This window comes from Franconibacter daqui, from assembly GCF_014644275.1.
In the GTDB taxonomy this organism is placed as follows: Bacteria; Pseudomonadota; Gammaproteobacteria; order Enterobacterales; family Enterobacteriaceae; genus Franconibacter; species Franconibacter pulveris.
On the sequence record NZ_BMKJ01000004.1, the window covers coordinates 57672 to 113478 of the forward strand.

Here is a 55807-nt window from a genome sequence, read left to right on the forward strand (position 1 = left end):
GCCGGCGGTAGCGTAAGTCGGCAGCGGGAACTGCTGGCCCACGCGCGGGTCCAGAATCTTAACGTCGATTTTTTTCATCATAACGGGTAACGATTTCGTCCAATAAAAGATGGCCAAGGCGTTCTTTCCGCTCAAGCGGTAAGCGTTTATCGCCCTCCTGCCAGAAAAGATGCAGAGCGTTGTTATCGCTGTTAAATCCTTGATTAGATTTAGAAACGTCGTTCGCGCAAATCAAATCAAGGTTTTTACGCTGGCGTTTTTGCCGCGCATATTCTTCCACATTATTCGTTTCGGCGGCAAACCCGACGACATAAGGGCGGTTAAGGGTAAGCGCAGCTACGCCCGCCACGATATCAGGGTTTTTCACCATGGTCAGGGTGAGTTCATCGCCCTGTTTTTTAATTTTTTCACTGGCGATTTCAGCTGCACGGTAATCCGCCACGGCGGCGCAACCAATGAAAATATGCTGCTGCTGCGCGCGTTTTTGTACTTCCGCTTCCATTTCCAGCGCGGTGGTGACATCCACACGCTGCACAAACGGCGGCGTAGATAACGATACGGGGCCTGAAACCAGCGTGACGTTGGCGCCTCGCGCCGCCGCTGCCGCAGCAATGGCGAAGCCCATCTTGCCGGAGCTGTCGTTGGTAATATAACGCACCGGATCCAGCCGCTCGCGGGTAGGGCCTGCGGTAATCATGATGTTGAGATGTTGCAGATCTTTGACAGGCGCGAAATGCAGCGCGGCCATTTCCACTATCGTCATCGGGTCAAGCATACGGCCCGGCCCTATGTCTCCGCAGGCCTGGCTGCCGCTGTCCGGCCCCCAGAGTTGCAACCCGCGGGAGGCCAGCACTTGCAGATTATGCTGGGTTGCGGCGTTGCGGTACATCTGCTGATTCATGGCGGGCACGACGGCAACAGGCGAAGGTGTGGCAAGGCAAATAGTCGTAACCAGGTCGTTCGCCATGCCAGCGGCTACGCGGGCGATAAGATCGGCGGTGGCGGGCGCAAGGATAACCAAATCGGCCCATTTGCCAAGCTCGATATGGCCCATCGCCGCCTCGGCCGCCGGGTCAAGCAAACTGTCGGAAACGGGATAACCCGACACCGCCTGCAAACTCAGCGGCGTAATAAACGCCTTCGCCGCTTCTGTCATGGCGACTCTCACTTCCGCGCCGCGATCGCGCAGGCGCCGCACCAGCTCAGGCGCCTTATACGCAGCAATACCCCCGCTGACGCCCAGAACGATTTTTTTTCCGGAAAGCCCAGTCATGATTTTTTCCGCTAACAACAAATAAGGCGGCCATTTTACCACAATCAAAAAACCGGCGGAGCAGTACAAAAAATCAACTTTGCGAGATAGCGCGCAAGCGTGACAAACCAGCCTTCCAGTCAAACTTATCTGTGGCAGGATAACGCCGACGTAACGCAGAGGAGGTGTGATGGTGGTTGAAAAGGCGCAGCCGGCGGGGCCGCGCGAAAAGCTGCTTACTTATGGCGCAAAAGAGCTAAGCGATGCGGAACTGCTGGCGATTTTTCTGCGCACAGGCAAGCGTGGGGTTTATGTCGTCACGCTGGCGGAACAGTTGCTCGGGCATTTCGGCTCGCTGCGTCGTCTGTTATCGGCAACGCTTGAGGAACTGGGCGCGGTAGGGGGCATTGGTGTGGCGAAATATGCGCAGCTTAGCGCGATTGCTGAGTTAGGCAGGCGTTACGCTGCCTCCTGGATGCAGGACGAACAGCCATTATTAAACCCTGATATGACGCGTGAATTCCTTATGAGCCAGCTTAGCGATGAGCAACGCGAGATCTTTATGGTGATCTTTTTAGACAATCAGCACCGCGTCATTAAAAACAGCCAACTTTTTTCAGGCACGCTTAATCATGTAGAAGTACACCCGAGGGAAATTGTGCGGGAGGCTATAAAAGTTAACGCGGCGGCGGTAATCCTTGCACATAATCATCCTTCCGGTCACGCCGAACCCAGCAAGGCGGACAAAATGATTACCGAACGCATTATAAATTGCTGCCAGTTTATGAATATCCGAGTGCTGGACCATCTGGTTATTGGCCGCGGAGAATGCGTTTCTTTCGCCGAACGTGGCTGGATATAAGCCAGACGAGGCGATCCATGGCGATCTTTTCTGTTCGGGACTTGAGCAGACGGCCCCGGCAGCGTATACTACGCCACCTTTGAGAATCTCGGGTTTGGCATTTGGGCCTGGCATACGCGAGTTCACATTGAACCGCCAGACCGGGCTTTAGGCCTGACGAGGCGCCAATACCCTATACGAAGCTCGAGCTAATTTGATTTTTGGAGAATAGACATGTCCCGAGTCTGCCAAGTTACTGGCAAGCGTCCGGTGACCGGTAACAACCGTTCACACGCACTGAACGCGACTAAACGCCGTTTTCTGCCGAACCTGCACTCTCACCGTTTCTGGGTAGAGAGCGAAAAGCGTTTCGTTACTCTGCGCGTATCTGCTAAAGGTATGCGTGTTATTGATAAAAAAGGCATCGACGTTGTTCTTTCTGAACTGCGTGCCCGTGGCGAGAAGTACTAAGGAGCTAAATCATGGCTAAAGGTATTCGCGAGAAAATCAAGCTGGTTTCTTCTGCTGGTACTGGTCACTTCTATACCACCACGAAGAACAAACGTACTAAGCCGGAAAAACTGGAACTGAAGAAATTCGATCCGGTTGTTCGTCAGCACGTTCTTTACAAAGAAGCTAAAATTAAATAATTTTAGTGGATTGTACAAAAACCCCGCCTCGGCGGGGTTTTTTGTTTTCCGGCTACCCTCATATTAAGGTTATCCGATAAACACAAGGTCACGAGAGAAAGCATGCCTGAATTACCCGAGGTAGAAACCAGCCGTCGCGGTATCGAACCGCATCTGGTTGGCGAAACCATTCTTCACGCCGTGGTGCGTAATGGCCGCCTGCGCTGGCCAGTCTCTGATGAAATCCATGCCTTAAGCGATAAACCGGTTTTGAGCGTACAACGGCGGGCCAAATATCTGCTGCTGGAATTGCCGGATGGCTGGATCATTATCCACCTTGGCATGTCCGGCAGCCTGCGCGTGCTGCCGGAAGAGTTGCCCGCGGAGAAGCACGATCACGTTGACCTGGTGATGAGCAACGGCAAAGTGCTGCGCTATACCGACCCACGCCGCTTTGGCGCCTGGCTCTGGACGAAAGAGCTGGAAGGCCATAACGTCCTGGCGCATCTGGGGCCGGAACCGCTTAGCGAAGCGTTTAATGGCGAATATCTGCATGCGAAGTGCGTGAAAAAGAAAACTGCCATCAAGCCCTGGTTGATGGATAACAAGCTGGTGGTAGGCGTGGGTAATATCTATGCCAGCGAGTCGCTCTTTGCGGCGGGGATCCACCCTGATCGCCTTGCCTCGTCGTTATCGAAAAAAGAGTGCGAGCTGCTGGCGCAGGCGATTAAGGCTGTCCTGTTACGATCGATAGAGCAGGGCGGCACGACACTGCGCGATTTCCTGCAAAGCGACGGCAAACCTGGCTATTTTGCGCAGCAGCTACAGGTTTATGGTCGCGAAGGGGAACCCTGCCGGGTTTGCGGTACGCCGATACAGGCGGGAAAACATGCCCAGCGCAGCACCTACTGGTGCCGTCGCTGCCAGAAATAATCAGGCAAGTCTTTCGAGCAGAGCCTGATGCACATGCTGCGGAAGGAAGTGGGAGACGTCGCCCTGGTGGCGCGCCACTTCCTTTACCAGCGAAGAAGAGATGAATGACCACTCTTTGGCTGGCATCAAAAAGACGCTTTCCAGCTCCGGCATCAGATGGCGGTTCATATGCGCCAGCTGCATTTCATACTCGAAATCACCCGAAGTACGCAGGCCCCGCACCAGAATAGTGGCGTTTTGCGCTCGCGCGAAGTTAGCCATCAGATCGCTGAATCCTGTTACCTGCACGTTTTCCAGATGCGAAGTCGCCTTCTGCGCGAGCGCTACGCGCTCTTCCAGCGTAAACAGCGTTTTTTTATGCGGACTGGCGGCAATCGCCAGGATCACTTCGTCAAACAGGCGGGAAGCGCGGGTAAGAATATCGATATGGCCGTTGGTAATCGGGTCAAACGTGCCGGGATAAATAGCGCGAGTGGTCATAGCGGTCTCTTTTCCGTATAGCCATGGTTTAACGCCCACAGCTCGGTGTATTTGTTAAAGGTGTACTGTGCGTTCACGACGGCAAGCAGCCAACCTTGTTTGCCATCCAGTACGCCGCCCCGCAATAACAGCGTCTTACAAAAGGCGCCCAGCGTGTGGCCGAAAATGGCCGCTGCCGAAACCTTCTTTCCTTTCTGATGGCGCTCCTGCGCCCAGGCGGCGGCGTAAGCCAGCTGCTTACGCTGAAAGCCTGCGAAATCCCTGCACGTCAGATGCTCCAGATCGCCCTGTAGCGCTACCACGCGTGCGCCGGACGCTTCCAGCGATTCATGGACCCGGTTGTCATTATAGCGGTAACGTTCACGAGCATAGAGACGGGTTACACGATCGGGATACCAGCCGCTGTGACGCATAAAGCGTCCAAGGAATAGATTCCGGCGCGCGATGCTGTAGACCGTGTCAGGCTGCGGGTTAGCAAGCGCCTGCCGAATGGCGTGCGCCAGTTCTGGCGTCACACGCTCGTCAGTATCGATCATCAAAACGTAGTCGCCGGTGGCGTACTGTTGCGCTCGCTGGCGCTGAATGCCGTAACCTTGCCAGTCGGCTGAGGTAAATACGCGAACGCCCGCCGCTTCGGCCAGCGCGACGGTGTTATCGTCGCTGCCGGAATCCAGCAGCACAATCTCATCCGCCCAGCTTACCGAAGCCAGACAATCCGGCAGCACGTCCGCCGCGTTTTTGGCGATCATCACCACAGAAAGACGCGCGGTCATCAGTGGCTCCGCTGCGGCAGATAGGGCTGCAGAAGCTGCAAAAGACGTTGCAACGCGCCCTGATTCTGGTGCAGAACTTCCACCGCGTGGCGGCCATACCAGAGGCGATAATCTTCGTCCGTCAGCAGCGTTGAGATCTCTTTTACCAGCGAGTCTGCACCCGTGACGGTGATAAGCCCGTCCGCTTCCTGCAGCTTCGCGCAGATATCTTTGAAATTGAACGTATGCGGGCCCATCAGCACCGGAATAGCGTGCGCCGCCGGCTCAAGCGGGTTATGACCGCCGCGCTCAACCAGGCTGCCGCCGACAAAGGCGAGGTCTGCGATACCATACAACAGCATCAGTTCGCCCATGGTATCGCCGATAACGACCTGCGTGCTGCCGGAAGGTATTTCACCCGTACTGCGCAGCGTGAAGCTGAATCCTGCCTTTTGCACCATCTCCCGCGCGTCTTTGAAGCGCTCCGGGTGACGCGGCACCAGAATCAGCAGCAGGTCAGGGAAGGTTTCCAGCAGCCTGCGGTGGGCTTCAAGAATAATGGTTTCTTCGCCGTCGTGGGTGCTGGTGGCTATCCAGACTTTACGGCGCGGCGCCCACTGCCGACGCAGCGTTACGGCGCGGGCCGCCAGCTCCGGCGTAACGGAGATATCAAACTTCAGGCTGCCTGTGACGGCCAGTTGATTGCGTTTGAGCCCAAGCGCAATAAAACGGCTGCCATCTTCCTCGTTCTGAGCGGCGATAAGCGTGATCTTGCTTAACAGGCGACGCATAAAGCCGCCCAGTTTCTGGTAGCCACGCGCTGAACGTTCGGAAAGGCGCGCATTGGCGATGACCAGTGGAATTTTGCGCTGATGCAGCGCAGAAACCATGTTTGGCCACAGTTCCGTCTCCATGACGATAACCAGCTTCGGATTCACCGTGTTAAGAAAGCGGTTCATCGCGCCCGGCAGATCGTAAGGCAGATAGACGTGATGCACATCTTTGCCAAAAGCGGAGAGCACGCGCTCAGAGCCGGTCGGCGTCATGGTCGTGACGGTAATAGGCAGTCGGGGATAACGGTGACGCAGCGCGCGAACCAATGGGATCGCCGCAAGCGTCTCACCCACGGAAACAGAATGAAGCAGAATGCCGTCTGGCTGGACTTTGCCCTCGCAATAGCCATAGCGTTCTCCCCAGCGCTTGCGATAGGCCGGGGCTTTGCGGCTGCGAAGCAGCAGACGTAGCCAGACAAAAGGCTGTATAAGGTAGAGTAAAGCGGTATACAACGATTCCAAGCGAATATCCGTTATTTTCTTTATCGGCGGGCAAATTCTAAGCATTTAGCGTAGCTAAAGCTATCCTTTTGGCGTCGTGGGCGCGGTTTTGCCCCGCCAGGGTGCAAAGAGAGCGGATTGTGATGATTAAGCGGGCAGCACAGGTCTGCCCGCGATAAGAAAAGCGCCTGCAAAAGAGGTTATCAGCGCTTATTTTCCGGCAAAGAATCAAGATGATAGGTTATACGCTCTGACAGGCCGCGAATATCACCGCCTGTGATGAAGAAACTATCGTCTTTGAGATTAGGGTTGGTGACGTCAAAGCCCAGCATTTTGTTGATGAGCGTAGCGAGCTGGAAATGGTTTTTCGGCTGCGCCGACGCGATGTCATCAAAGCGATACGCTTTTCCGTTGCTGAAGTAGATAAACGGCACCTGAGCGATTGGCATTTCCACCACCGAGTGGCCAAACAAACCGCCGTCGCCCACGCGTTCGCCATGGTCAGACGTAATAAAAACCAGCACCGGCAGCTTCGATTTCGCCATGACCGTGCGAATAGCCGAGGCCAGCTCTTTGTCGTACAGACGGATAGCATCGTCATACTCGTTTTTCTTCTGCGCAACGCTATCGGCAACCTTTGGCGTTGAGAACTTCGCAAAACCCGCCGGAATGTTTCGCTCATAAGGAATATGCGGCGCGCGGCTGTTCAGCACCATGAAAAACGGCTTCGCATAGTCGAGGTCCGCTTTTTCTACGGAAGGGGTCAGTACGCTGTCCGCGCCCACTTCCGGCGCAGGGCGAACCTGCGTGTCTTCCCACAAATTGATATTGTGAACGCCTATCCAGTTGCTCAGGCCTTCCAGCCCCTGGGCGGAGATAAACGCGGTCTGGTAGCCCTGTTTCTGCGCATTGGCGAACAGGTTCGTGGATTTTGATTTATAGGCGTAATAGTTGTCCGGCTCACGCAGGTTGTTCACCAGCATCGGGATCGCCACGCGCGTAGAGACCGCGTTAGAAACGATAATGCGTGACGTGCCCTGATACTGTTTCATCAGCGCAGCGAGCTCCGGCGTCGTCTCACGGTCATAGCCAACGGCGCTGACGTGATGCGGGTTCAGGCTTTCGCCAATGGCCAGAATGATAGAGTATTTACCGCTCTGGTAGCCCGGTACGGGTTTCACGGTGTAGGGATCATAATGCGCGATGTTCTGGTTTTCGCCGGAGATAGCCTCTGGAATAAGGCGAATAGCGCTAAAGCTCATCGCTGAAAGGCCGTTACGCAGCAGCGAATGGCGCAAATCCGGGTTGAACTTATACATCTGGCCGTCAATGGCTTTATAAAACTGCCCGGCAAACATCACCACGATAGCCATCAGGCAGGGGATCGTCAGCCATTTTTTCCACGCTGGCGCAAAGCGGCGGGCAACGCCGAGCGAGAAAACCACCGCCGCCAGCATAAAGATAAAATAGATGCCAAGCGTGCCGATGCTGTCGCTTATGCCGCTGGCGATATCTTTGGTCTCGACAAATGCCAGCCACACCTCGCTTGGGCCATAAAACTGGCCATAGAAGGTGTAATAGATGGCTTCGCTGATCTGCACGATGAACGTCACGGCCAGCAACAGGCGCGTCAGGAAGAAGCGTGCGCTGGCGGCCGCCAGCAAAGAGATAATCACGTAGAGCAGCAGATCATCCGGCTTAGGATGATACACATTATCTTTCAGCAGGATGCTGATTTCAGAAAGCGAAAACAGCAGCATAAACGCAAGCGTCAGGCCCAGCGTACGCAGCAGGTTACTGCGTCCTGCTTTGGACGCAGTCAAAGTAGTAACAGACATGGAATAACCTTAAACCATTACATTTTTCGGGTAAGCGGACGGATCGCTTTGCCGAAACCAAAGCGCAGCGCGCGGACGGCAGCGGGGCGTTGGTGCAGCCCCTTTTGCCAGATAGATTCAAAAAGAGCGAACCAGCGTGCGGCAACCGCTTCACGCGAGTAAACCTGCAGCCGTTTTTCTCCCTGCTCCAGCATGCTGCGAAACAGCGTCGGGTCATTTTTCAGACGCATAATCGCGGCGAAGGCTTCGTCCGGATTTTTCGCAATTAAGTAATCGAGTTCGCTTTCACGAATAGCGCGAAAAGAGGGCTCGTCATCACAGACCATGACCGTTTTGCCAAGCCAGCCGTTAATCAATTTGCTGGCGGGTTTGCGTGCAAGCTTGTGATCGTGGGATTTGCGGAAACTCACGCAAACATCCACGTCGCGATAGTCGGTCCAGTTATTGAAAGAGATACGCAGGTCAATGCCTTCAGCCGCCAGACGCTGTTTAAACTCCTCGCTGGCATATTCCGGCGGGAAGCTATCCACGCGGCCAAAGTAGGCGACGGTACGTACGGTGTTATCGGTGCGCTCGCGCGGCTGTACACCCGGCTGTGGCCAGTAAGGCACGAAGAGTCGGTTGCCATGGCCTGCCACTTCCGGATTCTGCTCAACGACGTAGTCTGCACCAATAATCGGCGGCCGATCGGCGCGTGCGACTACCGTTACCCCTTTCCAGGGCTTAACGCGGGAGCCAAAATCGTCGTTGTGCATCAGGTTAATGGCGTCGGGACGGCACTGCGCGCCGAACGAACATTCAATCAGATCCGGATAGTAATGATTGAGGGTCAACGCCGTCTGAAAGGTCCAGCCGCCGCGCCCGCCGCAATAAAAGCGTTCTGGAATGGTGTCCGGGTTAACGCGAGCGTCAAGCAACGCCTGAAAGTCGGCATAATTCTTTGCGATAAAATCGGCGCGCGAGACAGCGTGCAGTTTAATTTTCTTCATCATGAGGCTTTATAAATCTTCTTAAGACGAAAATAACGACGACCCAGACGCCAGCGCTGCTTGAAGCCGCGCGCGTTACGCCAAATCATCTCCCAGATCCCACGCTCAAACAGTTCGCGGGTAATTTCGCGCTTCTTATCCGGATTTTCGATATTGTTGATGCTGTGCAGAATGCCCAGGCCCTCTTTAGCGATTTGCCAGTGGCAGGCCGGGACGCGTTTTACCTGTTCCGGGTAGCGCTCATTAATGGCGTTAAGCAGCTCCAGAATCTTCATGTAGTGACGTGCGGAACGCATACGTGTGTCATCGGTGCCGGGGGTATGCGAGACCGAAGCGGAGTGAATCAAATAGTCATACAGCGCTTCGTCAATATATTGCACCCGCTCGGCGGTAAGTAAGACTTCTGTCGTCCAGGGGATATCCTGGTGCCGCAAACCCGGTTCGAACGTAAAACCCTGGCGTTTGATAAAATCATGCCGATAAATATTAAGCCAGGTAACGTGCAGGAATTTGCGGGAATCCAGCGCCATCTGCAGCCAGGTTGGGCCATCAATCACCCCGGTTGAAGCCAGGCGGTCGGACGGGAATATCTTTTTGGCCGGGCGACCGTCGTCATAGATATAGGTGCCATTGCAGGTCGCTACATCAAGACGGTTCTGCGTGGCGATTTCCAGCAGCCGGTTGTACATGCCCGGGTAAATCACATCATCAATATCAGGGAAAGCAAGATATTCGCCGTTCGCCAGCGCCAGTCCACTGTTGCGCGCCACCGACACGCCCTGATTTTCCTGAGTCACTACGCGAAAACGCGCAAACTCACTGGCATAGCGGCCAATGATTTCCGCGGAACGGTCCGTCGAGCCATCATCAACGACAATCAGTTCAACGCTGTTGAGATGCTGGTTTTTAATACTTTCAAAAAACGCGCTCAGGAACTTCTCGCCGTTATATACCGCGATAACGAGACTCAGAAGAGGGGTGTCAGACATACTTTCTCCGTAAAAACCGGGCCGTGCGAAAAATGCGTCAGTTTGACTGAATGGCGGTTGGACCGCAACGCTTAAGCAGAGTTCGCGCGCCAGCTTTTCTGACTGCAAGGGAAGAAAGAAAAGCTGGCTATCCGTGAAGGGGATTAAGAGCCGTTTTGCGTATGGGAGTCGCGAGAACGAAGACAACAGATGCCGATGAGCAGACCCGTCAGCATCATATACTGCTCCAGATAATGGTCCTTCAGGTTATGGTCAACCATGGTGCGCGAGAAGAAACCGATAGTGAAGAGCAGTAAAAACAGTCCTGGCATGGTCTTGCCGTGACGGTAATGCCGCCAGCCGATATACCAGCATGCCACAAGCAGCGCCAGCCAGCCCGCAATGCCCAGCACACCGTTCTGTAACCCGAATTCAATCAGGCCATAATGGCTATGCGGAATGGTGACTTTATCGGTCTGAAGGTCACGGCGTAAGATGAAGCGGAACGCTTCTTTACGCGGGCCAATGCCAAAGGGGTGTTCTGCCACAATCTCCCAACCCCGATGGAAGAAGCTGGCGCGACACCCATTGGAATGGTTCATGGGTTGTCCTTCCGCATTAAGCGGGATAGCGCCGCCATTAACGTTATAGCAGTAGCTGGTAAAAGGCGCGTTCCAGCCCGTTTCGGCATCGCTTCTAAGGCTTTGCCAGCGTGGGTCCGTTTTCCATGAGGCGATGCCCAGGGCGATAGCGGCAACCAGCAGCACCAGGAAAATAGAGCCTATTTTCAAAATATTGCCGCGACGCATTCTGTGCAGCCCCAGCAGGATAAAAGTGGAAAACAGGCTGCCTACCAGGCCAATCGTGCCCCAGCGGGTATCGACCAGCGCGGTACACACCAGGTTCGCCAGCAGCATAAAGGCCAGGAAAGGGGTTTTCAGGGTCAGAAAACGCTGGTGAATCAAGGCGCGCGCCAGCAGTTCTGCAATCAGAAAACCGGTTATCATGTTGATCTGAAAGCTCATCCGCGTGCGGTTAAAAACAATGCGGGTTTCGCCCCAGTGAATAATCCCGTCACGCCAGTAGAGCCAGGCGGTATCCAGCAGATGAACGCAGATGACTCCCCAGAAGCAGAGCACAATCGCGGTAAACAGACGATCAGCCGTAATCGAAGGAAACTGGGACTGAATAACGGGCGCCAGCACAAATCCGCAGCAAAAAAGCAGCACCGGGCGCAGCCACTGGCCGTCCCAGGAATCCAGCATCTCTTTGATGTCTGGCGCAAAAATAAAACCGTTGATAAGAATAAACAGCGTCAATAAGAGCAAAATCAACAGCGCCGGGCGAGCCTGGCGCTCATTAATCATTGCGCGAATCTGAGGCGTGCGGATAAATAAGCCCAGCGCCAGCAAAATGGCGGGATAAATAAAGCCGTTGCGGTGAAAAAGCAGGAGGTCGTTAGGAATCGGCCAGACAAAACAGAGCCCCATAACGCAAAAAAGCAACAAACCCGCCAAAGACTTACGAATATTCATCATAAAATTTATAAAGCTAAAATGTACGCTTGTAATTTGCTGGAAAGAACAATCAGTAAAGCAGCTGAATGCTAAGCTGGGTCTAAGAATAAAGATGAAAACGCCCGGCAAATTACCATAATTGCCCCCTCTACAGAAGAATAAAGTTTGTAACGTCTTATAAAGCAAACGCTATAATTCCGCCTTTTCAGACGGGTTCGCGAAGGAATAAAAGCTATGCATATCGTTCATACAGAGGCGGATGGCGGAAAGGGCGGCCAGCCTCTGCGCATCATCAATGAATCGCTCGGCATGGTGGAGCGCGGCCATCAGGTTACGCTGCTGTGTCCGGAAGAGGCGCCGCTCAGTGAGCTTGCTCGCAAAGCGGGTCTCACAGTGGTTAACCTGCCGCTGAAACGTAAAAATATCAGCAACCTGCTGACCTTGCGCCGCTGGCTTAACAGCCATCAGGTGGACGTTATTAATAGCCATAATTCGGCGGATACCTGGCTTGTGGCGCTGGCGAACCTTTTCTTGCCCCGGGCTGTGCCGCTGGTGCGTACGCGCCACGCCTCCGGCAAACCGCGCAACAACCGCGGCACCCGCTGGCTGTTTGGCACCGCCTGCACACATGTCGTGACCACGGGCGAAGCGTTGCGCTATCAGTTGGTTGATATCGGCGTGCCGCTCGAGCACAGCACCTCGGTGCCAAGCGGTGTGGACACGGCGCGCTTTAAGCCTGGCGATAAAACCGAAGCGCGCCGTCACTGCGGGTTGAACGTCGATGATTTCTGGCTGGGCGTGGTGTCTCATCTGCGGCCTAACAAAGGGCACAGCGTGTTGCTGCAGGCGCTGGCGAAAATCGATAACCCGCGTATTAAGCTTGCTATTGTCGGCGAAGGCCCGCACCGCGAAACGCTGGAGCAAGAGATAGCGGCGCTTGGGTTGCAGGAGCGCGTCGTCATGGCGGGCCATCGCAGCGACCCGGAGCAGTGGTTTCCGGCCTTTGATATTGCGCTGAGCCCTTCGCACGATATGGAAGGGGTGCCGCAGGGCGTATTGCAGTCGCTCGCGTCACGCGTGGCAACTATCGCCACCGATGCCGGCGGCACGGGCGATGCGATTAAGAATAACGAAACGGGCTTGCTGATCCCTCAGCGTAATGCTGATGCGCTAATGGCGGCGATTGTACGGCTCTATAACGACGGCGCGCTGCGTAAACAGCTTGCGCAGCAGGGATATGATTTTCTGTGCCGCCACCTTACCCGTGAATGCATGCTGGATGCGATGGAAAACGTCTTTACCAACGCCTGCCGCGCGGGACAGGCGCGATAAACTAGCCCAGCAGTTCGCGGTACAGCGCGTTTAACTCCTGCGCCATGCGGTCGAGCGTAAAAGGCTCGGCGGTATGGCGTGCCGCCTGACGATAATTTTCGCCGCGTGCGCGGCCCGCCAGCCAAAGCGAGATAGCCTCGCGATAGCCGTCTACATCCAGCGCATCGCGCACCCAGCCGTTTTTGCCTTCTTCAATCCATTCCGCCGCGCCGCACTGGGTACTGGTCAGCAGCGGCAGCCCGCAGGCCAGCGCTTCCACGCAAACGTTCGGAAAGGGATCGTAAAGCGTGGGCAGAATGAGCGCATCGGCGCTGCCATAGACCTGCTTAACGTCGGCGACCGGGCCGAGAAATTTTACCCGCTCCGCCACGCCAAGTTTCGCCGCCAGCGCCTCAAAACGCTTCGCATGTTTGTCGCGGCCCGCAACGACCAGCCAGACGGACGGATGCGCGGCGATAGCCTTGAGCGCCACGGCGACCCCTTTACGGGTGAAACCGGAGCCAACATAAGCCAGCACGGGCGCCTGCGCCGGTATTCCCCAGGTTTCACGCTGCGAAAAACGTTGCACGTCCGGGTGAAAAGCGGCGGTGTCGACGCCGTTATAAATTACCGTAAGCTTTTCAGCGCCCAGCCCAAAGCGACGGGCGATATCGTCCCGCACCAGCCTGGAATTACAGATAACCTTGCGCAACTGCGGATGAGTAAACATCTCACGCTCCGCCTGCAAAATGTAGCGGTGGTAAGCGCTGAAGGCCTGCGCCCAGCGGCGCAGCGGCGAAAGGATACGGCTGTACTGTTCAAGCCAGGCGGCATGCACGCCGTCGCCGGCGCGAAAGAGAGTGGCGCCCGGAATGCGTTCGTGGCTTTGCACTATGTCGAATTGCGAAAAGCGCTTCGCCGCTTCGCGGGCAAATCCCTCTTCACGCGACTGGCGATTGCGAAACGGCGGATTTACGGTCAGCGTCTGCCAGCCTGCGGCGTCTTCCCACTGGCGGGCTATTAACGTGACGTCCAGCTCGCCGCTTTGCGACAGCACGTTCAGCGCGCGCGAAACAAAACGCTCGGCCCCGCCGTTGGGGTTGTAGGTCTGGCGAACGATTGCAAGCTTCATGGTTTGCTTTCCAGCAGCAGGGTATCGATAGCGCTCAGCACCTGCTGCGGCGTAATGGCCATGATGCAGTCGGAAACGCCGCTGCCGCCGCAACCATCTTTGCCGCACGGCTGGCAGGTAAAGCCAGCCGTAATAACGCGATGCGGTACGCCCCAGGGCGCCCATTTAATCGCCCCGGTAGGGCCGAAAATGGCGACCGTCGGCGTACCTACGGCGCTCGCCAGGTGCATTGGCATCGAATCGACGCCGAAATAAACGCGGGCGTGCTTCATTAGCGCGCCAAGCTGCTTAAGGTTCAGTTTGCCGCTGAGATCGAACACCGGCTGGGTAATCGCAGCGCGCAGTTTATCCATATACTCCGTCTCTTCACGCGACGGCGCGGCAGAGAGAATAACCGGCAGCCCCCGGCTGGCAAGCGCGTCCACCGTGGCCGCAAGGCTTTTGATATCCCAGGATTTAAACATCCAGCGCGAAGTGGGATGAACAAGAATATACGTCCCGCTGGTCAGGCCGAACGCTTTCAGGCGCTCCTGAACAAACGCTTCCGCTTCTTCACCCGGCACAAACAGCGTGCGCTTGTCGTCGCTGGTGGCAGGATGAATGCCGATACGGCGCAGCGCGTCGAGGTTGACCTCCACCATATGACGGGTGTTGTCCTGTATCGCCGGGTAAAGCGTGGTAAAGGCGTTAACCCATCGCCAGCGCGCCAGGCCGGTGCGCTTGTCGGGACGAAAGCCCACCGAAATACGCGGTTTGAGACGGCGTGCGAGCCGTGCGCCGTGCCAGTGTTCGGTAAGGTTAATCAGCACGTCATACTCGCGCGCTTTTAGCGTTTTCACCAGGCCGCGATAAAGGCTGAACTGTTTAAAATAGCCCTGCTTGCGCCAGTTGCGCCCGATGGTATGCACCTGGTCGATATAAGGGTGACTGGTGAGCATCGCCTGCGTGTCGTCATAAACCAGCGCATCCACTTCCACATCCGGCCACGCTTTTTTCAGCACGGTGAACATCGGCGAGGTCAACAGGACATCGCCATGGTGGCGCAGCTTAATAATCAGCACCCGACGTGGCGGGCGCTCGGGGGTAAAAAATTCAGCCATGGACATCACCGGATTCAAAAGGCTTGTTGCCAAGCAATGGCGCAACGGCGGCGAAAACCGCCTCCGCGCTCAGATCGTTGAGTTGTTGAGAGTGCTCAGGCTTGCAGGTGTGCTGGTTTTGCCCGTAGCCGCCAATCAGCCCGGGGTCAGTCGGGCCGTACAACGTGACGTTAGGCCTGTCCAGCGCGGCGGTCAGATGGCTTAACCCTGTATCAACGGAAACCACTGCGCGAGCGCCCGCCAGCACGTGAGCAATTTGCTCAAGGCTCATGCGCGGCAGCACCTCGACCAGACTTGCGCCGTCGGCCAGGCGCCTGGCCCGCGCTTCCTCATGCGGCGCGCCCCACGGCAGCTTGATGCGCAGCCCTGTCGGCGCCATTAGCGCAATCAGTTGCCGCCAGTGGCTCTCCGGCCAGTGTTTATCGTCGCGCGTGGTGGCATGTAAAAACACCACATAACGGCCTGCATCGGCAGGCAAATGATGTAAAAAATGCTGAGCGATGGCGTAATCGCCTTTGGTTTGCGGTTTCACGTAACCCAGGCTTTTGGCGAACAGCTCTCGCGTGCGCTCAACGGCGTGCTGCTGTTTTTCAACAGGATGTCGCTTGCGGTAAAAAAGGCTCGCGAGCGGCTCGCGCGCGCTGCGCCAGTCCATGCCATGCTTGACGCCATGGGCCAGACGCGTCACCAGCGCGGCGCTTTTGATAAGCCCCTGGGCATCGATAACCGCATCGTAATGCACCGCCTGCAGCGCTTCGCGAAACGCGCGACGCTCGGCTTTTACCGGCGCGGAAAACCAGTCTTTGCGCCAGCGGCGAATAGCCACCGGCAAAACACGCTCTACCGCCGCATGCCAGGCGGGAATTTGCGCAAAGCCTTCTTCTACCACCCAGTCGAAACGGATGCCAGGAATAGCGCGCATGGCGTCCGTCAGCGCAGGCAGCGTGTGCAGCACATCGCCCATCGAAGACGTTTTAACGATAAGCACCCGCATCCGTCAGGCTTCCTCGTCCAGCAGCAGCGCGTTTAGCGCTTCAAGCACGCGGGCAGGGGTAATATCGATCAGGCTCTGGTGATAACCTTCCGCTGCCTCGCCTTTGCGCACTTTGTGATAGCCAGTGATCAGGCGAATGACCTTCGCCTTGTGCGACAGCGGCGGCGTAAAATCAGGGCTGCTGGGGCCGTAAAGCGCCACTAACGGGCGGTTCAGGGCCGCCGCGACGTGCATCAAACCCGAGTCGTTCGTCACCACCGCTTTGCAGGCGGCAATCAGCACCACGGCCTGCTCAAGCTGGGTCTCGCCCGCCAGGTTGCGGCACCAGGCCTGCTGTTCGACGCTTAACGAGGCGAGGATTTCATTACCCGCTTCGTGGTCTTTCGCGGAGCCGAACAGCACCACCTGATACCCCTCGTCAATCAACTGCTTCGCCAGTTCCGCATAGTGATAATGCGGCCAGCGCTTGGCCGGCCCGAACTCCGCGCCCGGACAAAAACCGATAATGGCGCGCTCGGCAGAAAGCGAAAACGCGGCGCAGGTTTGCGCCTTCTCGCCTTCGTTTACCTGAAGCTGCGGCCACAGCAACGGCTGCGGCAGATCTTTTGCCGACTGCATCACGCCTTTGTCATAAGCCAGCGCCACGTAGCGCTCCACCATCAGCGGCCAGGCTTGTTTATCAAGTACGCGCGCATCGTTCAGCAGGCCGTAGCGCATTTCGCCACGCCAGCCGGTGCGCTGAGGGATACCGGCAAAAAAGGGCACAAGGGCGGATTTAAAGGAGTTAGGAAGCACATAAGCGCGGTCGTAACGCCGCTCGCGCAGGCTTTGACCTAGCTTGCGTCTTTCCGCCAGCGCCAGCGCGCCGTGGCCGAGCGGCATCGGGATCGCGTCGTTGACTTCCGGCATACGCGATAAAAGCGGACGGCACCACGCGGGTGCCATCACATCGATTATCGCCTGGGGATAGCGCGCCCGGAGCGTGCGGTAAAGACTTTGCGACATCATCATGTCGCCCACCCATGACGGGCCGATCACCAGTATCTTCATGCATTAACCTGCTTATGCATCGCGGTTCAGCCAGGCCATATATTCTGTTACCCCTTCGGCAACGGTTTTAAACGGCTTGTCATAGCCCGCAGCGCGCAGGTTGGTCAGGTCCGCCTGCGTGAACGCCTGGTAGCGCCCTTTCAGCTTATCCGGGAACGGGATGTACTCAATGCTGCCTTTCTTATGGAAAGCGAGCGTGGCGTCCGCCACCGCCTGGAAAGATTCCGCACGGCCGGTGCCGCAGTTAAAAATGCCGGATACGCCGTTCTGCCAGAACCAGAGGTTCACAGCGGCGACGTCGCCTACGTAGATAAAATCGCGCTTAAAGTTGTCGCTGCCTTCAAACAATTTCGGATTTTCACCGGCGTTCAGCTGGGTGTTCAGATGATACGCCACGCTGGCCATGCTGCCTTTGTGGTTTTCACGTGGTCCGTAGACATTGAAATAGCGGAAACCTACGATTTGTGAATCCGCTTCCGGCAGGATTTTGCGCACATATTCGTCAAAAAGGAATTTGGAATAGCCGTAAACGTTGAGCGGCTGTTCAAACTCGCGGGATTCTTTGAAATCGCTGGTGCGACCGCCGTAAGTCGCGGCGGAAGAGGCGTACAGGAAAGGGATCTGACGCTCAAGGCAGTAGTGGAGAAGCTCTTTGGAGTACTGATAGTTGTTATCCATCATGTACTTGCCGTCCCACTCGGTGGTGGAGGAGCAGGCGCCTTCATGGAAAACGGCGTCGATGTCGCCGAACTCTTCGCCTGCCATGACCTGAATCAGGAAGTCTTCTTTATCCATGTAGTCTTCGATGTTCAGATCCACCAGGTTCGCAAACTTGGTGCCGTCTTTCAGGTTGTCGACCACCAGGATGTCGGTACGGCCGATATCATTCAGGGCCTTGATAATGTTGCTGCCGATAAAGCCGGCGCCGCCGGTAACAATGATCATAATCCTGTCCTTCAAAAGTGAGCCGGGCACAATCTCCGGCATGAATGGTTCTAATCATACCATCACATCGGGTGCCCTTCAGCCATCCCCTGTTTTATCCGCCGCCGCGATGCGACGCCAAGCGTGATTTATGCTGCAAAACGAAGAATCCCTGAATCGTCGTCTCGTCTGTTTGGGAAGCTTTGGGTAATAATATGTGCCGAATTGGCCCCTGCCTGGAGAATCGCAATGCGAGGGAATTTTTACCAACAGTTAACTACCGAGCTGGAAAACGCCCGCTCGGAAGGGTTGTTTAAAGAAGAACGCATCATTACTTCTGCCCAACAGGCAGATATCACGGTGGCGGATGGCAGCCATGTTATTAACTTCTGCGCCAATAACTATCTTGGCCTCGCCAACCATCCGGCGCTTATCGACGCTGCGAAGCAGGGCATGGATACGCACGGTTTCGGCATGGCTTCCGTGCGCTTTATCTGCGGCACGCAGGACAGCCACAAGCAGCTGGAAAACAAACTGGCTGCGTTCCTCGGTATGGAAGACGCCATTCTTTACTCTTCCTGCTTCGACGCCAACGGCGGGCTATTTGAGACACTGCTCGGCGCGGAAGACGCCATCATTTCGGATGCGCTGAACCACGCCTCCATTATTGACGGCGTGCGCCTGTGCAAGGCGAAGCGTTACCGTTACGCCAACAACGATATGCAGGAGCTGGAGGCACGCCTGAAAGAGGCGCGCGAAGCGGGTGCTCGCCATATTCTTATCGCAACTGACGGCGTTTTTTCCATGGACGGCGTTATCGCCAACCTGAAAGGCGTGTGCGATCTGGCGGATAAATATGACGCGCTGGTGATGGTCGATGACTCCCACGCGGTGGGTTTTGTCGGCGCGAATGGCCGTGGCACGCATGAATACTGCGACGTGATGGGCCGCGTGGACATTATCACCGGGACGCTCGGCAAGGCGCTGGGCGGCGCATCCGGCGGCTATACCGCTGCGCGTAAAGAGGTGGTGGAGTGGCTGCGCCAGCGTTCTCGCCCTTATCTGTTTTCTAACTCGCTCGCTCCCGCTATCGTCGCCGCCTCCATCAAGGTGCTGGAGATGCTGGAATCCGGCGCGGAGCTGCGCGAGCGCCTGTGGGCTAATGCGCGCCTGTTCCGCGAAAAAATGACCGCGGCGGGGTTCACGCTGGCGGGCGCCGACCACGCCATTATTCCGGTGATGCTCGGTGATGCGGTCGTGGCGCAAAATTTCGCCCGCGAACTGCAAAAAGAGGGCATTTACGTGACCGGTTTCTTCTATCCGGTTGTGCCGAAAGGGCAGGCGCGTATTCGCACCCAGATGTCGGCGGCGCATTCGCCGGAACAGATTGAGCGCGCGGTGGAAGCTTTCACCCGCATCGGTAAACAGCTTGGCGTGATTGCCTGAGGATGTGAGATGAAAGCATTAGCGAAACTGAAAGCGGAAGAAGGCATCTGGATGACCGATGCGCCGAAGCCGGAGATGGGTCATAACGATCTGCTGATCAAAATCCGTAAAACCGCTATCTGCGGCACCGATGTGCATATCTATAACTGGGATGAGTGGTCGCAGAAGACCATTCCGGTGCCGATGGTGGTGGGGCATGAATATGTCGGTGAAGTGGTCGGCATCGGCCAGGAAGTAAGAGGCTTCGAAATTGGCGACCGCGTTTCCGGCGAAGGGCATATTACCTGTGGCCATTGCCGTAACTGTCGCGGCGGGCGCACGCATCTGTGTCGCAACACCGTGGGTGTAGGCGTAAACCGCCCGGGCTGCTTTGCTGAATATCTGGTGATTCCGGCTTTTAATGCGTTCAAGATCCCGGACAACATTTCTGACGACCTGGCGTCGATTTTCGACCCGTTCGGCAACGCGGTGCATACTGCGCTTTCCTTTGACCTGGTGGGCGAGGATGTGCTGGTGTCTGGCGCAGGCCCGATTGGCATCATGGCTGCCGCTGTCGCGAAGCACGTTGGCGCGCGCCATGTTGTCATCACGGATGTGAATGACTATCGCCTTGAGCTGGCCCGCAAGATGGGCGTAACGCGGGCGGTAAACGTCTCTCGGGAAAACCTGAAAGATGTGATGGATGAGCTGGGCATGACCGAAGGGTTCGACGTGGGCCTTGAAATGTCTGGCGCGCCGCCGGCGTTTCGTACAATGCTGGATACCATGAACCACGGCGGTCGTATCGCCATGCTGGGCATTCCGCCTTCGGATATGGCTATCGACTGGAATAAGGTCATCTTTAAGGGACTCTTCATCAAAGGCATCTATGGACGCGAGATGTTTGAAACCTGGTACAAGATGGCGGCGCTGATCCAGTCCGGTCTCGACCTGACGCCGATTATCACCCATCACTATTCCATTGATGATTTCCAGAAAGGCTTCGATGCGATGCGCTCCGGACAATCGGGTAAGGTAATCCTTAACTGGAATAAGTAATTATTATGACAAAGCGCCTGCGGGCGCTTTTTTAGCGTTAATTATGACCCCTATCACAACCCATCCGTAATCGCACAAAATCAGCATCGCTTTTTAGGAAATTGCTTAATATAGTCTGTTCAGGCTTTGTTTAACTTTGTTAAAACTATGTTTAAGCTATCCGTCTGTCTGCTCACTCATAATTCAGCCCGCTTATTGCGTGAGGTATTGCCTCCTTTAATAATCGTTGCTGACGAAATCGTAGTGCTTGACTCCGGCAGCACTGATGAAACGGTGGAAATATGTCGGGAATATGACATCTCGCCCCATAAACATCCTTACGCCATGCATGGTCAGCAAATGAATTATGCTGTTGATCTTGCCAAGAATGACTGGGTGTTGTGTATGGATAGCGATGAAATTCTTGACCGGGAAACCGTGGATTTCATTCTCGCGCTTAAGGCAGGTGAAACGCCTTCGCCTGATAAAGCCTGGCGTATTTCCCGTTACTGGCATGTATTAGGCCAACCGGTAAAAACAATATATCCTGTATCTTCTCCCGATTATCCCGTACGCCTCTTTAACCGGCGTCAGGCGCGTTTTAACGATCGCCCGGTGGATGATAAAGTGGAAGGAAATATTGAGACCGTGAAAATACCCGGTTATGTTCGCCACGACACGTTTTACTCTATCCATGAAGTTTTTAACAAGCTAAACGGCTATACCAGCCGACTGGTAAAATATAAATATGTTAAACCTTCGCTCTGGCGCGGGGTGATAAGCGCTATCGGCGCCTTTTTTAAATGGTATCTGTTTAGCGGCGCGTGGCGCGAAGGGAAAGTTGGCCTGGTGACCGGGCTGTATGCGACTTTTTACAGTTTTCTTAAATATTTCAAAGCCTGGTACGCGCACGATAAAAAAAGCGCCAGGGTAAAAACGGCTTCCGATTCTCAATTTATTCGCTAAAAAAAAGACCAGCATAAGCTGGTCTTTTTTTAATTTGCTTTAATTTGTCCCCAGCCTTGCCACTGGTGTCGGAAATAAGCCACTACATTGCTCTGGCTGACGCTTTCGCTAATCACGCTAAAGAAGCGCGTGGCGTAAATCGGCTCTGGCGGATGCTTAGGCTTGCATAACTTCACGCCGCGGAAAGGGTTTCTCGGCGCGGACTGGCCAGGGGGCGTGAGATTAGGCGTTGATGTATCCGTCTGCGGCTCATTAAGCAGGCTGCTCGGGCGCACCAGCGTGATGTCCGGCGGCAGGTTATAAACCATTTGTTGCAGCACCCGCACGGTAGTCGGGTGCGGATGCCCGATAGCAATGGCCGAGCCGCTGCGCCGGGCAACGGCTATCGCCCGGTTAAACTGAAAGCGAATATCCGCCTCGTTTTGCGAATCGTCGAGAAAGACCTTGCGTTTGATGACTTTCACGCCCGTGCCTGCGGCGGCGCGCATCGACTGGCTGTTGCCAATGGTCATGCTGTCGAGAAAGTAAAGGTTATAGCGCCCCAGCGCCTGCATCACTTTCTGCATGCCAAAGAGGCTGGAGGTCATCGCGCTGCCCATATGGTTGTTCATTCCCACCGCATAGGGCACTTTATTTACCGCCTCCCGGACGATGCGGTCGATCTCATCGCTGCTCATTTCGGGGCGCAGCGTATCTTTTTCCAGCGGCTGCTTGCTGAGCGGCGCCATGGGCAGATGAATTAATACTTCGTGGCCGTCGTTATGCGCTTTGGTCGCCATTTCACGGGCGTGAGGCGCGTTTGGTAAGACGGCGACGGAAACGGCAGGCGGCAGCGCCAGAACCTGATTTTCATTATGGGGACGATAACCGAAGTCATCGATAACGAGGGCGAGTTTACCGGCGTAAACCGGAGCGACGAGCGCCAGCGTACTGGCAAAAGCAACAACGAGACGACGCAAATAAAGCAAAACTTATCTTCCCAACCACGGTTGTGGATTGACTGCCTGACCCTGGCGACGAATTTCAAAATAGAGCGAAGGTCGGCCCTGACCGCCGCTGCTACCGACCAGCGCGATAGGCTGGCCGGCGCGCACCTGGGCGCCCACGCTCACCAGCGCGCTCTGGTTATAGCCATAAAGGCTCATATCGCCTTTGCCGTGCTCCACCACGACCACCAGGCCGTAGCCCTGAAGCCAGTCGGCAAGGATAACGCGCCCGTCCGCCACAGCTTTCACTTCCGTGCCTTCCGACGCGCCAATAACGATACCCTTCCACCGTAGCTCACCCTGTAACTGTTCGCCATAGCGATGCAGCAACGGGCCGCGAACCGGCCAGAACGCCTGGCCATTGGGGGAGCCGAGACCGCCCGTACGCGCCATAAGTGAGCGCTCGCTTTCAGAGGGCTTGTAGGTCGTGCCTTTACGGGAGGCTTCTTGCTGGCGGCTTCGCACCTGTTCTGCTTCGCGCGCCTCTTTTTCTGCCCGGGCGCGGGCCGCCGCTTCAGCGCGGGCGAGGCGATCGCGCAGGCGCGATTCGTTCTGTCGCAATTCGCTCAGCTGCGCCTGACCCTGCTGTATAGAAGACTCCAGCCCTGACAGCGTCTTTTTACGCTCGTTGCGCGCCTGTTCAAGCTTCGCCTGCTGCGCCTGCTGCTCATAAAGCAGCGTTTGCTGCTGGGTCTGCTTCTCTTCCAGCTCCGCTTTTTGCGAGGCGACCTCTTCGCGGGTTTGCTTTAGCTGCGCGATAGTCTCCTGACGCGCCTCGTTAAGATAGCCGAAATAGGCCTGCAGCCGCTGACCGCGCTGGCTCTCCTCACCGCTCAGGATCATCTGTAAACCGCTGTGCTGGCCCTGACGGAACGAAGCGTCAAGCTGGGCCGCCAGGTTGCGTTCCTGCGAGGCTTTTTGCTGTTCGAGTTTCGCTATGGAGGCGTTCATCTCGTCAATCTGGCGATTGAGCTGCGTCAGGGTGCTTTGCGTTTCACGCAGTTTGCGGGCTGCGGCGGCAATCGCCTGCTCCTGCTCTTTTAACTGGGCGAGCAGCTTAGCGCGTTGCTGCTGCTGCTGGCGTACCGCGCGCTCTTTGGCGGCGATATCCTGCTGAATGGATTTAAGTTGATCGCGGTCATCCGCGTGGGCGGAAAGCGGACATAACAATACGCCAGCGCTGAGCGCGCTGGCGTAGATCAGAGACCGCAGCGAATGCCGTTTCGGCTGTGCGGCCCATGTTATTGAAAAAATCGCCTTTCCCCTCATGGGGAGGGATTATTCCACGATGAACAGCGGCTTGCCAGTCATCTCTTGCGGGATTTCCATACCCATCAGGGCGAGCATGGTCGGCGCGATATCGGAAAGCTTACCGCCTTCCACTGCTTTCAAGTGCTTATCGCCAACGTAAATCAGCGGCACCGGCAGGTTTGTGTGCGCCGTATGCGCCTGGCCGGTAGACGGGTCGCGCATCTGCTCGGCATTGCCGTGGTCAGCAGTAATTAGCAACTGGCCACCTGCGGAGCTGACAGCGTCAGTCACCTGCGCGATGCAGCGGTCCAGCGCTTCTACGGCCTGCACGGTGGCGTCGAATACGCCGGTATGCCCGACCATGTCGCCGTTCGGGTAGTTACAGATGATGGCGTCGTAGTTGCCGCTCTTGATGGCCGCGACCAGCTTTTCAGTCAGCTCTGCGGAGCTCATTTCCGGTTGCAGGTCATAGGTGGCGACTTTCGGTGAATTAATCAGCGTGCGATCTTCGCCCGGGAACGGTTCTTCCACGCCGCCGTTAAAGAAGAAGGTAACGTGCGCATATTTTTCCGTTTCAGAGATACGCAACTGCGTTTTGTTATGCTTAGCCATCCATTCGCCAAAGGTATTGGCAAGGGAAGCGGGAGGATAGGCGCAGGCGGTTTTGATATCCGCTGCGTACTCGGTGAGCATGACAAACTCGCTGAATTTAACCACTTTTTTACGGGCGAAACCGTCGAAGTTAGCGTTTACAAACGCACGGGTGATTTGGCGGGCGCGGTCGGCGCGGAAGTTCATGAAAATCAGCGCATCGCCATCTTCCATGGCGGAATCGCAATCGCCTGCTTTGCGGATGACGGTTGGTTTAACAAATTCGTCGTTTTCGTCGCGGGCGTAAGCCGCCGCCAGTCCCGCCACCGCGCTTTCCGCCTGATACTCGCCCTGTGCCTGAGTCAGCAGGTCATACGCCAGCTCAACGCGCTCCCAGCGATTATCGCGATCCATTGCAAAGTAACGACCAATAATCGTCGCTACGCGACCTTTGCCCAGCGAGGCGAATTTCGCTTCAAACGCTTTCAGGGAGGATTCAGCGCTGCGCGGCGGCGTATCGCGTCCGTCCAGGAAGGCGTGCAGGAAAATTTTCTCTGCGCCGCGCGCGGCGGCAAGCTCCGCCATCGCCATAATATGATCTTCATGGCTGTGCACGCCGCCTGCCGAGAGCAGACCCATAATATGCACCGCTTTGCCTGCGGCGACAGCTTTATCCACCGCACCGGTCAGCACCGGGTTGCTGAAGAAAGTACGTTCTTTAATTTCAACGTCGAGACGGGTTAAATCCTGATAAACGATGCGGCCCGCCCCGAGATTAACGTGACCGACTTCAGAGTTGCCCATCTGGCGGTCCGGCAAGCCCACTTCCAGCCCGGAGGCGTCGATAAGCGTATGCGGGCGAGTGGCCCACAACGCGTCCATCACCGGCGTTTTGGCGTTAAAAATAGCGTTATCCTGCTGATCTTCACGGTAGCCGTAGCCATCCAGAATCACCAGCACCATTGGTTTTTTAGAACCCGACATTGTGACAACCTCATACGCTAAAGACAAAAATTGGCGTAACTTTACTACACCGCAACGCGCCAGATAGCCGCAGGAGATCAAAGAAAAGGGCCGGTCGGCGAGCGCTTTTCGGCGCTTTTTGCCATTTTTTTCGTAACGCGCCGCAGAAAACGCAGAACCTCTCTTCCACTGGCTGTAATTGCCACAACGCGCAGGTATACTCCTCACCTGATTTTTTTTTCACTCACATCGGGAGTCCGTACCCCCCATGCAAGAAATTATGCAATTCGTTAGCCGTCACCCCATACTTAGTATCGCGTGGATTGCGTTACTGGCGGCGGTGATTTACACCACTTTCAAAGGGCTGACCTCCAAAGTGAAGGTCATCACCCGTGGTGAAGCCACACGTTTAATCAATAAAGAAGATGCTGTGGTGGTGGATATTCGCCAGCGCGACGACTTCCGCAAAGGGCACATCTCCGGCGCCGTTAATGTGCTGCCGAACGAGATTAAAGCCGGCAACGTTGGCGAACTGGAAAAGCATAAAGCTAAACCGATTATCGTCACTGACGCCAGCGGAATGGCGGCCCAGGAATCCGCTTCGTTGCTGAACAAAGCAGGCTTCGAGCAGGTCTACGTGCTGAAAGAGGGCGTAGCGGGCTGGAGCGGCGAAAATCTGCCGCTGGTGCGTGGTAAATAACTTACAAGAGGTAACGTCATGGCCAACATTGAAATGTACACCAAAGCCACCTGTCCTTACTGCCACCGTGCAAAGGCGCTGCTGACCAGCAAGGGAGTGACTTTTATCGAGTTGCCTATTGATGGCGATGCCGCAAAGCGCGAAGAGATGATTAAGCGCAGCGGACGCACTACCGTGCCACAGATTTTTATTGACGCGCAGCACATCGGCGGCTGCGATGACTTGTATGCACTGGACGCACGTGGTGGACTCGATCCGCTTCTGCGCTGATGCGTTTTAGCCGTGACGGCAATTTTAAGGACATAACGTAAAAGGGTTCACTCATGTCAGAACAAAACAACACTGAAATGACCTTTCAGATTCAACGTGTTTATACCAAGGATATCTCTTTTGAAGCACCCAATGCCCCGCACGTGTTTCAGAAAGACTGGCAGCCGGAAGTCAAACTGGATCTGGATACCGCTTCCAGCCAGCTGGCTGACGATGTGTTTGAAGTGGTGCTGCGCGTCACGGTAACGGCTACGCTTGGCGAAGAAACCGCTTTCCTGTGTGAAGTGCAGCAGGCGGGCATCTTCTCCGTAGGCGGCATTGAAGGTACGCAGATGGCGCATTGCCTCGGTGCCTACTGCCCGAACATCCTGTTCCCGTACGCCCGCGAGTGCATCACCAACCTCGTTTCCCGCGGCACTTTCCCGCAGCTGAACCTCGCGCCGGTTAACTTCGATGCGCTGTTCATGAATTATTTACAGCAGCAGGCTGGCGAAGGTGCGCAAGACCATCAGGATGCCTGATGAACACCATTAATGCGTCAATGACAGTGATCGGTGCCGGCTCGTACGGCACCGCTCTCGCCATCACCCTGGCGAGGAACGGCCACCACGTTGTGCTGTGGGGCCATAACCCGGATCACATCGCTACGCTGCAGGCAGAGCGCTGCAACGCGGCTTTCCTCCCTGATGTGCCTTTTCCTGATACGCTCCATCCTGAAAGCGACCTGGCCGCCGCGCTGGCCGCCAGCCGCAATATTCTGGTGGTGGTGCCAAGCCATGTCTTTGATCAGGTTCTGCGTCAGATAAAACCGTTGATGCGCCCGGATGCCCGTCTGGTATGGGCAACTAAAGGGCTGGAAGCGGAAACAGGGCGTCTGTTGCAGGATGTCGCACGCGAAGCGCTCGGCGACGACATTCCGCTGGCGGTGATTTCCGGGCCGACCTTTGCGAAGGAGCTGGCCGCAGGGTTGCCAACCGCCATTTCTCTCGCTTCTACCGATGACGCTTTTGCAAACGATCTGCAAGAGCTGCTGCACTGCGGTAAAAGCTTCCGCGTTTACATCAACACCGATTTTATCGGCGTGCAATTGGGCGGCGCGGTGAAGAACGTCATCGCTATCGGCGCCGGGATGTCTGACGGCATCGGCTTTGGGGCGAATGCGCGCACGGCGCTTATTACGCGCGGTCTGGCGGAAATGACCCGTCTGGGCGAGGCGTTAGGTGCAGACCCGAGCACCTTTATGGGTATGGCTGGTCTGGGCGACCTGGTGCTGACCTGTACCGACAACCAGTCACGCAACCGCCGTTTCGGCATGATGCTCGGCCAGGGGATGGACGTGCAAGGCGCGCAGGCGCAGATCGGTCAGGTGGTCGAAGGTTATCGCAATACCAAAGAGGTGCGTGAACTGGCGGCCCGCTATGGCGTCGAAATGCCAATAACCGAGGAAATTTATCAGGTATTGTATTGCGGAAAAAATGCTCGCGAGGCAGCATTAACGCTGCTGGGTCGTGCGCGCAAGGATGAGCGAAGCAGTCACTGACGGAACGTCCGTAATTATAAAGCGCGCCGGTAACATAGCTTACCGGCCGCCGTTTGTTTGTCTGGAGAAAGCAATGCCGTGTGAAGAACTGGGTCTGGTCTGGAATAACATCAAAGCCGAAGCGCGTGCGCTTGCTGACTGTGAGCCGATGTTGGCCAGTTTCTATCATGCTACCTTGCTCAAGCATGAAAATCTCGGCAGCGCCCTGAGCTACATGCTCGCCAACAAACTGGCTTCGCCCATTATGCCTGCTATCGCCATTCGTGAAGTGGTGGAAGAAGCGTATGCCGCCGACCCGGAAATGATCGCCTCCGCCGCCTGTGATATTCAGGCTGTCCGCACTCGCGATCCGGCGGTAGATAAATACTCAACGCCGCTGCTTTATCTTAAAGGCTTTCACGCCCTTCAGGCTTACCGCATCGGCCACTGGTTGTGGAACCAGGGACGCCAGGCGCTGGCGATTTTCCTGCAAAACCAGGTATCGGTTTCTTTCCAGGTGGATATCCACCCCGCAGCGAAAATTGGCCGCGGCATCATGCTCGACCACGCGACAGGCATTGTGATCGGCGAAACGGCGGTAGTGGAAGATGATGTCTCCATTCTGCAATCCGTCACGCTCGGCGGTACGGGTAAAACCACCGGCGATCGCCATCCGAAAATCCGCGAAGGGGTAATGATTGGCGCAGGCGCGAAAATTCTCGGTAATATCGAGGTGGGCCGCGGCGCGAAAATCGGCGCAGGTTCAGTCGTGCTGCAACCTGTTCCACCCCACACCACGGCGGCAGGCGTGCCGGCGCGTATTGTGGGTAAACCAGAAAGCGATAAACCGTCCATGGATATGGATCAGCATTTCAATGGTATCAACCACGGTTTTGAATACGGCGACGGTATTTGAAATTCAGTTCTGAGCGCCTGAAAGAAAAGGCGCTCATCTTTACCGGCTAGCTGCGTAAAACCGCGCCCGGATATCCCATCTGACGCCACGCTTCATAGACTACTACCGAAACCGAATTCGACAGATTCATGCTGCGGCTGTCCGGCATCATCGGAATGCGAATTTTTTGCTCTTTCGGCAGCGCGTCGAGAATCGTTGCGGGGAGCCCGCGTGTTTCCGGACCAAACAGCAGATAATCGCCTGCCTGATAGCTCACCGCGCTATGCGCAGGGGTGCCCTTGGTTGTTAAGGCAAACAGGCGCTGCGGCTTTTCCGCTTCGAGAAACGCGGCATAATCGTGATGGCGGGTGACGGCGGTAAATTCATGATAGTCCAGTCCGGCGCGGCGCAGGCGTTTGTCATCCCAGGTAAACCCCATCGGCTCAATAATATGCAACCGAAAGCCGGTATTGGCGCACAGGCGGATAATGTTGCCGGTATTAGGTGGGATTTCAGGTTCAAACAAGACGATATTCAGCATACAACTCCCCTTTACGAGGGGCGCAGAATAACAGAATTGGCGGATGGGAGACACACGCGCCGGCACCACTTTCTTCAAAGGCAAAGACTGATGGCTCCCTCCCGGCTTTGCGAGGGAGCCGCGTCTCAGGATCGTTGGTAGAGCGGCAGCCAGAGCGTCAGACGCAAGCCGCCAAGCGGGCTGTCGTCCGCTTTCACCCAGCCGCGATGCTGCTGAATCGCCGTTTCGACAATCGCCAGACCCAGCCCGGTACCGCCAGATTCACGGTCGCGCGCCTCATCGGTACGGTAGAACGGCCGGAAGATTTGCTCTCTGTCTTCGGGGCTGACGCCAGGGCCGTCATCGTCAACGTTAATGGTGATGCCCTGTTTATCTACCGAAAACGCCACGGCAATCTTGGTGTGCGAGTAGCGCAGCGCGTTGCGGACAATATTTTCCAGCGCGCTTTCCAGCGCGTTTGGGTTGCCATAAAGCGGCCAGGGTCCTGGCGGATAGGTCACTTCAAACGTTTTACCCATCTGTTCAGCTTCAAACGCCGCATTATCAAGCACTTCATTCCAGAGCTGATTCGCCTTCATGGTTTCGCTAACCAGCGCGTTCTTCTGCTGATTACGCGACATCACCAGCAGATCGTTAATCATGCTGTCAAGCCGCTGGGCTTCAGTCTCTATGCGCTCCAGCTCTTTGCTTTCGCCGCTGCGACGGCGCAATAGGGCGGTGCCAAGCTGCAGGCGCGTGAGCGGCGTACGCAGTTCGTGCGAGATATCGGAAAGCAGGCGCTGTTGGGTCGTCATCATGCGCTCCAGCGCCGTGACCATCTGGTTAAAGCTGGCCCCCGCAGCGATAAATTCCTGCGGGCCTGCTTCGAGCTCCGGATGCTGCCGCAGGTTGCCGCGGGCTACTTCGTCGGCTGCGTTTTTAAGCTTGCGGGCCGGGCGTGCCAGGCTCCAGGCGAGCCATAACAACAGCGGCGCGCTCACCAGCATCGTCACGATAAGCAGCAGCAACGGCCTGTCGAACAGCAGATTAATAAAGTCAGATTGCGAACTGCTTGCCGGGCGAATGAGGTAAAGCTGATAGTTATCTTCGCCATCGCGCACCGAAAACGGCCCAACCAGCTCAACGCGGCCATATTTTTTCTTTTGCGGGTGATCGGCGTTATCAGACTGACCAATAAAGTTGCGAATTATCTGCATTTCATTGCGTTCTGCGCCGATAACGCGACCTTCGCTGGTCACCAGCAACAGGCGCTGCCCCGGCGGCGCCCATTTATCGATGGCGCGAAAAAGACGGCGCCACCACATCAGATCGTTCGGCGGGTCGTTTTCCAGCTCGGCTTCAACATGCTGCTCAATCATTACGCCCTGACGCTGTTCGCTTTCCAGCAGTTCCGTCATCTGACGGGTGTCCAGCTTTGGCAGCATCAATACCAGCATCAATACCAGCGCCAGCGTTAACCAGAAAATGGCGAAGATGCGGGCGGTAAGGCTGCCTATCATGAAGTCGCCACCATCAGGTAGCCGCGACCGCGCAAGGTTTTAAACCAGGGATGACCATCTTTGCGATCCGGCAATTTGCGGCGCAGGTTGGAGATATGCATATCAATGGCGCGGTCGAACGGCGTCAGGCGCTTGCCAAGCACTTCCTGGCTTAAATGTTCGCGCGAAACCACCTGGCCCAAATGCTGAGCCAGCAGGTAGAGCAGGGTAAATTCGGTGCCGGTCAGCTCCAGGGTCTGGCCGTCGAAACTCGCCTCCTGGCGTCCAGGATTGAGGCTTAACGCGTCAACTTCCAGCGTCGGCGAGCCGCTGTCGCTGTTTTGCTGCTGCTCGCTCCAGTGCGAGCGGCGCAAAATAGCGCGGATGCGTGCGACCAGTTCGCGGTCATTAAACGGTTTAGGGAGATAGTCATCGGCGCCGAGTTCAAGGCCCAGCACGCGGTCCAGCTCGCTGCCTCGGGCGGTGAGCATAATAACGGGAGTCTGGTGAGTCTGGCGCAATTCTTTAAGCGTATCGATACCATTTTTTTTCGGCATCATTACGTCAAGCAAAAGCAGGTCAATGCTGTCATCCAGGAGGTCGAGCGCCTGCTCCCCGTCATGGGCAACGAGTACGTTAAAGCCTTCCATGTCGAGCAATTCCTTTAACAGGGAAGTCAGCTCGCGGTCATCATCAACTAACAAAATTTTATTCATTGTTAAGTACCTCCGAGGCAGAAATTACGTCATCAAGGCTCGCTAATCCATGACTTTACGTTGTTTTACACCCCCTGACGCTTGTTTGCAGCCCAAATCGTAGACTCATTTTCGTGGAATCGCAGCACACAAGTTTTTCAGGAGTCAGTGATGCGCAAAGTTACTACTGCCGTCATGGCCTCAACACTGGCGTTAGGTGCCTTGGCCAGCCAGGCTGCTGAAGTCGTAAACGGCGATAACTGGCATCCGGCTGAAGCGCTTTCACAACGTAATAGTGTGCAGAGCCATATGTTTGACGGCATCAACCTGACAGAGCAACAGCGTCAGCAAATGCGGGACCTGATGCAGCAGGCGAGGCACGAGCAGCCCCCTGTTAATGTTAGTGAAATGGACACCATGCACAGGCTGGTGACCGCAGAAAATTTTGATGAAAACGCTGTGCGCGCTCAGGCAGAAAAGATGGCGCAGGAACAGGTCGTCCGCCAGGTCGAAATGGCGAAGGTGCGAAACCAGATGTTCCGCCTGTTAACGCCCGAGCAGCAAGCGGTTTTAAATGAGAAGCATAAGCAACGTATGCGACAGCTTCGTGAAGTGGCGCAGGTCCACAGGCCCGACACGCCACCTGACATTTTTAGTAGCAGTACCCGTAGTAACCAGTAACAACCCTGTTTTCCTTGCCATAGACACCATCCCTGTCTTCCCCCTCATGACGAGGGGGTTTTTTTTGTCTTTTTTCCGCACCCGCCATGGGCTTAACCTGTTAAGTTCAGAAAAGATAGCGGCGGCCGTGCGTCATAGATGAAAATACAGCAAGAATGGTCTTTTTCCTTCGCGAGAACAGACGTACTGCAGTGCGCTTTTTTTCACCTTTGTGTGCAAGGCTATCCGTTATACTTGCCGCTTAAGGTGCTGGAGTCGTTATGGTTCATAATTATGCGCAACTGGTAAACCGGGCCGCTGTCGCCGCCACGGTCATGGCTTCGCTGCTGCTGATCATCAAAATTTTCGCCTGGTGGTATACCGGTTCTGTCAGCATTCTGGCGGCGCTTGTGGATTCGCTTGTGGATATCGCCGCCTCGCTCACTAACCTGCTGGTGGTGCGCTATTCCCTGCAGCCTGCGGATGAAGAACATACCTTCGGCCATGGGAAAGCGGAGTCTCTGGCGGCGCTGGCGCAAAGCATGTTTATTTCCGGATCCGCCCTGTTCCTCTTTTTAACCAGCATCCAGCATCTGGCGCAGCCGGAGCCTATGAACGAACCGGGCGTGGGGATGGTCGTCACCCTTATCGCGCTCGTTAGCACATTGTTGCTGGTGACGTTCCAGCGCTGGGTTGTGCGTAAAACCCGCAGCCAGGCGGTACGCGCGGATATGCTTCACTATCAGTCTGATGTTATGATGAACGGCGCGATTCTGGTTGCGCTGGCGCTGTCGTGGTATGGCTGGCACCGTGCCGATTCGTTGTTCGCGCTCGGTATTGGCATCTATATTTTGTATAGTGCCTTACGAATGGGGTACGAGGCGGTGCAGTCTTTGCTGGATCGCGCTTTACCTGATAACGAACGTCAGGCAATCATTGATATCGTCTCCTCCTGGCCCGGCGTCAGAGGAGCGCACGATCTTCGCACGCGGCAGTCAGGGCCGACCCGCTTTATTCAACTTCATCTGGAAATGGAAGATAATTTGCCGCTTGTTCAGGCGCATTTGGTTGCTGAACAGGTGGAACAGGCGATTCTGACGCATTTTCCGGGGTCAGATGTGATTATTCACCAGGATCCTTGCTCGGTAGTACCCCAGCCGCAGCAGGGGCAGTTTGAACTTAAGTAAACCGCTGTTAACGCCCTCAGGCGCAGCCATTTTTGGTAAAAGTCAGTATCCTGTGGCCTGACCTGAATCAATTCAGCAGGAAACGCTTAAGTTACTATTTGCAGCATGGTCGGCCGTTTCGCCTGAGCGCGGCGGTATTCGGCAACAGAATTCATTTTGTATTCTACGTTCAGAGGTAGTCATGATTAAGAAAATCGGTGTGTTGACGAGTGGCGGTGATGCGCCGGGCATGAACGCTGCTATTCGTGGCGTGGTCCGTGCGGCTTTAACAGAAGGGCTGGAAGTATTCGGCATTTATGATGGCTACCTGGGCCTGTATGAAGACCGTATGGTTCAGCTCGACCGCTACAGCGTTTCCGACATGATCAACCGCGGTGGCACCTTCCTGGGCTCTGCGCGTTTTCCGGAGTTCCGTGAAGAGCGCATCCGCGCCGTGGCTATCGAAAACATGAAAAAACGCGGCATTGATGCGCTGGTGGTCATTGGCGGCGACGGCTCCTACATGGGCGCCAAGCGCCTGACCGAAATGGGCTTCCCGTGCATCGGCCTGCCGGGCACTATCGATAACGACGTAGCGGGCACGGATTACACTATCGGCTACTTCACCGCGCTGCATACCGTTGTTGAAGCGATTGACCGCCTGCGCGATACCTCTTCTTCTCACCAGCGTATCTCCATTGTAGAAGTGATGGGCCGTTACTGCGGCGACCTGACGCTGGCGGCAGCCATTGCGGGCGGCTGCGAGTTTATCGTGTTGCCGGAAGTGGAATTCAACCGTGAAGATCTGGTAGCGGAAATCAAAGCCGGCATCGCGAAAGGCAAAAAACACGCTATCGTCGCCATCACCGAGCATATCTGCGATATCGACGAACTGGCGAAGTATATTGAATCAGAAACGAAGCGCGAAACCCGCGCTACCGTGCTGGGCCATATTCAGCGCGGCGGCTCTCCGGTGCCTTACGACCGTATCCTGGCTTCCCGCATGGGCGCTTACGCTATCGAACTGCTGTTGCAGGGCCACGGCGGCCGCTGCGTGGGCATTCAGAACGAGAAGATGGTGCATCACGACATCATCGACGCTATCGAAAATATGAAGCGTCCGTTCAAAGGCGACTGGCTGGAGTGCGCCAAAAAGCTCTACTAAGTTAGTAAAAAGCCGGGGAAACCCGGCTTTCTTTTTCTTTGTGATATTCCTCGCAGTTATAGCCAATCTTTTTTTATTCTTTAATCAACGCAGCGCTTTCTGGCACGCTCTTTTCATCACAACATAACTTTTGAGAGAACGTGCGATGAACAAGTGGGGAGTAGGGTTAACATTACTGTTGGCGTCGACGAGCGTACTGGCGAAGGATATCCAGTTATTAAACGTCTCCTACGACCCAACTCGTGAACTGTACGACGCTTATAACAAAGCGTTCAGCGCGCACTGGAAGCAAGAAACCGGCGATAACGTCACTATTCGGCAGTCGCACGGCGGTTCCGGCAAACAGGCGACCTCGGTAATTAACGGTATCGAGGCGGATGTGGTGACTCTCGCGCTGGCCTATGACGTAGACGCCATCGCAGAACGTGGCCGCATCGATAAAAACTGGATCCAGCGTCTGCCGGACAACTCGGCGCCTTACACCTCTACCATCGTTTTCCTGGTGCGTAAGGGCAACCCGAAACAGATCCACGACTGGAACGACCTGATTAAGCCGGGCGTATCGGTGATTACGCCGAACCCGAAAAGCTCCGGCGGCGCTCGCTGGAACTATCTGGCTGCATGGGGCTATGCCCTGCATCAGAACAACGGCGATCAGGCCAAAGCGCAGGATTTCGTCAAAGCGCTCTATAAAAACGTTGAAGTGCTCGACTCCGGCGCGCGTGGTTCAACGAACACCTTCGTCGAACGTGGCATTGGCGATGTGCTGATCGCCTGGGAGAACGAAGCGCTGCTGGCGGCCAACGAGCTGGGTAAAGATAAGTTTGAAATCGTCACGCCGAGCGAGTCTATCCTTGCTGAACCGACCGTTTCCGTCGTGGATAAAGTGGTCGATAAAAAAGGCACCAAAGCGGTGGCGGAGGCTTACCTGAAATACCTCTACTCGCCGGAAGGCCAGGAAATTGCGGCGAAAAACTTCTATCGCCCGCGTGATCCGGCGGTAGCGAAGAAGTATGAAAATGAATTCCCGAAACTGAAGCTGTTCACCATTGATGATGTCTTCGGTGGCTGGACAAAAGCGCAGAAAGCGCACTTCGCTAACGGCGGCACTTTCGATCAGATCAGTAAACGCTAAGCATCACGGGCCACAGGGAGGTGGCAATCCAGAAAACAAGGCGGGTAAGCGTGGCGCTACCCGCTTTTTCTTGCCCTACGCCCCGTTAAACCCTCAATGGCCGCCTTAAACGTTTATTTCGCTCATGCCTGCGACTTTTTTGCGCTACGCTCTCACTCTTAAAAAGAAAAAGGACGAAGCATGAAGCGAACGCTGTACGTCACCGGCGTGCTCTTTGCCTTACTGGCAGCAGGGGCTGCGCTGGCCTGGCATCATTTCAAACCTGGTAACCCCGACGTGCTGCGGCATATTGTGACCGCACAGTGCGTACCCCATCAGCAGCGCGAAAATAATCCGGCTCCCTGCGCGCAGGTCAATCTTGCAGATGGCTATGCGGTGCTGAAAGACCGCAACGGGCCGCTCCAGTATTTATTGTTGCCAACCTATCGCATCAACGGTATGGAAAGCCCGCTGCTGCTTGAGGCGAGAACGCCGGATTTTTTCTGGCAAGCCTGGCAGGCGCGACGTTTCATCAGTGAAAAACGCGGCGAGAAAGTGCCGGATGAAGCGATATCCCTGACCATAAACTCCCGGCTGGGGCGCACGCAAAACCATCTGCATATTCATATCTCTTGCCTGCGCCCGGACGTGCGCCAGCGTCTCAATGAGAGCGTTCACCAGATAAGCAGCCAGTGGCAACCTTTTCCCGGCGGCCTGCGCGGCCACGATTACCTGGCGCGGCGCGTGACGGAGCCAGAACTTTCAAGGCGCAGCCCGTTTATGATGCTGGCAGAAGAGGTGCCGCAGGCGCGAGGCCATATGGGGCGTTACGCGCTGGCGGTGGCGAAGCAAAACGATGGCTCGTTTATCTTGCTGGCGACGGCGCGCAACCTGCTCGACTTCAACCTGGCTTCGGCGGAAGAGATTCAGGATCACGACTGCGGCATCCTCAATTCTCAGGGGTAAAGCCGCGTTTACTTAGCAGTGCGGCAGTGTAAACTTGCCTGAATTTTCAACAGGAGACAGGTATGTCGCACTGGTTTTCTCACCCTCTGTTTCTGCCCACGCTGGTTATTTTTATCACTATTATCCTGTGGGCGACCTCGCTGCTGGCGGAGTTTATTACCGCGCTGCTGTTTTTCACGGTAGCGATGATGTTAAAAATCGCCCCGCCGGAGACCATCTTCAGCGGTTTTGCCTCCTCCGCTTTCTGGCTGGTGTTCAGCGGCTTCGTGCTCGGCGTGGCTATCCGTAAAACCGGTCTGGCCGACCGGGCCGCCAGGGCGTTGTCGGCGCGGCTTACCGGCGAATGGTGGCAGATGGTCGGCAGCGTTGTGTTGCTGAGCTACGCGCTGGCGTTTGTGATGCCTTCAAACATGGGACGCATCGCGCTGCTCATGCCGATTGTGGCGGCGATGGCGAAGCGCGCCGGCGTGGAAGAGGGCACGCGCGGCTGGTACGGGCTGGCGCTGGCGGTGGGGTTCGGCACTTTTCAGCTCTCCGCCACCATTCTGCCCGCCAACGTGCCGAACCTGGTGATGAGCGGTGCGGCGGAAGGCTCTTACGGCCTGCACCTTAACTATCTCCCCTATCTGCTGTTGCATACCCCGGTACTCGGTCTTCTCAAAGGGATGATATTGGTTGCGCTTATCTGCTGGTTGTTTCCGGGCAAAGCGCAGCCACCGCAGCATTTGCCGCCCACGCAGCCGATGAGCGGCGCGGAAAAGCGGCTCGCCTGGCTGCTGCTGGTAGTGTTAGCGCTGTGGGTAACCGAAAGCTGGCACGGCATCGGCCCTGCCTGGACCGGCCTTGCCGCAGCCGTCGTTACGCTGCTGCCGCGCGTGGGTTTTATCTCGGGCGAAGAATTTTCCAGCGGTGTGAATATGCGCACCTGCATTTACGTTGCGGGCATTCTCGGGCTTGCTACCACGGTAACGCAAACCGGGCTTGGCCGCGCGGTGGGCGAAGCGCTGCTGCACGTGATGCCGCTTGATCCGGACAAGCCTTTCACCAGCTTTGCGGCGCTGACGGGCATTACCACGGCGCTGAATTTCATTATGACCGCGAACGGCGTACCGGCGCTTTATACCACGCTCGCGCAAAGCTTTTCGCAGGCGACAGGTTTTCCGCTGCTCTCTGTGATTATGATTCAGGTGTTGGGCTATTCAACACCGCTGCTGCCTTATCAAGCCTCGCCGATAGTGGTGGCGATGGCGCTTGGCAAAGTGCCTGCCCGGGCGGGCATGAAGCTCTGTCTGTGGCTGGCGGTCGCGACCTTTCTGATTCTGCTGCCGCTGGATTACGGCTGGTTTCAACTACTTGGCAAGCTCTGAAATAAAAAGCCCGGCAGCGATGCGCTTGCCGGGCTTTAAGCCGTGGGGCGGATAAACGACGCGATTACGCTTGCTTAGCTTCCGCCGCCGCTTTCACGATGACAGCGAAAGCATCCGCTTTCAGCGACGCGCCGCCTACCAGCGCGCCGTCGATATCCGGCTGCGTGAACAGCTCAGCGGCGTTAGCAGCGTTTACGGAGCCGCCGTACTGAATGATGACCTGCTCAGCGATTTTAGCGTCGGCTTTAGCGATATGGTCGCGGATGAACTTGTGTACCGCCTGCGCCTGCGCCGGCGTAGCGGATTTGCCGGTACCGATAGCCCATACCGGTTCGTAAGCAATCACTACGCCTTCGAAAGCGGCTGCGCCCTGCGTTTTCAGCACGGCGTCGATCTGACGAGCGCAAACTTCTTCCGTTTTACCCGCTTCGTTTTCCGCTTCGGTTTCACCAATGCACAGCACCGGCACCAGACCCTGCTCTTTCAGCACGGCGAATTTTTTGGCGATGAACTCGTCAGACTCCGCGTGGTAGGTGCGACGCTCGGAGTGGCCGATAATGATGTACTTCGCGCCGATATCTTTCAGCATTTCAGCGGAAGTTTCGCCGGTGAAGGCGCCGGACAGGTTTACGTCAACGTTCTGCGCGCCAAGAATGATATGGCTGCCTGCAGCGGCCTGCTTCGCCAGATCCAGGTACATCGCTGGCGGGGCGATTGCCACGTCGCAGCCGGTTACGCCCGCCAGTTCTTTACGCAGGTTGCCGATAAGCTCGTTAACCATGTGGCGGTTGCCGTTGAGTTTCCAGTTACCCATCACTAAAGGATGTCGCATTTTTATTCTCCACGCGCTAGGCGAATTAAGGAATATTGCTGCCCTTCAGGGCAGCGCGGTCTGTGAAACAGTATAGAGATTCGCGTACGGAAAGGCTTTGCTTTTTGTCATTTATTGTTGCCTTCCAGAGTATCCGTAAGTGCAAGCTTAATCGGTTCAACAGCGAAAGTTAGCCCCTTTTCGCCGCTATCTGAAACCACATAGCGAATCGCTCCTTCCGTCTGGCTAAAGTAGCGCTGGTTTTTCCCGGCGCTCAGCAAACGCGTCAGCCGCGCCTGGCTTTGCGCAGCCGATAGCCCCGGCGTAAAGCTTCTTAATACCGCCGCCATATACTGCAACGCTTTCGCTCTGGCGGCTTTCTGTTCCGGCCCCTGAATCGGCAGCCAGGTTATCTGCATACTTTTAATTTTTAACGTGCCGCGCTCAAGCGCCGTTGAGGCATACAGGTTTTCATTGATTTTGGTCGCCGCCCGGGTGAGGTTCGTTTTATCGCGGCTGGTTTCAATGGCGCGAAATTCATTCAGCGGTAAACCAGGGTTGGTAGTATTGAAACTTTCCCGGAAGCGGGAGATGGTGATATCAAATACGGGCGCGCCTGGCAGCAGATAGGGCGCGGCGGGCGTCTCGCTTTCTTCCGGCGTCAGCGGATCGGCATGGCCTGCCGCCAGCGGCAGTATCAACAATAAGGCATAAGGCAGAAACTTCATGACACCCACTCCCGGTTGCTTGTCACAGCGATTAAAACGAGAAGCGGCGGCCTTGTCAAAAAGGCGTCGCGCCAGGGTAAACTACGCGGCATTACGATAAAAGGAAGATGGCATGACCTTACAGCAATGGTTATTTTCGTTTAAGGGCCGCATTGGCCGCCGTGATTTCTGGGTATGGGTCGTTTTATGGCTGGTCGCCATGACGGCGCTGTTTATGCTGGCAGGCAACGATATGCTGAATTCGCAAACGGCGGCGTTTATGCTGGTTTGCCTGCTGTGGCCAACCGCGGCGGTGATGGTAAAACGTCTGCACGATCGGGGGAAATCGGGCGCATGGGCGTTTTTATTCATCCTCGCGTGGATGCTGCTGGCAGGCAACTGGGCCATACTGGCCGGCGTCTGGCAGTGGGCCGTGGGGCGCTTTATCCCCACGCTGATTATTGTGATGTTGGTCATCGAACTGGGCGCCTTTATCGGCACCCAGGGCGAAAACAAGTACGGCAAAGAGACGCTGGATGTGAAATACCGCTGAGATTACCAGTAATGCTCGGCCGTCATGTGGCCCGGACGACGACGCAAATGTTTGGTCATCTGCCGGGTATCTTTTAACAGCTGTTGGGTATCGCGCACCATTTGCGGATTGCCGCAGAGCATTACATGGCTGGTTTGCGTATCCATCGGCAGCCCGACCGCGTCTTCCAGCGCGCCGCTGCTAATAAGCGCAGGCACGCGCCCTGTAAGCGACCCTGCCACTTCTTCGCGGCTCACCACAGTCTGAATGCGCAGCTTGCCTTCATAGCGCTGCTGTAGCACCAGCATCAGCGGCAAATAGCTTAAATCTTGCGCATAGCGCACGGCATGCACCAGCACGATATTGTTAAAGCGGTCCAGATCTTTGCCTTCCTGCAAAATGGAAAGATAGGGGCCGATGGCCGTCCCCGTGGCCAGCATCCACAGCGTTTCGCATTCCGGCACCTCTTCCAGCACGAAAAAGCCCGCCGCGTCGCTAACCAGCATCACTTCATCGCCAGGCTTCATGGCGTGCAGGCGCGGACTGAGCTTCCCCTCCGGCACGGTGACCAGATAAAACTCAAGGTCCGGATTGCCCGGCGCGTTGACGTAGGAATAGGCGCGCTGCACGCGTTCGCCGTCAATCTCCAGCGCCAGTTTGGTAAATTGGCCAGCAGTAAACGGCGCCACAGGCGCATGAACAATGAGAGAAAAAAGAGCATCGGTCCAGTGCTCAACCCGTACGACTTTACCGGTGACCCAATCCGCCATCTTGCACTCCTGTCATTACTTTTGCTTTATCTTCGCCAGGGGGAGCGGAGATTTCCAGCCCGCCGGGGCCGGAAAGCTCATTCAGACAAATGTCTTAAAGTATATGCGTTTGTACGTCCGGATCTTTGCGATCCAGGTAATGGATTGATTTTATGCGGCGAATGGTGCGGGATTTGCCCCGAATCAGCAGCGTTTCGGTGGTGGCGATATTGCCCTTGCGGCTGATGCCGTCAAGAAGATCGCCTTTGGTGATGCCGGTGGCGGAAAAAATCACGTTATCGCTGCGCGCCATCTCATCAAGCCGCAGTACTTTATCCGCTTCGATGCCCATCTGTCGGCAACGATCCAGCTCCTGCTCGCCAATGGCGCGGTTTTCCGGCGTATCGCCTTTTACCTGATGGCGCGCCAGCAGGCGGCCCTGCATATCGCCATCCAGCGCGCGGATAACGGCGGCGGAAACCACCCCTTCGGGCGCGCCGCCGATGCCGTAAAGCACATCCACTTCGCTATCTGGCATACAGGTGAGGATAGAGGCCGCCACATCGCCATCGGGAATCGCGAAAACGCGTACGCCCAGCTGCTGTAGCTCAGCGATAACCGCATCATGGCGCGGTTTCGCAAGCAGGGTGACGGTCAGTTCGCACAGCGGCTTATGTAGCGCGCTGGCGATGTTATAGAGATTTTGCGCAAGCGGCAGGTTAAGGTCGATAACGCCTTTCGCGCCAGGGCCGACAATCAGCTTTTCCATATACATATCCGGCGCGTTCAGGAAGCTGCCTTTATCGCCCACCGCCAGCACCGCCAGCGCGTTAGCCTGGCCCATCGCCGTCATGCGGGTGCCCTCGATAGGGTCGACGGCGATATCCACCGCGTCGCCTTTGCCGGTGCCCACCTGCTCGCCGATGTAGAGCATCGGCGCTTCGTCTATCTCTCCTTCGCCAATCACGATCCGCCCGTCGATATTGACCTGGTTGAGCATGATGCGCATGGCGTGCACCGCGGCGCCGTCAGCGGCGTTTTTATCGCCGCGGCCAAGCCATTTATAGCCCGCCAGCGCGGCGGCTTCCGTAACGCGGGAAAATTCGATAGCAAGCTCTCGTCTCATAACTCATTCTCACAAAGTAAATTGCGACGGAGTGTAGCACAGCGTGGGAAAGGCCTGATATTGGGCAGGATAGGCGCTGGGTAACGAGGTTACGCCACCGCCGGAGTCACTTTTTTTGAAATGCTTTTTTTAAGCTGATTTTAGAAATCAGCTCAGTCAGGGAGAGCACCATGGTGGAACGCAGGATCTGCTGATAACGCTGCTTTTGCATCGCCAGCAATTCCGTGTCGCCGCCTTCGATCAGGGTCGGCGCCGGCGGCAGCGCGGCTACGCAGTGCAGCTCGCCAAAAGGGCCGAGGATCTCGTCATCGGTAAAGAGATATTCGTTACCGTCATGATTCAGCTCTTCGCGCAGCGCCATCAGCAGCTCGCAATCTTCATATTCCGCACGGCTAATCACGCCAAGACCATAGATGAGCTTAAGACGAACGGAGAGATCGCCCAGCGGGCCATCGCCATCAAGCAGCGGTTCGACGGCATATTTCACCGCGTAGTCATCTTTGCGGAACACCTGAAGCACCAGGATATTTACCGCCTCGGTCAAAAGCTCCACGGCGGCAATCAACAGGCTTCTTACGGTTTTGCCAGCATTCAGACGCTCAAGCACTCGGTTTTCAAAGGCCTGTGTTTCTTCCATCGTTGCCTGCATATCTGACAATAAAACGCCGGGCGCAGACTCAGCCGCGCCCGGTACTCATTACGCTTTCGCGTTGTATTCTTTAATGATTTCAGCGACCACGTCGCTACCTGCGTCGAGGCCGGAAATCTGCACCAGCGTCTCTTTCGGGCCCTGTTTCTCAATAAGCTCAGCCAGCTCTTGCGCCTGCGGATCCTGCTCGCTGCGGTAGTGCATCGCGGCGGCAATCCCTTTCACCAGATTATGGTGAGGCAGATTGTATTCCAGCGTACCGAGCAGCGGTTTAATTAAGCGATCTCCGGCGTTCAGCTTGCGCAGCGGCTGACGGCCTACGCGCTCCACATCATCTTTCAGATACGGGTTTTCGAAGCGGCCAAGAATTTTTTCGATATAGGCCGCGTGCTTCGCGTCGTCAAAACCGTAGCGCTTGATCAGCACCGCGCCGCTCTCTTCCATCGCGCCTCTGACCACGAGGCGAATTTTCTCGTCCAGGATGGCGTCGCGAATGGTCTGATGACCGGTCAGTTTTCCGAGGTACGCGGTTATAGCATGTCCGGTGTTTAGCGTGAAGAGCTTACGCTCGACAAAAGCCATCAGGTTTTCGGTGGGCTCCATACCCGCAATGGCCGGCAGTTGGCCTTTGAATTGCGTTTTATCGACAATCCACTCGCTGAAGGTTTCTACGGTCACTTCCAGCGGGTCGCTGCTGGCGGAGGCGGCTGGCGGCACGATGCGGTCCACAGCGGAATCGACAAAGCCTACGTGATCTTCCATCCAGGCGATATTTTCCTGCGACAGCGCTTTCAGCACATGATCTTTTAACTGCGAGGTGCCGCGCACCATGTTTTCACACGCGATAATATTGAGCGGCTGGTTGTTGCCCTGCGCTTTGCGCTTTGCCAGGCCTTTGGCAATCGTCGGCGCGATACGCTCCAGGATTACCGGGCCGACCGCGGTGGTCACCAGGTCAACCTGCGCGATAAGGTCTACCACTTCTTCGCCCGCGCTGCTGACCGCGCTTACGCCCGATACGGTCTCGACCTGCTCCTGTTCGCCGACTACATGAACCTGGTAGCTGCGACGTGCGTTCAACGCGTCCAGCACCGCCTGGTTTACGTCGGCGAAAGTCAGTTCAATGCCCGCGTCCGCTAACAGTTTGCCGATAAAGCCACGTCCAATATTACCTGCGCCGAAATGTAATGCTTTCATTGTCTGAACCCTTCTTAAACTTGAGTCGTTCGCCCGAGAGGGCTGGGGAAAGAGGTGTTGCAGAAACTCCCTTTCCCTTGCCCTCTCCCGAGGGGGAGAGGGAAGGGTTGCCCTGGTGCAGGCAAAACCTTCAACGTTAAAAGGGAGAGGGACTGTCATCCTCTCCCTGATACATCAGGCCGCTTTTTTACCGGCCAGCAGATCAAGCACTTCCTGAACGTTGGTGGTGTGCGCCAGACGCTCAATTACGCTCTCATCATCCAGCGCGTTAGTCAGGCTGGTGATAACTTGGATATGTTCATTGTTACGCGCCGCGATGCCTATCACCAGCCGGGCGATATCGTCTTCTTCTTCGCCGAAGCGTACGCCCTGCGGATACTGGCAGAAGACGACGCCGGTTTTCAGTACGCGATCTTTCGCTTCAACAGTGCCGTGCGGAACGGCGATAGACTCGCCCAGGTAAGTCGGGGTCAGCTTTTCACGCTCCAGCATCGCCTCAACATATTCCGGCTGCACATAACCGCCTTTCACCAACTGCTCGCCTGCGAAACGGATAGCTTCTTCTTTGGTCGCCGCGGTACGGCCGAGGAAGATGTTTTCCGCGCCCAGCCTGAAGAGGTTGCTGCTGCTGTCGTCAAAGCTGTCCTGCAGGCTGGTGCGTACTTTCGCTTCGTTGTCAGTATGGCGCTGCGCGGCAACCAGACGTTCGGTCAGGTTGGTGTACAGGCCGCTGTCGAGGAAGTTGGTCAGCGAAATGTGCTGCGCCTGCGGCGCCTGGCGCATAGCGCGCTCGGTCAGGTCGCGGTGGGTAATGACCACGTCCACGTCCGACGGCAGACTGTTAATCGCGCTGTTGGTTACAGAGATATTGCTCAGGCCGGCATCCTGCACTTTCTTACGCAGCACGCCCGCGCCCATGGCGCTGGAGCCCATACCGGCGTCGCAGGCGACGATGATTTTACGCACGTGGCTCAGGTCGTTAGTCACATCGCCAGCGGCCAGCGGGGTGGCTGCCGTCGCGCCTTTGGACTGCGCTTTCATATCGTGCATGCGACGGGTCGCCGCTTCCAGATCGTCTTCTTCTTTCACCTTGCTGGTTTTCAGCAGGATAGAGGAGATAACGAAGGAAACCGCCATGGCCGCAAAGATAGCCGCGAGGTTTGCAAAGTAAGCGCCTTTCGGCGTCATCGCCAGCACCGCCAGGATAGAACCCGGAGAAGCCGGAGAAACCAGGCCGCCGTTCAGCACGCTCAGGGTGAACACGCCGGTCATACCGCCGAGGATAACGGCGATCAGCAGACGCGGGTTCATCAGCACGTACGGGAAGTAGATTTCGTGGATACCGCCCAGGAAGTGGATGATAGCCGCGCCGCCAGCAGACTGTTTAGCGCTGCCGCGACCGAAGAAAATGTAAGCCAGCAGCACGCCCATCCCCGGACCCGGGTTAGCTTCAATCAGGAAGAAGATAGACTTGCCGAGTTCATGAGACTGCTGAATGCCCAGCGGCGAGAAGATGCCGTGGTTGATGGCGTTGTTAAGGAACAGGATTTTCGCCGGCTCAACAAAGATGGACGCCAGCGGCAGCATGTCGTGAACCACCATGAAGTTGACGCCCGCAGCCAGCGCTTTGGAGAGAACTTCAACGGCCGGACCGATGCCAAGGAACGCCAGAATCGCCAGGATCATACCGATGATGCCGGCGGAGAAGTTGTTCACCAGCATTTCGAAGCCGGATTTGATTTTGCCGTCAACCCAGTTGTCGAAATGTTTAATGGCCCAGCCGCCCAGCGGGCCGGCGATCATCGCGCCGAGGAACATCGGCATGTCGGCGCCGACGATAACGCCCATGGTCGTGATAGCGCCTACTACGCCGCCGCGGTCGCCGCCAACCAGACGGCCGCCGGTATAACCGATAAGCAGGGGCAGCAGATAGGTGATCATCGGACCCACGAGCTTCGCCAGCGTCTCGTTCGGCAGCCACCCCGTCGGAATGAATAATGCGGTGATAATACCCCACGCGATAAACGCGCCGATATTGGGCATTACCATATTGCTGAGAAAACGACCAAAGCTTTGCACTTTGATCTTGATATCGGATGACATAAAACACCCCTTCTTATGGTTACGCGCAGGCCAGCAGCCCGAGGTTTATTGTTAACGTGGCGGCAGAGGTAGCCGGCCGAATGCTCTGGATGACGCGAATCTGGCACCGAATAAAGCAACTGTCCAGATGGTGGGTTTAAGTGTGATCTATATCACATGAAGCGAGGGGGATCAGGGGCTTATTTAGTGACTTCAATCACAAAACATTCGTGTAAAAAAAGAACGATGACGAATTTATGAACGTAAAAACGATGAAAACGTGAATAATGTCACAATTTAATGTGGCGTTTTTGTTTTTATTTTGTGATCTAAATCACATGCGATTTTTCCTTCTTTTTATTCTCTGTGATCGACCGCAAACTGCCTGGCGGCGCATTGCCGCGCTGTAATTTTATTACGCATGTACCGGCCCTCAGTATAGCGCGTTCCCGCCCGCCTGCTTTTAACGTAACCTGAGCCATACTTAGCCACTGTCGGCGTTGACGCATAAAGGAGCAGGCCATGAAGCTTATCGGTAGTTACACCAGCCCGTTTGTCCGGAAAATCTCAGTCATTCTGCTGGAGAAAGGCATTACCTTCGAGTTTGTTAATGAATCGCCTTACGCGGAGCAAAGCGGGGTGGCGCAATACAACCCGTTGGGCAAGGTGCCGGCGCTGGTGACCGACAGCGGCGAGCAGTGGTTCGATTCACCGATTATCGCCGAATACCTTGAACTGCTCGAGGCTGAGCCAGCCCTGCTGCCGCGCGACCCGCATGAGGCGTTGAAAGTGCGTCAACTGGAAGCGCTGGCCGATGGCGTGATGGACGCCGGGCTGGTCCATGTGCGTGAACTGCAGCGCCCGGCAGCGCAACAGTCGGAAACGGAACTGCTGCGCCAGCGGGAGAAAATCAGCCGTGCGCTTGATGCGCTGGAGCAGCATACCGCCAACGGCACGCTGAGCGCGGATAACCTCTCTGTTGCGACCATCGCGGCAGGCTGCGCCATCGGCTATCTTAACTTCCGCCGCGTTTCGCCGGGCTGGTGCGTTAACCGACCTCATCTGGTAAAGCTGGTAGAAACCTTATTCCAGCGCGAAAGCTTCGCTCGTACCGAGCCGCCGAAAACCTGAAGCTCTCTTCTCCTTTACCTCCCGGCGTAAACGCGCCGGGCTTCGCGTAAAGCGCTACGGCAACTGAATCTCCTGTTATTTGGTGGTAGATTAGCGCTAAATTCAGCCAACCTACATTTTTCATGACAAGCCAGACTTCTTCACTTTACAGCCAGCTGCCCGCCACGGACCGGCTGCTGCGCGCTGCGGCGTTTCAACCCGTGCTCGACAGCTACGGACACAGCCAGGTCGTGGGTATCCTGCGCACATTGCAGGATGAAGCGCGGCAGACCATTCGCGAAAGCCAGACGCTGCCCGACTGGTGCGCCGACTGGGCGAAAGAGACGGTTTCTCGCCTCCAGAGCCGCACGCAAAGCGCGCTACGCCCGGTTTACAACCTCTCAGGCACGGTGCTGCATACCAATCTTGGCCGCGCTTTGCAGGCGCAGGCGGCGGTAGACGCCGTTACGCAGGCGATGCAGTCCCCCGTCACGCTGGAATACGATCTCGACGGCGCCGGACGCGGCCACCGCGACCGGGCGCTGGCCGACCTGCTTTGTCAACTCACCGGCGCGGAAGACGCCTGTATCGTTAATAACAACGCGGCGGCGGTGCTGCTGATGCTGGCCGCCACGGCGGCAGGCAAGGAGGTGGTGGTTTCCCGCGGCGAGCTGGTGGAAATTGGCGGCGCGTTCCGTATTCCGGATGTCATGCGCCAGGCGGGGTGCAGACTCGTGGAAGTGGGCGCCACTAATCGCACGCACCTGAAAGATTACCGCCAGGCGGTAGGAGAAAATACCGCGCTGCTGATGAAGGTGCATACCAGCAATTACGCTATTGAAGGCTTCACCAAAGCGGTGGAAGAGACCGAACTGGCGGCGCTCGGCGAGGAGCTTGGGGTGCCGGTGATTGCCGATCTCGGCAGCGGCTCGCTTATCGATTTAAGCGAGTACGGCCTGCCAAAAGAGCCGATGCCGCAGGCGCTTATCGCGGCGGGCGTAAGCCTGGTGAGTTTTTCCGGCGACAAACTGCTTGGCGGCCCACAGGCGGGGATCATCGTCGGCAAAAGGGCGCTTATCGAACGTCTGCAGACGCACCCGCTCAAGCGTGCGCTGCGCGCCGACAAGATGACGCTGGCGGCGCTGGAGGCGACGCTTCGTCTTTATCTGCACCCTGAAACGCTGACGGAAACGCTGCCTACGCTGCGCCTGTTAACCCGTAGCGCCGACGCAATCAATGAGCAGGCGCAGCGGCTGTTACCAGCTTTGCAGGCGCGCTATGAGGCGGAGTTCACCGTCCAGGCGATGCCTTGCCTGTCGCAGATTGGCAGCGGTTCGCTGCCGGTTGACCGCCTGCCGGGCGCGGCGCTGGCTTTTACGCCGCGCGACGGGCGCGGCAGTCGTCTGAACGCGCTGGCCGAGCGCTGGCGCGCGCTGCCAAAACCGGTAATCGGCCGCATTTATGACGGCCGCTTATGGCTTGATTTACGCTGCCTTGAAGATGAGGCGGGACTGATGGAGATGTTGTTGCAATGATTATCGCCACCGCCGGGCATGTGGACCACGGCAAAACCACGCTGCTTGAACGGCTTACCGGGATTAACGCCGACCGTCTGCCGGAAGAGAAAAAGCGCGGGATGACTATCGATCTCGGCTACGCCTACTGGCCGCAGCCGGATGGCCGCGTTATCGGCTTTATCGACGTGCCGGGGCATGAGAAGTTTCTCGCCAATATGCTGGCAGGCGTGGGCGGCATCGATCACGCGCTGCTGGTCGTGGCGTGCGACGACGGCGTGATGGCGCAAACCCGCGAGCATCTCGCGATTCTGCAACTCACCGGGCAACCGGCCCTGACCGTGGCGCTCACTAAAGCGGACCGGGTGGATGACGCGAGAGTGGAAGCGGTACGTGAAGAAGCGCTCGCTACGTTGCGGGCGTTCGGCTGGCGGGAAGCGAACGTGTTTGTCACCGCCGCCACGCAGGGGTTAGGCATTGACGCGCTGCGCGCGCATCTGAGCCAGTTGCCGGAGCGGGAGCGCCTGACCGCGCACCGATTCCGCTTAGCGATAGACCGTGCTTTCAGTGTAAAAGGCGCGGGGCTTGTGGTCACCGGCACCGCGCTTTCCGGCGAGGTTAACGTGGGCGAGACCCTGTGGCTTACCGGCGCGGAAAAACCGATGCGCGTGCGCGGAATGCATGCGCAGAATCAGCCCGTTGAACAGGCGCATGCGGGGCAACGTATCGCCCTGAATATCAGCGGCGAGGCGGAAAAGGCGGATATTACGCGCGGCGACTGGCTGCTTTCGCAAAAGCCGCTGGCGGCGGTCGAGCGGGTCATTGTTGAACTACAGCGCCACGCCCCGTTGCAGCAGTGGCAGCCGGTGCATATTCATCACGCCGCGAGCCATATCACCGGGCGCGTATCGCTGCTGGAAAACGATCTGGCGGAGCTGGTGCTGGATTCCCCGCTGTGGCTTGCCGATAACGACAGGCTGGTGCTGCGCGATATCAGCGCTCGCGTGACGCTGGCGGGCGCGAAAGTCGTGCTGCTGGAGGCGCCAAAGCGCGGCAAACGCCAGCCTGAATTTTTAGGCTGGCTGGCAAAGCTTGCCCGTGCGCAAAGCGATGCGGAGGCGCTGTCGCGCCACCTTGAGCGCGGCGCCGTTTCGCTTTCCGCCTTTGGCTGGGCGCGGCAGCTCACGCAGGCGGGGCTGCGGGACCTTATTTCCACCCAAAGCGTGCTACAGGCGGGTGACTACGCGCTGAGCGAAGGGGTGGCGCAGCGCTGGCGGGAAAAATTGCTCGCCACCCTTGCCCGCTATCATGAAAGCCACCGCGAAGAGCCAGGGCCGGGACGCGAGCGGCTGCGCCGCATGGCGCTGCCCTCTGAAGCGGAGCCGCTGGTGCTCGCGCTCATTGAACAGATGCGCCGCGATGGCGCGCTGGCCAGCCGCGAAGGGTGGCTGCACCTGCCGGGCCATGAAGCTGGCTTTAACGCCGCTCAGCAGGCCGTCTGGGAGAAAATCGCGCCGCTGTTTGGCGACGAACCCTGGTGGGTGCGCGACCTGGCGCGCGAGGCGGGAGAAGAAGAGCAGGAGATGCGCCAGCTGTTGCGGCTGGCGGCCCAGCAAGGGTTTATCACCGCGATCGTTAAAGATCGCTACTATCGCCACGATCGCATTGTGGCCTTCGCCGACATGATCCGCGATCTGGATCGGGAGAAAGGAACGACGGTTGCCGCTGATTTTCGCGATCGCCTTAATGTTGGCCGCAAACTGGCGATTCAAATCCTCGAATATTTTGACCGTATCGGCTTTACCCGTCGTCGCGGCAATGAACATCTGTTACGCGACAGCGCGCTTTTCCACCTCGCGGAATAAACCCGAAAGTGTGGAAATAACGGCTTGTTTATTTTCACACTTTTTTGCTGTTATTACTGGAAATACTATTGATTTTTATGGTTTTTATTTGAGCGCATACCGTTTTTCTATTCCTTTTTCCTAAAAGTCTTTTCTTTGCTTTTTCCCTGCGGATAACAGGGCTATTTTCGGCGGTGCTTACTTCACTACCAGGGAAAAGATGATGACTACTGCGACTTTTTATATCCCCTCCGTCAATATCATTGGTGCGAATGCCTTAGAGGAAGCGCTGGACGCGATGCATGGCTACGGCTACCGCAGCGCGCTGATCGTGACCGATATTATGCTCAGCAAGCTCGGCATGGCGGACAACGTGCAGCGCCTGCTGGCGGCCCGCGATATCAAAAGCGTTATTTTTGACGGCACGCACCCTAACCCCACCACCGCAAACGTAAAAGCCGGGCTGGATTTATTGAATCAGCATCGCTGCGACTGCGTTGTTTCGCTGGGCGGCGGCTCGCCGCACGACTGCGCGAAAGGGATAGCGCTGGTCGCAACCAACGGCGGCCATATCTGTGACTATGAGGGCGTGGACCGTTCCGCGAAGCCGCAGCTGCCGATGATAGCCATCAACACTACCGCAGGCACCGCTTCGGAGATGACCCGTTTCTGCATCATCACCGACGAGAGCCGCCATGTGAAAATGGCGATTGTCGATAAACACGTTACGCCGGTGCTTTCGGTAAACGACCCGGCGCTTATGGTCGGCATGCCCGCCTCGCTGACGGCGGCAACAGGGATGGACGCGCTTACGCACGCCATCGAAGCTTATGTTTCCACCGCCGCCACGCCCATAACCGACGCCTGCGCGCTGAAAGCCATCGCCATGATCAGCCAGAACCTGACGCAAGCGGTAGCGCAGGGCAACAACATGGCGGCGCGCGAAGCCATGGCGTATGCGCAGTTCCTGGCCGGCATGGCTTTTAACAACGCGTCATTGGGCTATGTTCATGCCATGGCGCATCAGCTGGGTGGTTTTTACGATCTGCCGCACGGGGTATGCAATGCGATTCTGCTGCCGCATGTGCAGCGCTTTAACAGCGCGCTGGCCGCCGGACGCCTGCGGGATTGCGCGCAGGCATTGGGATGCAACGTGAGCGGGCTTTCAGATAAAGAGGGCGCCGCGCTTTGCATTGAGACCATCCAGGCGCTGGCGCGACAGGTTCACATTCCGGCTGGCCTGCGTGAGCTGAACGTGAAGGAAGAGGATATTCCGGTGCTGGCGGCTAATGCGTTGAAAGACGCCTGCGGCCTGACCAACCCGATTCAGGCCACGCATGAGGAGATTATGGCGATTTTCCATGCTGCTATGTAAGTTCTCAGCCCCGCCGTTCGGGCGGGGCTACTGTTTGCGTACGGCCTGCCACACCGCGCCAAGGCGCCCGGCCTGGTTGCCCAGTTCACACGGTTGAATCGGTACGCGCAGCGCATCCCAGAAGGTGTATTTTTCCAGTGCGCGCTCGAGCATGGGGTAAAGCTTCTGCTGCTGACAGACGCCGCCGCCAATCAGCACCACTTGCGGATCGAACATCGAAACCACGCTGTAAATACCGCGCGATAAATAGCTCACCCATTTATCCACCACTTCGCGCAGATGCACATCGTTCTCCATGCGCTCGAAAATCTCCTTACCGTGCAGCGGCGCGTCGGCCGGGAGCGACAGCGCCTGACGGCTTGCTTCAATCAGCCCGCGCGCCGAGGCAATCTCATGCATATTCTCGCCGTTATCCCCTACCGGCATAACGCCGAATTCCCCGGCGCGAAAGTGCGAACCGCGCAGCAGCTGGCGCTCCAGGATAATGCCGCCGCCGATGCCGGTGCCGATAGTCATGCAGATAAGCGATTCGTACTGCTTGCCCGCTCCGCGCCACATTTCACCCAGCGCCGCGCAGTTGGCGTCGTTTTCAATAGTAATGGGCAGGTCGGTCAGCTCGCCAAACATCTCCAGCAAGTTGACGCCGTCGAGAAAATCGAGCGCGCCCGCTTTAGGCACATCGCCAGTATAGGGATTGATATAACCGGGAAAGCTAATGCCGATGCCCGCTATCTCCTGCTCTTTCTGATACGTTTCCACCACCTTTTTCCAGGCGCTTTTAAACGCCTCTTTGTCGTAGGACGTATCAAATTCGTCGCTGCTGAGCTCCTCGCCCTCTTCGGTAATCAGGCCGTGCTTAATATGTGAGCCGCCCACGTCAAAGCCAATGAAATGTCGCATCATCTTTCCTTATCTGACCCGTCTCTGCTTTTGAGTATGGCTGAAAACAATGGGCGAAACGTAAAAGAACGTAATCCGTGAGGCGTGTCGTAAAGCAGGCAGAAGGCGGACATAAAATGAGCGGTCGCCGTCTACGCTTGAAGGGTACCCCGACCAGGAGAAAACCATGACTAATAATCCTCCGAACACCCGCATCAACCCCGCCGAATATGGCTACCCTCTGAATCTGAAAGCCCGCTATGACAACTTTATCGGCGGTGAATGGGTGGCGCCCGTAGAAGGCGATTATTACCAGAACCTGACGCCGGTGACCGGCCAGCTGTTGTGTGAAGTAGCAAGCTCCGGCAAAAAAGATATCGACCTGGCGTTAGATGCCGCCCACGCGGTGAAAGAACAGTGGGGAAAAACCTCGGTGCAGGAGAGAGCATCTATCCTGCTGAAGATCGCCGACCGGATGGAGCAAAACCTGGAACGGCTGGCGACGGCGGAAACCTGGGACAACGGCAAGCCTATCCGTGAAACCAGCGCCGCCGACGTGCCGCTGGCGATTGACCATTTCCGCTATTTCGCCTCCTGCATCCGCGCGCAGGAAGGGGGCATCAGCGAGGTGGATAACGAAACCGTGGCGTACCATTTCCACGAGCCGCTCGGCGTTGTGGGGCAAATTATCCCGTGGAACTTCCCGCTGCTGATGGCGAGCTGGAAAATGGCCCCGGCGCTGGCGGCAGGCAACTGCATTGTGCTCAAGCCTGCCCGGCTGACCCCGCTTTCGGTCCTGCTGCTGATGGAAATTGTCGGCGACCTGCTGCCGCCCGGCGTGGTTAACGTGGTCAATGGCGCAGGCGGCGAGATTGGCGAATATCTGGCAACCTCAAAACGCATCGCGAAAGTGGCGTTTACCGGCTCGACTGAAGTAGGGCAGCAGATCATGCAGTACGCGACCCAGAACATCATTCCGGTCACGCTGGAGCTGGGCGGGAAATCACCCAACATCTTTTTTGCAGATGTGATGGACGAAGAGGATGCTTTTTTCGAAAAGGCGCTGGAGGGCTTCGCGCTTTTCGCCTTTAACCAGGGAGAGGTCTGCACCTGCCCGAGCCGTGCGCTGGTGCAGGAGTCCATCTACGAGCGCTTTATGGAGCGCGCCATTCGCCGCGTGGAGGCCATTCGCAGCGGCAACCCGCTCGACACCCTGACGCAGATGGGCGCGCAGGTTTCCAAAGGCCAGCTCGACACCATTCTTAACTATATCGATATCGGTAAAAAAGAGGGGGCGGATGTACTGACCGGCGGGCGACGCAAGGCGCTGGAAGGCGAGCTAAAAGAGGGATATTACCTTGAGCCCACCATATTGTTCGGCCAGAACAGCATGCGCGTTTTCCAGGAGGAAATTTTCGGGCCGGTGCTGGCGGTAACCACCTTCAAAACCATGGACGAGGCGCTGGAAATCGCCAACGACACCCAGTACGGCCTGGGCGCAGGCGTCTGGAGCCGCAACGGCAACCTTGCCTATAAGATGGGCCGCGGCATCCAGGCGGGCCGCGTCTGGACTAACTGTTACCACGCCTATCCTGCGCATGCCGCTTTTGGCGGCTACAAGCAGTCCGGCATTGGTCGTGAAACCCACAAAATGATGCTGGAGCACTACCAGCAAACCAAATGCCTGCTGGTGAGCTACTCCGATAAGCCGCTGGGGCTGTTTTAATCGCATCGCAGGCTGCGCCCGCAGCCTGCTTTTTTTCCTGTCTGATTACTCCACGACTTTAATATCCAGACGGCGGAAGCGGCTGTAAATCCACAGCCCTGCACAGGTCAGTGTGCCGATCAATGCCGTCAATATAACGGAGAAAAAGAGGCCCATCGCCAGTGATGCTGGCAGCGCCAGCAGGCCATGGATCGGCTTGTTATTCCAGTTCAGCGTGTCGTAGCCAAAGCAGGCCAGCAGACCGAAAAGAAAGCAGAGTAGCATCAGAGAGGTGCCAAGTCCGGTTAACAAAATCCGGTAGATGCTGCCGGGCTTAATCTGCTTCACGCTGACAACGGCGGTAATTTCCTTATTCATAGGAGGTCCAGAAAGGGAGAGCGTGCGCCGAGTATCGGGCATCTTTATGTTAAGCGCCAGAATGCCCTACAAAAAATGGCGGGGCGTTGAAAATGAAAAAGCGCCGGCAAGCGGCGCTTTTTGTTGCGTGAAAGCGGTTTACTGCCCGGCTTCGCGCCAGGCCAGCTCTACTTCTTCCGCCAGGATTTTTACCCCCGCCTCGATTTTTTCCGGCTCCGGCACATAGTTCATGCGCATGCACTGGTGTGTGTGCGGCCAGGGTTTATCAAGGCCCGGGAAGAAATAATCGCCCGGCACCATCAGCACGCCGCGCTTTTTCAGGCGCTGATAAAGCAGTTCGGTGGTAATCGGCAAATCTTTAAACCACAGCCAGAGGAAAATCGCGCCTTCAGGTTTGTGGATCAGGCAGCGTTCCGGGGATAAATAGCGGCGAATGGTCGCGATCGTTTCCTGAACGCGCTGCTGGTAGAACGGTTTAATGACGGTTTCAGAAAGACGCAGCAGGTCGTTACGTTTAATCATTTCGCAGGCCATCGCCGGGCCGATGCCGCCGGGCGCCAGGCTGATAATGCCGTTCATATTGCTGATAGCGGAAATGACTTTCTCATTGGCGACGATAATGCCGCAGCGACTGCCCGGCAGACCCAGTTTCGACAGGCTCATGCACAGGATAATGTTCGGGTTCCACAGCGGACGCGCCTCGGTGAAAATAATGCCCGGGAAAGGCACGCCGTAAGCGTTGTCGATAACCAAGGGGATATCGTGCTGGTTTGCCAGCGCATCGAGCTTCATCAGCTCATCGTCTGTAATAACGTTACCGGTAGGGTTAGTCGGACGGGATACGCAAATCATTCCCGTCTCCTCACCGATATGCAGATGTTCGAAATCGACGTGATATTTGAACTGGCCATCCGGCAGCAGTTCAATGTTGGGCCGCGCTGAAACAAACAACTCTTCTTCCAGACCCGCATCCGCGTAGCCGATATACTCCGGCGCCAGCGGGAAAAGCACCTTGCGCGTCGTGCCGTCGGCGCGTCGACCCGCGAAGAGGTTAAATAAGTAGAAAAATGCGCTCTGGCTGCCGTTTGTTAGTGCAATATTTTGTGGTTCGATATCCCAGCCGGATGTTTCACGTAGCATCGCCGCCAGCGCCGCGAGAAGCTCGCTCTTGCCCTGCGGACCGTCATAATTACAAAGCGCGTCAGTCACTTTGCCGCTCTGCAGCATGTCGGCAAGCAGTTGCTGGAAGTAGTCATTCATGGCGGGAATTTGCGCCGGGTTTCCACCGCCCAGCATGATGGCGCCGGGAGTGCGCAAACCGTCGTTGAGATCCTCCATCAGGCGCGTGATGCCTGCATGGCGGGTAAATTTGTCGCCGAAAAGGGAAAACGTCATAGCCGTATTGTGTC

At 56.5% G+C, this 55807-nt stretch carries 55 protein-coding genes (1 of these 55 running past the window's edge); 25 read left to right on the forward strand and 30 right to left on the reverse strand.

Features of this window, described 5'->3' with window-relative positions:
• Both dut and coaBC read right to left on the reverse strand, forming a co-directional pair.
• Positions 1–81: the start of a dUTP diphosphatase gene (gene dut / locus IEX01_RS14285; protein ID WP_024557868.1), read on the reverse strand. It extends 378 nt beyond the left edge of the window; the window shows 81 of its 459 coding nt (coding positions 1–81); it begins with the start codon at positions 79–81; the stop codon falls past the left edge of the window.
• Positions 59–1273, reverse strand: coding sequence for a bifunctional phosphopantothenoylcysteine decarboxylase/phosphopantothenate--cysteine ligase CoaBC (gene coaBC, locus IEX01_RS14290; protein ID WP_024557869.1), 1215 nt, complete (start codon positions 1271–1273; stop codon positions 59–61). Before coaBC ends, dut begins: the two co-directional genes overlap by 23 nt.
• Positions 1274–1442: 169 nt before the next feature.
• On the opposite strand from coaBC, the gene radC reads away from it, so the two are divergent.
• The 4 genes from radC (at position 1443) to mutM (ending at position 3655) form a co-directional block, all read left to right on the forward strand.
• Complete coding sequence (radC, locus tag IEX01_RS14295; RefSeq protein WP_024557870.1) at positions 1443–2114, forward strand: RadC family protein; 672 nt, start codon at positions 1443–1445, stop codon at positions 2112–2114.
• Positions 2115–2327: 213 nt separating this feature from the next.
• Positions 2328–2564, forward strand: coding sequence for a 50S ribosomal protein L28 (gene rpmB, locus IEX01_RS14300; RefSeq protein ID WP_004388471.1), 237 nt, complete (start codon positions 2328–2330; stop codon positions 2562–2564).
• Between the two features lie 11 nt (positions 2565–2575).
• Entirely contained in the window at positions 2576–2743 is a 168-nt protein-coding gene (gene rpmG, locus IEX01_RS14305; protein WP_003024094.1) for a 50S ribosomal protein L33, read from the forward strand.
• 102 nt (positions 2744–2845) lie between these two features.
• On the forward strand, positions 2846–3655 hold the full coding sequence (mutM, locus tag IEX01_RS14310; protein WP_024557871.1) for a bifunctional DNA-formamidopyrimidine glycosylase/DNA-(apurinic or apyrimidinic site) lyase: 810 nt from the start codon (positions 2846–2848) through the stop codon (positions 3653–3655).
• Here the strand turns inward: mutM and coaD are convergent, their stop codons facing one another.
• From coaD to IEX01_RS14345, 7 genes are all read right to left on the reverse strand, one after another.
• On the reverse strand, positions 3656–4135 hold the full coding sequence (coaD, locus tag IEX01_RS14315; protein ID WP_188724066.1) for a pantetheine-phosphate adenylyltransferase: 480 nt from the start codon (positions 4133–4135) through the stop codon (positions 3656–3658).
• Entirely contained in the window at positions 4132–4908 is a 777-nt protein-coding gene (locus tag IEX01_RS14320; RefSeq protein ID WP_024557873.1) for a glycosyltransferase family 2 protein, read from the reverse strand. The genes coaD and IEX01_RS14320 overlap by 4 nt, the downstream gene beginning before the upstream one ends.
• A complete protein-coding gene (waaA, locus tag IEX01_RS14325) occupies positions 4908–6182 on the reverse strand; it encodes a lipid IV(A) 3-deoxy-D-manno-octulosonic acid transferase (protein ID WP_024557874.1) in 1275 nt (424 codons plus the stop codon). The genes IEX01_RS14320 and waaA overlap by 1 nt, the downstream gene beginning before the upstream one ends.
• A gap of 182 nt (positions 6183–6364) precedes the next feature.
• On the reverse strand, positions 6365–7999 hold the full coding sequence (locus tag IEX01_RS14330) for a sulfatase-like hydrolase/transferase (protein WP_188724067.1): 1635 nt from the start codon (positions 7997–7999) through the stop codon (positions 6365–6367).
• Positions 8000–8016: 17 nt separating this feature from the next.
• Positions 8017–8988: a glycosyltransferase family protein gene (locus IEX01_RS14335; RefSeq protein ID WP_024557876.1), complete on the reverse strand. Its 972-nt coding sequence runs from the start codon at positions 8986–8988 to the stop codon at positions 8017–8019.
• Entirely contained in the window at positions 8988–9977 is a 990-nt protein-coding gene (locus tag IEX01_RS14340) for a glycosyltransferase (RefSeq protein WP_024557877.1), read from the reverse strand. The genes IEX01_RS14335 and IEX01_RS14340 overlap by 1 nt, the downstream gene beginning before the upstream one ends.
• Before the next feature lie 143 nt (positions 9978–10120).
• A complete protein-coding gene (locus IEX01_RS14345) occupies positions 10121–11494 on the reverse strand; it encodes an O-antigen ligase family protein (protein WP_082167063.1) in 1374 nt (457 codons plus the stop codon).
• Between the two features lie 213 nt (positions 11495–11707).
• On the opposite strand from IEX01_RS14345, the gene IEX01_RS14350 reads away from it, so the two are divergent.
• Complete coding sequence (locus tag IEX01_RS14350) at positions 11708–12805, forward strand: glycosyltransferase family 4 protein (RefSeq protein ID WP_188724068.1); 1098 nt, start codon at positions 11708–11710, stop codon at positions 12803–12805.
• Position 12806: 1 nt separating this feature from the next.
• Here the strand turns inward: IEX01_RS14350 and IEX01_RS14355 are convergent, their stop codons facing one another.
• Genes IEX01_RS14355 through rfaD form a run of 5 tightly spaced genes read right to left on the reverse strand, consistent with a single transcriptional unit; the run spans position 12807 to position 18005 of the window.
• On the reverse strand, positions 12807–13916 hold the full coding sequence (locus IEX01_RS14355) for a glycosyltransferase family 4 protein (RefSeq protein ID WP_024557880.1): 1110 nt from the start codon (positions 13914–13916) through the stop codon (positions 12807–12809).
• The gene (rfaQ, locus tag IEX01_RS14360) at positions 13913–15016 is read right to left on the reverse strand and encodes a putative lipopolysaccharide heptosyltransferase III (protein ID WP_188724069.1); all 1104 of its coding nucleotides are present in this window, start codon (positions 15014–15016) and stop codon (positions 13913–13915) included. The genes IEX01_RS14355 and rfaQ overlap by 4 nt, the downstream gene beginning before the upstream one ends.
• Positions 15009–16010 carry a lipopolysaccharide heptosyltransferase RfaC gene (gene rfaC / locus IEX01_RS14365; protein WP_024557882.1) on the reverse strand — a complete coding sequence of 334 codons (1002 nt, stop codon included), beginning with the start codon at positions 16008–16010 and terminating at the stop codon, positions 15009–15011. The genes rfaQ and rfaC overlap by 8 nt, the downstream gene beginning before the upstream one ends.
• Before the next feature lie 3 nt (positions 16011–16013).
• Positions 16014–17060, reverse strand: coding sequence for an ADP-heptose--LPS heptosyltransferase RfaF (gene rfaF / locus IEX01_RS14370; RefSeq protein WP_188724070.1), 1047 nt, complete (start codon positions 17058–17060; stop codon positions 16014–16016).
• A 12-nt stretch (positions 17061–17072) separates the two neighbouring features.
• On the reverse strand, positions 17073–18005 hold the full coding sequence (gene rfaD / locus IEX01_RS14375) for an ADP-glyceromanno-heptose 6-epimerase (RefSeq protein WP_024551577.1): 933 nt from the start codon (positions 18003–18005) through the stop codon (positions 17073–17075).
• Between the two features lie 228 nt (positions 18006–18233).
• Here rfaD and kbl point away from each other — a divergent pair, with 228 nt between their 5' ends.
• The 3 genes from kbl (at position 18234) to IEX01_RS14390 (ending at position 21413) form a co-directional block, all read left to right on the forward strand.
• Complete coding sequence (gene kbl / locus IEX01_RS14380; RefSeq protein ID WP_024560057.1) at positions 18234–19430, forward strand: glycine C-acetyltransferase; 1197 nt, start codon at positions 18234–18236, stop codon at positions 19428–19430.
• Positions 19431–19439: 9 nt separating this feature from the next.
• The gene (tdh, locus tag IEX01_RS14385) at positions 19440–20468 is read left to right on the forward strand and encodes an L-threonine 3-dehydrogenase (RefSeq protein ID WP_024557885.1); all 1029 of its coding nucleotides are present in this window, start codon (positions 19440–19442) and stop codon (positions 20466–20468) included.
• A gap of 147 nt (positions 20469–20615) precedes the next feature.
• Complete coding sequence (locus IEX01_RS14390) at positions 20616–21413, forward strand: glycosyltransferase family 2 protein (RefSeq protein WP_188724071.1); 798 nt, start codon at positions 20616–20618, stop codon at positions 21411–21413.
• A gap of 29 nt (positions 21414–21442) precedes the next feature.
• On the opposite strand, the gene IEX01_RS14395 is transcribed toward IEX01_RS14390, so the two are convergent.
• Genes IEX01_RS14395 through gpmM form a run of 3 tightly spaced genes read right to left on the reverse strand, consistent with a single transcriptional unit; the run spans position 21443 to position 25225 of the window.
• Positions 21443–22381, reverse strand: coding sequence for a divergent polysaccharide deacetylase family protein (locus IEX01_RS14395; RefSeq protein WP_024557887.1), 939 nt, complete (start codon positions 22379–22381; stop codon positions 21443–21445).
• A 3-nt stretch (positions 22382–22384) separates the two neighbouring features.
• Complete coding sequence (envC, locus tag IEX01_RS14400; RefSeq protein ID WP_229701862.1) at positions 22385–23644, reverse strand: murein hydrolase activator EnvC; 1260 nt, start codon at positions 23642–23644, stop codon at positions 22385–22387.
• A gap of 33 nt (positions 23645–23677) precedes the next feature.
• Positions 23678–25225, reverse strand: a complete 1548-nt coding sequence (gene gpmM / locus IEX01_RS14405) for a 2,3-bisphosphoglycerate-independent phosphoglycerate mutase (protein ID WP_188724072.1) — start codon at positions 25223–25225, stop codon at positions 23678–23680.
• A 247-nt stretch (positions 25226–25472) separates the two neighbouring features.
• Here gpmM and IEX01_RS14410 point away from each other — a divergent pair, with 247 nt between their 5' ends.
• From IEX01_RS14410 to cysE, 5 genes are all read left to right on the forward strand, one after another.
• A complete protein-coding gene (locus tag IEX01_RS14410; protein ID WP_024557890.1) occupies positions 25473–25904 on the forward strand; it encodes a rhodanese-like domain-containing protein in 432 nt (143 codons plus the stop codon).
• Positions 25905–25922: 18 nt separating this feature from the next.
• Positions 25923–26174 carry a glutaredoxin 3 gene (gene grxC / locus IEX01_RS14415; RefSeq protein ID WP_024557891.1) on the forward strand — a complete coding sequence of 84 codons (252 nt, stop codon included), beginning with the start codon at positions 25923–25925 and terminating at the stop codon, positions 26172–26174.
• A gap of 53 nt (positions 26175–26227) precedes the next feature.
• Positions 26228–26695, forward strand: a complete 468-nt coding sequence (gene secB / locus IEX01_RS14420) for a protein-export chaperone SecB (protein ID WP_024557892.1) — start codon at positions 26228–26230, stop codon at positions 26693–26695.
• Complete coding sequence (gene gpsA, locus IEX01_RS14425) at positions 26695–27714, forward strand: NAD(P)H-dependent glycerol-3-phosphate dehydrogenase (protein ID WP_024557893.1); 1020 nt, start codon at positions 26695–26697, stop codon at positions 27712–27714. Before secB ends, gpsA begins: the two co-directional genes overlap by 1 nt.
• A gap of 73 nt (positions 27715–27787) precedes the next feature.
• Entirely contained in the window at positions 27788–28609 is an 822-nt protein-coding gene (cysE, locus tag IEX01_RS14430) for a serine O-acetyltransferase (protein WP_024557894.1), read from the forward strand.
• 46 nt (positions 28610–28655) lie between these two features.
• Here cysE and trmL read toward each other — a convergent pair whose 3' ends face one another.
• From trmL to cpxR, 3 genes are all read right to left on the reverse strand, one after another.
• Positions 28656–29129: a tRNA (uridine(34)/cytosine(34)/5-carboxymethylaminomethyluridine(34)-2'-O)-methyltransferase TrmL gene (gene trmL / locus IEX01_RS14435; protein WP_024557895.1), complete on the reverse strand. Its 474-nt coding sequence runs from the start codon at positions 29127–29129 to the stop codon at positions 28656–28658.
• A 125-nt stretch (positions 29130–29254) separates the two neighbouring features.
• Positions 29255–30628, reverse strand: coding sequence for an envelope stress sensor histidine kinase CpxA (cpxA, locus tag IEX01_RS14440; protein ID WP_024557896.1), 1374 nt, complete (start codon positions 30626–30628; stop codon positions 29255–29257).
• On the reverse strand, positions 30625–31323 hold the full coding sequence (gene cpxR, locus IEX01_RS14445; protein ID WP_024557897.1) for an envelope stress response regulator transcription factor CpxR: 699 nt from the start codon (positions 31321–31323) through the stop codon (positions 30625–30627). The genes cpxA and cpxR overlap by 4 nt, the downstream gene beginning before the upstream one ends.
• A gap of 150 nt (positions 31324–31473) precedes the next feature.
• On the opposite strand from cpxR, the gene cpxP reads away from it, so the two are divergent.
• From cpxP to IEX01_RS14475, 6 genes are all read left to right on the forward strand, one after another.
• Positions 31474–31983: a cell-envelope stress modulator CpxP gene (gene cpxP / locus IEX01_RS14450; RefSeq protein WP_024557898.1), complete on the forward strand. Its 510-nt coding sequence runs from the start codon at positions 31474–31476 to the stop codon at positions 31981–31983.
• A gap of 260 nt (positions 31984–32243) precedes the next feature.
• Entirely contained in the window at positions 32244–33149 is a 906-nt protein-coding gene (fieF, locus tag IEX01_RS14455; RefSeq protein WP_024557899.1) for a CDF family cation-efflux transporter FieF, read from the forward strand.
• Positions 33150–33330: 181 nt separating this feature from the next.
• Positions 33331–34293 (forward strand): 6-phosphofructokinase, encoded by a 963-nt coding sequence (gene pfkA, locus IEX01_RS14460; RefSeq protein WP_188724073.1) that lies wholly within the window; start codon positions 33331–33333, stop codon positions 34291–34293.
• 145 nt (positions 34294–34438) lie between these two features.
• Complete coding sequence (locus IEX01_RS14465) at positions 34439–35428, forward strand: sulfate ABC transporter substrate-binding protein (RefSeq protein WP_024557901.1); 990 nt, start codon at positions 34439–34441, stop codon at positions 35426–35428.
• Positions 35429–35608: 180 nt separating this feature from the next.
• Positions 35609–36373, forward strand: a complete 765-nt coding sequence (locus IEX01_RS14470; RefSeq protein WP_188724074.1) for a CDP-diacylglycerol diphosphatase — start codon at positions 35609–35611, stop codon at positions 36371–36373.
• Positions 36374–36435: 62 nt separating this feature from the next.
• Positions 36436–37740, forward strand: a complete 1305-nt coding sequence (locus IEX01_RS14475; protein WP_188724075.1) for an SLC13 family permease — start codon at positions 36436–36438, stop codon at positions 37738–37740.
• Positions 37741–37804: 64 nt separating this feature from the next.
• Here IEX01_RS14475 and tpiA read toward each other — a convergent pair whose 3' ends face one another.
• Positions 37805–38572: a triose-phosphate isomerase gene (gene tpiA / locus IEX01_RS14480; protein ID WP_024557904.1), complete on the reverse strand. Its 768-nt coding sequence runs from the start codon at positions 38570–38572 to the stop codon at positions 37805–37807.
• A 107-nt stretch (positions 38573–38679) separates the two neighbouring features.
• Positions 38680–39279 carry a DUF1454 family protein gene (locus IEX01_RS14485; protein ID WP_188724076.1) on the reverse strand — a complete coding sequence of 200 codons (600 nt, stop codon included), beginning with the start codon at positions 39277–39279 and terminating at the stop codon, positions 38680–38682.
• A gap of 112 nt (positions 39280–39391) precedes the next feature.
• Here IEX01_RS14485 and IEX01_RS14490 point away from each other — a divergent pair, with 112 nt between their 5' ends.
• Entirely contained in the window at positions 39392–39811 is a 420-nt protein-coding gene (locus tag IEX01_RS14490) for a DUF805 domain-containing protein (protein WP_024557906.1), read from the forward strand.
• 2 nt (positions 39812–39813) lie between these two features.
• Here IEX01_RS14490 and fpr read toward each other — a convergent pair whose 3' ends face one another.
• From fpr to IEX01_RS14515, 5 genes are all read right to left on the reverse strand, one after another.
• Positions 39814–40560, reverse strand: a complete 747-nt coding sequence (fpr, locus tag IEX01_RS14495; protein WP_188724077.1) for a ferredoxin--NADP(+) reductase — start codon at positions 40558–40560, stop codon at positions 39814–39816.
• A 94-nt stretch (positions 40561–40654) separates the two neighbouring features.
• On the reverse strand, positions 40655–41665 hold the full coding sequence (gene glpX, locus IEX01_RS14500) for a class II fructose-bisphosphatase (RefSeq protein WP_188724078.1): 1011 nt from the start codon (positions 41663–41665) through the stop codon (positions 40655–40657).
• A gap of 106 nt (positions 41666–41771) precedes the next feature.
• The gene (mtlR, locus tag IEX01_RS14505; protein WP_024557909.1) at positions 41772–42314 is read right to left on the reverse strand and encodes a mannitol operon repressor MtlR; all 543 of its coding nucleotides are present in this window, start codon (positions 42312–42314) and stop codon (positions 41772–41774) included.
• A gap of 48 nt (positions 42315–42362) precedes the next feature.
• Positions 42363–43511 (reverse strand): mannitol-1-phosphate 5-dehydrogenase, encoded by a 1149-nt coding sequence (gene mtlD / locus IEX01_RS14510; RefSeq protein WP_188724079.1) that lies wholly within the window; start codon positions 43509–43511, stop codon positions 42363–42365.
• Positions 43512–43685: 174 nt separating this feature from the next.
• The gene (locus IEX01_RS14515; protein WP_024557911.1) at positions 43686–45614 is read right to left on the reverse strand and encodes a PTS mannitol transporter subunit IICBA; all 1929 of its coding nucleotides are present in this window, start codon (positions 45612–45614) and stop codon (positions 43686–43688) included.
• 501 nt (positions 45615–46115) lie between these two features.
• Between IEX01_RS14515 and IEX01_RS14520 the strand changes: the two genes are divergently transcribed.
• From IEX01_RS14520 to yiaY, 4 genes are all read left to right on the forward strand, one after another.
• Positions 46116–46724: a glutathione S-transferase gene (locus tag IEX01_RS14520; RefSeq protein ID WP_188724080.1), complete on the forward strand. Its 609-nt coding sequence runs from the start codon at positions 46116–46118 to the stop codon at positions 46722–46724.
• Between the two features lie 122 nt (positions 46725–46846).
• Positions 46847–48238 carry an L-seryl-tRNA(Sec) selenium transferase gene (selA, locus tag IEX01_RS14525; RefSeq protein WP_024560066.1) on the forward strand — a complete coding sequence of 464 codons (1392 nt, stop codon included), beginning with the start codon at positions 46847–46849 and terminating at the stop codon, positions 48236–48238.
• The gene (selB, locus tag IEX01_RS14530; RefSeq protein ID WP_188724081.1) at positions 48235–50082 is read left to right on the forward strand and encodes a selenocysteine-specific translation elongation factor; all 1848 of its coding nucleotides are present in this window, start codon (positions 48235–48237) and stop codon (positions 50080–50082) included. Before selA ends, selB begins: the two co-directional genes overlap by 4 nt.
• A gap of 202 nt (positions 50083–50284) precedes the next feature.
• Positions 50285–51436 (forward strand): L-threonine dehydrogenase, encoded by a 1152-nt coding sequence (yiaY, locus tag IEX01_RS14535; protein ID WP_024557915.1) that lies wholly within the window; start codon positions 50285–50287, stop codon positions 51434–51436.
• A gap of 27 nt (positions 51437–51463) precedes the next feature.
• Here yiaY and IEX01_RS14540 read toward each other — a convergent pair whose 3' ends face one another.
• On the reverse strand, positions 51464–52336 hold the full coding sequence (locus IEX01_RS14540; protein ID WP_024557916.1) for an ROK family protein: 873 nt from the start codon (positions 52334–52336) through the stop codon (positions 51464–51466).
• A 166-nt stretch (positions 52337–52502) separates the two neighbouring features.
• Here IEX01_RS14540 and exaC point away from each other — a divergent pair, with 166 nt between their 5' ends.
• Positions 52503–54041 carry an acetaldehyde dehydrogenase ExaC gene (exaC, locus tag IEX01_RS14545; protein WP_024560068.1) on the forward strand — a complete coding sequence of 513 codons (1539 nt, stop codon included), beginning with the start codon at positions 52503–52505 and terminating at the stop codon, positions 54039–54041.
• 45 nt (positions 54042–54086) lie between these two features.
• Here the strand turns inward: exaC and IEX01_RS14550 are convergent, their stop codons facing one another.
• Positions 54087–54398 (reverse strand): hypothetical protein, encoded by a 312-nt coding sequence (locus IEX01_RS14550; RefSeq protein ID WP_024557918.1) that lies wholly within the window; start codon positions 54396–54398, stop codon positions 54087–54089.
• 138 nt (positions 54399–54536) lie between these two features.
• Positions 54537–55793: a valine--pyruvate transaminase gene (gene avtA, locus IEX01_RS14555; RefSeq protein WP_024557919.1), complete on the reverse strand. Its 1257-nt coding sequence runs from the start codon at positions 55791–55793 to the stop codon at positions 54537–54539.
• Between the last annotated feature and the right edge of the window lie 14 nt (positions 55794–55807).

What these genes read in the sequence shown, in the direction of transcription:
- mtlR (WP_024557909.1), bottom strand. Translation starts at nt 42,314, where the DNA reads ATGCAGGCAACGATGGAAGAAACACAGGCCTTTGAAAACCGAGTGCTT.
- avtA (WP_024557919.1), bottom strand. Translation starts at nt 55,793, where the DNA reads ATGACGTTTTCCCTTTTCGGCGACAAATTTACCCGCCATGCAGGCATC.
- cpxP (WP_024557898.1), top strand. Translation starts at nt 31,474, where the DNA reads ATGCGCAAAGTTACTACTGCCGTCATGGCCTCAACACTGGCGTTAGGT.
- cpxR (WP_024557897.1), bottom strand. Translation starts at nt 31,323, where the DNA reads ATGAATAAAATTTTGTTAGTTGATGATGACCGCGAGCTGACTTCCCTG.
- IEX01_RS14335 (WP_024557876.1), bottom strand. Translation starts at nt 8,988, where the DNA reads ATGAAGAAAATTAAACTGCACGCTGTCTCGCGCGCCGATTTTATCGCA.
- grxC (WP_024557891.1), top strand. Translation starts at nt 25,923, where the DNA reads ATGGCCAACATTGAAATGTACACCAAAGCCACCTGTCCTTACTGCCAC.
- cpxA (WP_024557896.1), bottom strand. Translation starts at nt 30,628, where the DNA reads ATGATAGGCAGCCTTACCGCCCGCATCTTCGCCATTTTCTGGTTAACG.
- kbl (WP_024560057.1), top strand. Translation starts at nt 18,234, where the DNA reads ATGCGAGGGAATTTTTACCAACAGTTAACTACCGAGCTGGAAAACGCC.
- IEX01_RS14540 (WP_024557916.1), bottom strand. Translation starts at nt 52,336, where the DNA reads ATGCGACATTTCATTGGCTTTGACGTGGGCGGCTCACATATTAAGCAC.
- IEX01_RS14355 (WP_024557880.1), bottom strand. Translation starts at nt 13,916, where the DNA reads ATGAAGCTTGCAATCGTTCGCCAGACCTACAACCCCAACGGCGGGGCC.
- trmL (WP_024557895.1), bottom strand. Translation starts at nt 29,129, where the DNA reads ATGCTGAATATCGTCTTGTTTGAACCTGAAATCCCACCTAATACCGGC.
- cysE (WP_024557894.1), top strand. Translation starts at nt 27,788, where the DNA reads ATGCCGTGTGAAGAACTGGGTCTGGTCTGGAATAACATCAAAGCCGAA.
- IEX01_RS14485 (WP_188724076.1), bottom strand. Translation starts at nt 39,279, where the DNA reads ATGAAGTTTCTGCCTTATGCCTTATTGTTGATACTGCCGCTGGCGGCA.
- IEX01_RS14390 (WP_188724071.1), top strand. Translation starts at nt 20,616, where the DNA reads ATGTTTAAGCTATCCGTCTGTCTGCTCACTCATAATTCAGCCCGCTTA.
- rpmB (WP_004388471.1), top strand. Translation starts at nt 2,328, where the DNA reads ATGTCCCGAGTCTGCCAAGTTACTGGCAAGCGTCCGGTGACCGGTAAC.
- rpmG (WP_003024094.1), top strand. Translation starts at nt 2,576, where the DNA reads ATGGCTAAAGGTATTCGCGAGAAAATCAAGCTGGTTTCTTCTGCTGGT.
- IEX01_RS14490 (WP_024557906.1), top strand. Translation starts at nt 39,392, where the DNA reads ATGACCTTACAGCAATGGTTATTTTCGTTTAAGGGCCGCATTGGCCGC.
- mtlD (WP_188724079.1), bottom strand. Translation starts at nt 43,511, where the DNA reads ATGAAAGCATTACATTTCGGCGCAGGTAATATTGGACGTGGCTTTATC.
- IEX01_RS14515 (WP_024557911.1), bottom strand. Translation starts at nt 45,614, where the DNA reads ATGTCATCCGATATCAAGATCAAAGTGCAAAGCTTTGGTCGTTTTCTC.
- coaBC (WP_024557869.1), bottom strand. Translation starts at nt 1,273, where the DNA reads ATGACTGGGCTTTCCGGAAAAAAAATCGTTCTGGGCGTCAGCGGGGGT.
- IEX01_RS14350 (WP_188724068.1), top strand. Translation starts at nt 11,708, where the DNA reads ATGCATATCGTTCATACAGAGGCGGATGGCGGAAAGGGCGGCCAGCCT.
- rfaD (WP_024551577.1), bottom strand. Translation starts at nt 18,005, where the DNA reads ATGATCATTGTTACCGGCGGCGCCGGCTTTATCGGCAGCAACATTATC.
- IEX01_RS14330 (WP_188724067.1), bottom strand. Translation starts at nt 7,999, where the DNA reads ATGTCTGTTACTACTTTGACTGCGTCCAAAGCAGGACGCAGTAACCTG.
- secB (WP_024557892.1), top strand. Translation starts at nt 26,228, where the DNA reads ATGTCAGAACAAAACAACACTGAAATGACCTTTCAGATTCAACGTGTT.
- glpX (WP_188724078.1), bottom strand. Translation starts at nt 41,665, where the DNA reads ATGAGACGAGAGCTTGCTATCGAATTTTCCCGCGTTACGGAAGCCGCC.
- rfaF (WP_188724070.1), bottom strand. Translation starts at nt 17,060, where the DNA reads ATGAAGATACTGGTGATCGGCCCGTCATGGGTGGGCGACATGATGATG.
- gpsA (WP_024557893.1), top strand. Translation starts at nt 26,695, where the DNA reads ATGAACACCATTAATGCGTCAATGACAGTGATCGGTGCCGGCTCGTAC.
- rfaC (WP_024557882.1), bottom strand. Translation starts at nt 16,010, where the DNA reads ATGCGGGTGCTTATCGTTAAAACGTCTTCGATGGGCGATGTGCTGCAC.
- IEX01_RS14550 (WP_024557918.1), bottom strand. Translation starts at nt 54,398, where the DNA reads ATGAATAAGGAAATTACCGCCGTTGTCAGCGTGAAGCAGATTAAGCCC.
- IEX01_RS14320 (WP_024557873.1), bottom strand. Translation starts at nt 4,908, where the DNA reads ATGACCGCGCGTCTTTCTGTGGTGATGATCGCCAAAAACGCGGCGGAC.
- IEX01_RS14345 (WP_082167063.1), bottom strand. Translation starts at nt 11,494, where the DNA reads ATGATGAATATTCGTAAGTCTTTGGCGGGTTTGTTGCTTTTTTGCGTT.
- IEX01_RS14340 (WP_024557877.1), bottom strand. Translation starts at nt 9,977, where the DNA reads ATGTCTGACACCCCTCTTCTGAGTCTCGTTATCGCGGTATATAACGGC.
- IEX01_RS14475 (WP_188724075.1), top strand. Translation starts at nt 36,436, where the DNA reads ATGTCGCACTGGTTTTCTCACCCTCTGTTTCTGCCCACGCTGGTTATT.
- IEX01_RS14520 (WP_188724080.1), top strand. Translation starts at nt 46,116, where the DNA reads ATGAAGCTTATCGGTAGTTACACCAGCCCGTTTGTCCGGAAAATCTCA.
- selA (WP_024560066.1), top strand. Translation starts at nt 46,847, where the DNA reads ATGACAAGCCAGACTTCTTCACTTTACAGCCAGCTGCCCGCCACGGAC.
- rfaQ (WP_188724069.1), bottom strand. Translation starts at nt 15,016, where the DNA reads ATGGCTGAATTTTTTACCCCCGAGCGCCCGCCACGTCGGGTGCTGATT.
- fpr (WP_188724077.1), bottom strand. Translation starts at nt 40,560, where the DNA reads ATGGCGGATTGGGTCACCGGTAAAGTCGTACGGGTTGAGCACTGGACC.
- fieF (WP_024557899.1), top strand. Translation starts at nt 32,244, where the DNA reads ATGGTTCATAATTATGCGCAACTGGTAAACCGGGCCGCTGTCGCCGCC.
- selB (WP_188724081.1), top strand. Translation starts at nt 48,235, where the DNA reads ATGATTATCGCCACCGCCGGGCATGTGGACCACGGCAAAACCACGCTG.
- tdh (WP_024557885.1), top strand. Translation starts at nt 19,440, where the DNA reads ATGAAAGCATTAGCGAAACTGAAAGCGGAAGAAGGCATCTGGATGACC.
- gpmM (WP_188724072.1), bottom strand. Translation starts at nt 25,225, where the DNA reads ATGTCGGGTTCTAAAAAACCAATGGTGCTGGTGATTCTGGATGGCTAC.
- coaD (WP_188724066.1), bottom strand. Translation starts at nt 4,135, where the DNA reads ATGACCACTCGCGCTATTTATCCCGGCACGTTTGACCCGATTACCAAC.
- mutM (WP_024557871.1), top strand. Translation starts at nt 2,846, where the DNA reads ATGCCTGAATTACCCGAGGTAGAAACCAGCCGTCGCGGTATCGAACCG.
- IEX01_RS14465 (WP_024557901.1), top strand. Translation starts at nt 34,439, where the DNA reads ATGAACAAGTGGGGAGTAGGGTTAACATTACTGTTGGCGTCGACGAGC.
- exaC (WP_024560068.1), top strand. Translation starts at nt 52,503, where the DNA reads ATGACTAATAATCCTCCGAACACCCGCATCAACCCCGCCGAATATGGC.
- IEX01_RS14470 (WP_188724074.1), top strand. Translation starts at nt 35,609, where the DNA reads ATGAAGCGAACGCTGTACGTCACCGGCGTGCTCTTTGCCTTACTGGCA.
- IEX01_RS14410 (WP_024557890.1), top strand. Translation starts at nt 25,473, where the DNA reads ATGCAAGAAATTATGCAATTCGTTAGCCGTCACCCCATACTTAGTATC.
- radC (WP_024557870.1), top strand. Translation starts at nt 1,443, where the DNA reads ATGGTGGTTGAAAAGGCGCAGCCGGCGGGGCCGCGCGAAAAGCTGCTT.
- pfkA (WP_188724073.1), top strand. Translation starts at nt 33,331, where the DNA reads ATGATTAAGAAAATCGGTGTGTTGACGAGTGGCGGTGATGCGCCGGGC.
- yiaY (WP_024557915.1), top strand. Translation starts at nt 50,285, where the DNA reads ATGACTACTGCGACTTTTTATATCCCCTCCGTCAATATCATTGGTGCG.
- tpiA (WP_024557904.1), bottom strand. Translation starts at nt 38,572, where the DNA reads ATGCGACATCCTTTAGTGATGGGTAACTGGAAACTCAACGGCAACCGC.